The organism is Alkanindiges illinoisensis (assembly GCF_004377485.1).
Classification (GTDB): domain Bacteria; phylum Pseudomonadota; class Gammaproteobacteria; order Pseudomonadales; family Moraxellaceae; genus Alkanindiges; species Alkanindiges illinoisensis_A.
This window is the reverse complement of record NZ_SNTY01000016.1, coordinates 1-57,671: the sequence shown is the minus strand read 5'-3', so window position 1 is coordinate 57,671 and position 57,671 is coordinate 1. Positions and strand designations below refer to the sequence as shown.

At 45.3% G+C, this 57,671-nt stretch carries 54 protein-coding genes and 4 pseudogenes (1 of these 58 running past the window's edge); 36 read left to right on the top strand and 22 right to left on the bottom strand.

Annotation, left to right across the window (positions count from 1 at the left end; all coding sequences use genetic code 11):
• On the top strand, positions 1-231 hold the 3' end of the coding sequence (locus E2B99_RS05665) for an iron-containing alcohol dehydrogenase (protein ID WP_134243980.1). It extends 957 nt beyond the left edge of the window; the window shows 231 of its 1,188 coding nt (coding positions 958-1,188); the start codon falls outside the window, past its left edge; it ends in the stop codon at positions 229-231.
• 76 nt (positions 232-307) lie between these two features.
• Here the strand turns inward: E2B99_RS05665 and E2B99_RS05660 are convergent, their stop codons facing one another.
• From E2B99_RS05660 to E2B99_RS05645, 4 genes are all read right to left on the bottom strand, one after another.
• Positions 308-709: a DoxX-like family protein gene (locus E2B99_RS05660; RefSeq protein WP_134243979.1), complete on the bottom strand. Its 402-nt coding sequence runs from the start codon at positions 707-709 to the stop codon at positions 308-310.
• On the bottom strand, positions 699-1,163 hold the full coding sequence (locus E2B99_RS05655) for a thiol-disulfide oxidoreductase DCC family protein (protein ID WP_134243978.1): 465 nt from the start codon (positions 1,161-1,163) through the stop codon (positions 699-701). Before E2B99_RS05655 ends, E2B99_RS05660 begins: the two co-directional genes overlap by 11 nt.
• A 4-nt stretch (positions 1,164-1,167) precedes the next feature.
• Positions 1,168-1,632 carry a tRNA (cytidine(34)-2'-O)-methyltransferase gene (locus tag E2B99_RS05650; RefSeq protein ID WP_134243977.1) on the bottom strand — a complete coding sequence of 155 codons (465 nt, stop codon included), beginning with the start codon at positions 1,630-1,632 and terminating at the stop codon, positions 1,168-1,170.
• A gap of 98 nt (positions 1,633-1,730) precedes the next feature.
• Positions 1,731-2,423: a superoxide dismutase gene (locus tag E2B99_RS05645; RefSeq protein WP_134243976.1), complete on the bottom strand. Its 693-nt coding sequence runs from the start codon at positions 2,421-2,423 to the stop codon at positions 1,731-1,733.
• A 277-nt stretch (positions 2,424-2,700) separates the two neighbouring features.
• Between E2B99_RS05645 and rlmM the strand changes: the two genes are divergently transcribed.
• Positions 2,701-3,762, top strand: a complete 1,062-nt coding sequence (gene rlmM, locus E2B99_RS05640) for a 23S rRNA (cytidine(2498)-2'-O)-methyltransferase RlmM (RefSeq protein ID WP_134243975.1) — start codon at positions 2,701-2,703, stop codon at positions 3,760-3,762.
• Between the two features lie 72 nt (positions 3,763-3,834).
• A complete protein-coding gene (locus tag E2B99_RS05635; protein WP_134243974.1) occupies positions 3,835-4,449 on the top strand; it encodes a deoxynucleoside kinase in 615 nt (204 codons plus the stop codon).
• A gap of 299 nt (positions 4,450-4,748) precedes the next feature.
• On the opposite strand, the gene E2B99_RS05630 is transcribed toward E2B99_RS05635, so the two are convergent.
• A protein-coding gene (locus E2B99_RS05630; RefSeq protein WP_134243973.1) for an IS3 family transposase occupies positions 4,749-5,914 on the bottom strand; the annotation gives its coding sequence in 2 pieces (ribosomal slippage) (positions 4,749-5,656 and positions 5,656-5,914; 1,167 coding nt in all).
• Positions 5,915-6,027: 113 nt separating this feature from the next.
• On the opposite strand from E2B99_RS05630, the gene E2B99_RS05625 reads away from it, so the two are divergent.
• The gene (locus tag E2B99_RS05625; RefSeq protein WP_134243972.1) at positions 6,028-6,999 is read left to right on the top strand and encodes a hypothetical protein; all 972 of its coding nucleotides are present in this window, start codon (positions 6,028-6,030) and stop codon (positions 6,997-6,999) included.
• Positions 7,000-7,087: 88 nt separating this feature from the next.
• Here E2B99_RS05625 and lysS read toward each other — a convergent pair whose 3' ends face one another.
• Positions 7,088-8,641 carry a lysine--tRNA ligase gene (lysS, locus tag E2B99_RS05620; RefSeq protein WP_134243971.1) on the bottom strand — a complete coding sequence of 518 codons (1,554 nt, stop codon included), beginning with the start codon at positions 8,639-8,641 and terminating at the stop codon, positions 7,088-7,090.
• Positions 8,642-8,965: 324 nt separating this feature from the next.
• Here lysS and E2B99_RS05615 point away from each other — a divergent pair, with 324 nt between their 5' ends.
• The 8 genes from E2B99_RS05615 to E2B99_RS05580 all read left to right on the top strand — a co-directional run bounded on the left by E2B99_RS05615 (position 8,966) and on the right by E2B99_RS05580 (position 15,871).
• The gene (locus E2B99_RS05615; RefSeq protein ID WP_134243970.1) at positions 8,966-10,129 is read left to right on the top strand and encodes a zinc-dependent alcohol dehydrogenase; all 1,164 of its coding nucleotides are present in this window, start codon (positions 8,966-8,968) and stop codon (positions 10,127-10,129) included.
• Between the two features lie 278 nt (positions 10,130-10,407).
• Entirely contained in the window at positions 10,408-10,860 is a 453-nt protein-coding gene (locus tag E2B99_RS05610) for a MaoC family dehydratase (RefSeq protein ID WP_205669640.1), read from the top strand.
• A 258-nt stretch (positions 10,861-11,118) separates the two neighbouring features.
• On the top strand, positions 11,119-11,610 hold the full coding sequence (locus E2B99_RS05605) for a rubrerythrin family protein (RefSeq protein WP_134243969.1): 492 nt from the start codon (positions 11,119-11,121) through the stop codon (positions 11,608-11,610).
• 150 nt (positions 11,611-11,760) lie between these two features.
• The gene (rubA, locus tag E2B99_RS05600) at positions 11,761-11,925 is read left to right on the top strand and encodes a rubredoxin RubA (RefSeq protein ID WP_026470888.1); all 165 of its coding nucleotides are present in this window, start codon (positions 11,761-11,763) and stop codon (positions 11,923-11,925) included.
• Between the two features lie 120 nt (positions 11,926-12,045).
• Positions 12,046-13,227 (top strand): NAD(P)/FAD-dependent oxidoreductase, encoded by a 1,182-nt coding sequence (locus E2B99_RS05595; RefSeq protein ID WP_134243968.1) that lies wholly within the window; start codon positions 12,046-12,048, stop codon positions 13,225-13,227.
• Between the two features lie 112 nt (positions 13,228-13,339).
• Positions 13,340-13,870: an O-acetyl-ADP-ribose deacetylase gene (locus tag E2B99_RS05590; RefSeq protein WP_134243967.1), complete on the top strand. Its 531-nt coding sequence runs from the start codon at positions 13,340-13,342 to the stop codon at positions 13,868-13,870.
• 136 nt (positions 13,871-14,006) lie between these two features.
• The gene (locus E2B99_RS05585; protein ID WP_166738995.1) at positions 14,007-14,966 is read left to right on the top strand and encodes an alpha/beta fold hydrolase; all 960 of its coding nucleotides are present in this window, start codon (positions 14,007-14,009) and stop codon (positions 14,964-14,966) included.
• A 5-nt stretch (positions 14,967-14,971) separates the two neighbouring features.
• Positions 14,972-15,871, top strand: coding sequence for a hydrogen peroxide-inducible genes activator (locus E2B99_RS05580; protein WP_134243966.1), 900 nt, complete (start codon positions 14,972-14,974; stop codon positions 15,869-15,871).
• A gap of 114 nt (positions 15,872-15,985) precedes the next feature.
• Here the strand turns inward: E2B99_RS05580 and E2B99_RS05575 are convergent, their stop codons facing one another.
• The 3 genes from E2B99_RS05575 to mtgA form a co-directional block, all read right to left on the bottom strand.
• Complete coding sequence (locus E2B99_RS05575; protein WP_134243965.1) at positions 15,986-16,507, bottom strand: hypothetical protein; 522 nt, start codon at positions 16,505-16,507, stop codon at positions 15,986-15,988.
• Positions 16,508-16,731: 224 nt separating this feature from the next.
• Positions 16,732-18,813, bottom strand: coding sequence for a polyphosphate kinase 1 (gene ppk1 / locus E2B99_RS05570; RefSeq protein ID WP_134243964.1), 2,082 nt, complete (start codon positions 18,811-18,813; stop codon positions 16,732-16,734).
• A 117-nt stretch (positions 18,814-18,930) separates the two neighbouring features.
• Positions 18,931-19,614 (bottom strand): monofunctional biosynthetic peptidoglycan transglycosylase, encoded by a 684-nt coding sequence (gene mtgA / locus E2B99_RS05565; protein WP_134243963.1) that lies wholly within the window; start codon positions 19,612-19,614, stop codon positions 18,931-18,933.
• Between the two features lie 140 nt (positions 19,615-19,754).
• On the opposite strand from mtgA, the gene E2B99_RS05560 reads away from it, so the two are divergent.
• Positions 19,755-20,573, top strand: coding sequence for a rhomboid family intramembrane serine protease (locus E2B99_RS05560; RefSeq protein WP_134243962.1), 819 nt, complete (start codon positions 19,755-19,757; stop codon positions 20,571-20,573).
• Positions 20,574-20,663: 90 nt separating this feature from the next.
• Here the strand turns inward: E2B99_RS05560 and E2B99_RS05555 are convergent, their stop codons facing one another.
• Entirely contained in the window at positions 20,664-22,139 is a 1,476-nt protein-coding gene (locus tag E2B99_RS05555) for a phospholipase D family protein (RefSeq protein WP_134243961.1), read from the bottom strand.
• A gap of 165 nt (positions 22,140-22,304) precedes the next feature.
• Here E2B99_RS05555 and E2B99_RS05550 point away from each other — a divergent pair, with 165 nt between their 5' ends.
• Positions 22,305-22,562: a type B 50S ribosomal protein L31 gene (locus E2B99_RS05550; RefSeq protein ID WP_134243960.1), complete on the top strand. Its 258-nt coding sequence runs from the start codon at positions 22,305-22,307 to the stop codon at positions 22,560-22,562.
• A 170-nt stretch (positions 22,563-22,732) separates the two neighbouring features.
• A complete protein-coding gene (locus E2B99_RS05545) occupies positions 22,733-23,074 on the top strand; it encodes a hypothetical protein (protein WP_134243959.1) in 342 nt (113 codons plus the stop codon).
• A gap of 69 nt (positions 23,075-23,143) precedes the next feature.
• Here E2B99_RS05545 and E2B99_RS05540 read toward each other — a convergent pair whose 3' ends face one another.
• Positions 23,144-25,297 (bottom strand): TonB-dependent receptor, encoded by a 2,154-nt coding sequence (locus E2B99_RS05540; RefSeq protein ID WP_166738996.1) that lies wholly within the window; start codon positions 25,295-25,297, stop codon positions 23,144-23,146.
• A gap of 365 nt (positions 25,298-25,662) precedes the next feature.
• Here E2B99_RS05540 and aspS point away from each other — a divergent pair, with 365 nt between their 5' ends.
• Together aspS and E2B99_RS05530 are read left to right on the top strand one after the other, a co-directional pair.
• Positions 25,663-27,450 (top strand): aspartate--tRNA ligase, encoded by a 1,788-nt coding sequence (aspS, locus tag E2B99_RS05535; protein ID WP_134243957.1) that lies wholly within the window; start codon positions 25,663-25,665, stop codon positions 27,448-27,450.
• A gap of 230 nt (positions 27,451-27,680) precedes the next feature.
• Positions 27,681-27,905, top strand: a complete 225-nt coding sequence (locus E2B99_RS05530) for a hypothetical protein (RefSeq protein ID WP_134243956.1) — start codon at positions 27,681-27,683, stop codon at positions 27,903-27,905.
• 52 nt (positions 27,906-27,957) lie between these two features.
• Here E2B99_RS05530 and E2B99_RS05525 read toward each other — a convergent pair whose 3' ends face one another.
• Positions 27,958-28,803, bottom strand: coding sequence for a phosphodiester glycosidase family protein (locus E2B99_RS05525; protein WP_240687748.1), 846 nt, complete (start codon positions 28,801-28,803; stop codon positions 27,958-27,960).
• 81 nt (positions 28,804-28,884) lie between these two features.
• On the opposite strand from E2B99_RS05525, the gene E2B99_RS05520 reads away from it, so the two are divergent.
• From E2B99_RS05520 to E2B99_RS05510, 3 genes are all read left to right on the top strand, one after another.
• The gene (locus tag E2B99_RS05520; protein ID WP_134243955.1) at positions 28,885-29,256 is read left to right on the top strand and encodes a hypothetical protein; all 372 of its coding nucleotides are present in this window, start codon (positions 28,885-28,887) and stop codon (positions 29,254-29,256) included.
• A 24-nt stretch (positions 29,257-29,280) separates the two neighbouring features.
• Positions 29,281-30,153, top strand: coding sequence for a lysophospholipid acyltransferase family protein (locus tag E2B99_RS05515; RefSeq protein ID WP_134243954.1), 873 nt, complete (start codon positions 29,281-29,283; stop codon positions 30,151-30,153).
• 87 nt (positions 30,154-30,240) lie between these two features.
• Entirely contained in the window at positions 30,241-31,623 is a 1,383-nt protein-coding gene (locus E2B99_RS05510; RefSeq protein ID WP_134243953.1) for a phosphomannomutase CpsG, read from the top strand.
• Positions 31,624-31,674: 51 nt separating this feature from the next.
• Here the strand turns inward: E2B99_RS05510 and E2B99_RS05505 are convergent, their stop codons facing one another.
• From E2B99_RS05505 to galU, 4 genes are all read right to left on the bottom strand, one after another.
• The gene (locus E2B99_RS05505) at positions 31,675-32,547 is read right to left on the bottom strand and encodes a hypothetical protein (RefSeq protein WP_134243952.1); all 873 of its coding nucleotides are present in this window, start codon (positions 32,545-32,547) and stop codon (positions 31,675-31,677) included.
• A gap of 89 nt (positions 32,548-32,636) precedes the next feature.
• Complete coding sequence (gene pgi, locus E2B99_RS05500) at positions 32,637-34,298, bottom strand: glucose-6-phosphate isomerase (RefSeq protein WP_134243951.1); 1,662 nt, start codon at positions 34,296-34,298, stop codon at positions 32,637-32,639.
• 1 nt (position 34,299) lies between these two features.
• Positions 34,300-35,574: a UDP-glucose dehydrogenase family protein gene (locus E2B99_RS05495; RefSeq protein ID WP_134243950.1), complete on the bottom strand. Its 1,275-nt coding sequence runs from the start codon at positions 35,572-35,574 to the stop codon at positions 34,300-34,302.
• A 12-nt stretch (positions 35,575-35,586) separates the two neighbouring features.
• Entirely contained in the window at positions 35,587-36,474 is an 888-nt protein-coding gene (gene galU, locus E2B99_RS05490; RefSeq protein ID WP_134243949.1) for a UTP--glucose-1-phosphate uridylyltransferase GalU, read from the bottom strand.
• 151 nt (positions 36,475-36,625) lie between these two features.
• On the opposite strand from galU, the gene E2B99_RS05485 reads away from it, so the two are divergent.
• Positions 36,626-37,072, top strand: a complete 447-nt coding sequence (locus E2B99_RS05485) for a transposase family protein (protein ID WP_134243948.1) — start codon at positions 36,626-36,628, stop codon at positions 37,070-37,072.
• On the opposite strand, the gene E2B99_RS15080 is transcribed toward E2B99_RS05485, so the two are convergent.
• Together E2B99_RS15080 and E2B99_RS05475 are read right to left on the bottom strand one after the other, a co-directional pair.
• A complete protein-coding gene (locus tag E2B99_RS15080; RefSeq protein ID WP_166738994.1) occupies positions 37,056-37,145 on the bottom strand; it encodes a hypothetical protein in 90 nt (29 codons plus the stop codon). The genes E2B99_RS05485 and E2B99_RS15080 overlap by 17 nt on opposite strands.
• 89 nt (positions 37,146-37,234) lie before the next feature.
• A pseudogene (locus tag E2B99_RS05475) lies at positions 37,235-38,407 on the bottom strand (IS3 family transposase).
• Positions 38,408-39,361: 954 nt separating this feature from the next.
• On the opposite strand from E2B99_RS05475, the pseudogene E2B99_RS05465 reads away from it, so the two are divergent.
• Positions 39,362-39,619 (top strand): annotated as a pseudogene (locus E2B99_RS05465) (Fic family protein); the annotation flags it as partial.
• Positions 39,620-39,657: 38 nt separating this feature from the next.
• Positions 39,658-40,354, top strand: a pseudogene (locus tag E2B99_RS05460) (IS1595 family transposase).
• Positions 40,355-40,575: 221 nt separating this feature from the next.
• On the opposite strand, the gene E2B99_RS05455 reads toward E2B99_RS05460, so the two are convergent.
• A complete protein-coding gene (locus E2B99_RS05455; RefSeq protein WP_134243946.1) occupies positions 40,576-40,881 on the bottom strand; it encodes an ArsR/SmtB family transcription factor in 306 nt (101 codons plus the stop codon).
• Positions 40,882-40,988: 107 nt separating this feature from the next.
• Between E2B99_RS05455 and E2B99_RS05450 the strand changes: the two genes are divergently transcribed.
• The 4 genes from E2B99_RS05450 to E2B99_RS05435 are packed head-to-tail and all read left to right on the top strand — an operon-like array spanning position 40,989 to position 43,112.
• Positions 40,989-41,417, top strand: a complete 429-nt coding sequence (locus tag E2B99_RS05450; RefSeq protein WP_134243945.1) for a YeeE/YedE family protein — start codon at positions 40,989-40,991, stop codon at positions 41,415-41,417.
• The gene (locus tag E2B99_RS05445; protein ID WP_134243944.1) at positions 41,414-41,842 is read left to right on the top strand and encodes a DUF6691 family protein; all 429 of its coding nucleotides are present in this window, start codon (positions 41,414-41,416) and stop codon (positions 41,840-41,842) included. Before E2B99_RS05450 ends, E2B99_RS05445 begins: the two co-directional genes overlap by 4 nt.
• Position 41,843: 1 nt before the next feature.
• Positions 41,844-42,743, top strand: a complete 900-nt coding sequence (locus E2B99_RS05440; RefSeq protein WP_134243943.1) for an MBL fold metallo-hydrolase — start codon at positions 41,844-41,846, stop codon at positions 42,741-42,743.
• Positions 42,744-42,752: 9 nt separating this feature from the next.
• Positions 42,753-43,112 (top strand): YidH family protein, encoded by a 360-nt coding sequence (locus E2B99_RS05435; RefSeq protein ID WP_134243942.1) that lies wholly within the window; start codon positions 42,753-42,755, stop codon positions 43,110-43,112.
• 114 nt (positions 43,113-43,226) lie between these two features.
• On the opposite strand, the gene E2B99_RS05430 is transcribed toward E2B99_RS05435, so the two are convergent.
• Positions 43,227-44,150, bottom strand: coding sequence for a response regulator transcription factor (locus E2B99_RS05430; protein ID WP_240687747.1), 924 nt, complete (start codon positions 44,148-44,150; stop codon positions 43,227-43,229).
• Entirely contained in the window at positions 44,147-47,632 is a 3,486-nt protein-coding gene (locus E2B99_RS05425; protein ID WP_134243940.1) for a hybrid sensor histidine kinase/response regulator, read from the bottom strand. Before E2B99_RS05425 ends, E2B99_RS05430 begins: the two co-directional genes overlap by 4 nt.
• 301 nt (positions 47,633-47,933) lie before the next feature.
• On the opposite strand from E2B99_RS05425, the gene urtA reads away from it, so the two are divergent.
• From urtA to E2B99_RS05380, 9 genes are all read left to right on the top strand, one after another.
• A complete protein-coding gene (gene urtA / locus E2B99_RS05420; protein ID WP_134243939.1) occupies positions 47,934-49,190 on the top strand; it encodes an urea ABC transporter substrate-binding protein in 1,257 nt (418 codons plus the stop codon).
• 224 nt (positions 49,191-49,414) lie between these two features.
• Complete coding sequence (gene urtB / locus E2B99_RS05415; RefSeq protein WP_134243938.1) at positions 49,415-50,332, top strand: urea ABC transporter permease subunit UrtB; 918 nt, start codon at positions 49,415-49,417, stop codon at positions 50,330-50,332.
• 69 nt (positions 50,333-50,401) lie between these two features.
• On the top strand, positions 50,402-51,604 hold the full coding sequence (gene urtC, locus E2B99_RS05410) for an urea ABC transporter permease subunit UrtC (RefSeq protein ID WP_134243937.1): 1,203 nt from the start codon (positions 50,402-50,404) through the stop codon (positions 51,602-51,604).
• Positions 51,601-52,365: an urea ABC transporter ATP-binding protein UrtD gene (gene urtD / locus E2B99_RS05405; protein ID WP_134243936.1), complete on the top strand. Its 765-nt coding sequence runs from the start codon at positions 51,601-51,603 to the stop codon at positions 52,363-52,365. Before urtC ends, urtD begins: the two co-directional genes overlap by 4 nt.
• Before the next feature lie 69 nt (positions 52,366-52,434).
• Entirely contained in the window at positions 52,435-53,124 is a 690-nt protein-coding gene (gene urtE, locus E2B99_RS05400; RefSeq protein WP_134243984.1) for an urea ABC transporter ATP-binding subunit UrtE, read from the top strand.
• A 351-nt stretch (positions 53,125-53,475) separates the two neighbouring features.
• Positions 53,476-54,516 carry an aliphatic amidase gene (locus tag E2B99_RS05395; RefSeq protein ID WP_134243935.1) on the top strand — a complete coding sequence of 347 codons (1,041 nt, stop codon included), beginning with the start codon at positions 53,476-53,478 and terminating at the stop codon, positions 54,514-54,516.
• A gap of 57 nt (positions 54,517-54,573) precedes the next feature.
• Positions 54,574-55,656, top strand: a complete 1,083-nt coding sequence (locus E2B99_RS05390; protein WP_134243934.1) for an AAA family ATPase — start codon at positions 54,574-54,576, stop codon at positions 55,654-55,656.
• Between the two features lie 140 nt (positions 55,657-55,796).
• A complete protein-coding gene (fmdA, locus tag E2B99_RS05385; protein ID WP_134243983.1) occupies positions 55,797-56,975 on the top strand; it encodes a formamidase in 1,179 nt (392 codons plus the stop codon).
• 94 nt (positions 56,976-57,069) lie between these two features.
• The gene (locus E2B99_RS05380) at positions 57,070-57,363 is read left to right on the top strand and encodes an FmdB family zinc ribbon protein (RefSeq protein ID WP_134243933.1); all 294 of its coding nucleotides are present in this window, start codon (positions 57,070-57,072) and stop codon (positions 57,361-57,363) included.
• 200 nt (positions 57,364-57,563) lie between these two features.
• Here the strand turns inward: E2B99_RS05380 and E2B99_RS05375 are convergent.
• Positions 57,564-57,671: pseudogene (locus E2B99_RS05375) on the bottom strand (IS5/IS1182 family transposase); the annotation flags it as partial.

The window sequence follows — 57,671 nt, the reverse complement described above, 5'->3', positions numbered from 1 at the left end:
ACACCAGCCAGCCAGCGTGCTTCCAGGGCCATTCAGCATATTCGTGAAGTACGTGATGTGTTATTTGAGCGTACCAAATTGCCACGTACTCTAAAAGAAACCGGCAAGGTCACTGAAGCGCAACTGGATGAAATTGCTGCCAAGGCACTGGATGACGGTTCAATCATCTTTAATCCGCGTGAAGCCTCAAGAGCTGACCTAAAGGCTATTTTGCAAAAAGCCTGGGCTTAAATTGCATTAGCGTTACGGTCAAGAAAAATCCTGCTTAGTGCAGGATTTTTTTATTAATGGTGCCAGACTTTTTTGCTTAATTTAGCTTGATATGCCAGGGATCAGTTCTGGGTTTAAGTGCAATCCATGCCAGCAGCATCCCAACAATATTACTAATAACCGGATTAAATGCGCCGCTTAATAATTCTGGTACTACCACCATAATATCCAGTAGCAGCACAGCCAAAGCAATAAAAGCCAGCCAGACCGGCCAGTTTTTTCTCGGAAAACTTATAATTAGTATGCCAAGCAGGATTTCGCTTATTCCTGCCAGTTGTGCCATAAGTTCTGGTGTAAGTAAATTCTGGATGGGCAGCAGCTCTAAATGCTGCTGATTGATATATAGCTCGGTTTTATCCAAAAAGATGAGCTTGGGCACCAGTCCCTGATAAATAAATAAAAAACTCAAGCCCAAACGAGCCAAAGTACTAGATTGCATGATCTAAAAACCGTTTACGGATTTCTGCAGTTGGCACCATACACTGTGGATGTTGCCCAAACAGTTTATAGCGCCGGGTTGCCACATGGTCATAGGCCCAGTCTCGCCATGCTCTAGGAATAACACGCCCTGCTGCCAGCATAGTAAATGGAAACGGTAATTGCTGCATGATACGCAACAAGGCATCACTGCGTTCATACACCTGATGGCCTTCAATCAGTAGCATGGTGTCAAAGTGATCCGTCGGCATACCAAGCGAGGTTAAAATCGCCTGACCCTGCGGCGACTGTACACTGCATAATTTGAACTTTTCCAGTGTATCGTGCCGGATTAAAAACCGGCTCCAGCCTGTACATAGCTTGCACACCGCATCAAACATGACAATTTTATTATCAGGCTGAATAAAGTCTGGTAGCACAGGCTGTGTGATGTAATGAAACTGCCAATTGATCATTGGATTACTTAAAACCCTGTTGTCGCCATGCTTCATAGATCATTACTGCCACCGAATTGGACAAATTCAGACTACGCGATTCAGGCTGCATCGGCAAGCGCAACCAATGCTCAAACGGAAAACTCACGCGCACTTCTTCTGGCAAGCCCCGGGTTTCTGGCCCAAACAAAAAAGCCACATCACGGTTAAGGTTACGGTCAAACGGCGAATGCTGGCCCTTGGTGGTCATTGGAAAAACAGCTTCAATACCCCGTGTTTTTAGCTCATCAAGACAAGGCTGCAAGGATGGCCAGATTTTAAGCTCTGCCCACTCATGATAATCCAACCCTGCCCGTTTTAGTTTTTTATCTTCCAGCTCAAAGCCCAATGGCTCAATCAGGTGCAGCTTGGCACCTGTATTGGCGCACAGGCGAATAATATTGCCGGTATTACTGGGAATTTCCGGCTCAAATAAAATAATATGAATCACAGCAAAACCAATTCAATAAAAAACCAGCCATATTTTAGCTGGTTTTGTTTCAAAAGCTAAAAGCTGTTTTAAGCCTTAGCTTTCACAATAATTTATCCCTATTTCATTGCTGCTTCAAAGCGCTGGTTGACCTTGTTCCAGTTCACCACATTCCAGAATGCCTTGGTATAATCAGCACGCTTGTTTTGATATTTCAGATAATAGGCATGTTCCCAAACATCCAGACCCAATAATGGCTGGCCTTTGGTTTCGGCAATATCCATCAATGGATTGTCCTGATTGGGGGTCGAAGTCACAGCCAGTTTATGATCAGGTGTCAGCACCAGCCATGCCCAGCCAGAACCAAAACGGCTGGTTGCGGCCTCATTAAATTTTTGCTCAAAGGCGTCCAGCGAGCCAAAGTCAGCATTGATTTGTTTAAGCAACGCCTCGCTGGGTTTACCGGCCTTGGCTTTCGGACTTAAGCTTTCCCAGAAAAAGCTGTGGTTATAGTGACCGCCAGCATTATTGCGCACCGCAGTATTGTATTTGGAAATTTGCGCCTGTACCTGTTCAATGCTCATTTTATCCAGTGCAGGGTAATTCTTGATTTCCTTATTTAGATTATCCACATAGCTCTTGTGGTGCTTGCCATAGTGAATTTCCATGGTTTGCTTGTCAATAGAGGGTTCCAGCGCACCATAGGCATACGGTAAGGCTGTCTGCTTAAACTCGGCGAAAGCAGCACTGGCCACGCCTAAACTGGACACAATGAGTGTAGAAATACCCAAACAACGTAAATAAGCCGACATGGCCTGCTCCTTAACAGCGCTTTATTAGTCAGGCTTAAAATTAGCAAACGATTCTCAATTCGATGTAGGCTTGCTGTAAGCTTTAAGTAAAATTTCAGCAAAAATAAGCACATATTTTCTATTTTCTTAAAATAAACTTAAAAAAGGTAAATGAATTGATTGTTATTAAGACGGTTTTATAGCAACTGTACTATTTAAAAATTAAACGGGCTAAAAGACCTATCCATTGCAAAAGCCGCCTATAATATGCCGACTCTTTTTGTGTTGCTAAACGGTTATGTCACATTCTCCTAAAAATCCGCCCATTGTTGGCATACTGGCTCTGTGCCGCATTGGCTTTGAGCGCGAGTGCAGTAGCGAGCTTGAACGCTGGTTTGGTGAGCGTGGTGCCGATGGTTATGTCAAATTTGAAAAACTAAGCGGTCAGGTGATCTGGTTTGGGCAAAGCAAGCAGTTTCCCAAAACCTCCGAGCTTATTTTTGCACGTCAGGTAATAAAACTGATTAGTAAAACACCAGTTTATTTTGACAATAAAGACCGGATTAGCCCTATTTTAAGTGCCCTGGAAGGTCAGACCTACAGCGCCATTTATCTGGATAACCCGGATACCAATGATGGCAACAGCATGGCCGATTTGTTTCACCGCCTGCAAAAACCACTGCTGTCTGCCGCTGGTAAAGCCAATATATTAAACCGTGACGCCAAGCAGCGTGCCCATCTGGTATTTATTGATGGAACAGCAGCCTGGCTTGGGGTGAGCGAAGCCGGCGAAACCCTGAAATGGCCAATGGGTATTCCGCGCCTGAAAATGCTACAGGATGCCCCAGGTCGCTCTACACTAAAACTGGCCGAAGCCTTTGCCTATTTTATGGATAAGGAAGAACAGGCTGAATGGCTACGTGAAGGCTTAACCGCAGTAGACCTGGGGGCCAGTCCCGGTGGCTGGACTTATCAGCTGGTTAAACATGGTTTACAAGTCATTGCCGTGGATAATGGGACGCTTAATGAGCGCCTGCTGGATAGCGGTCAAGTTGAACATGTCAAGGCTGACGGTTTTGTTTATCGTCCGCCCCGTCCAGTACACTGGCTGGTGTGTGATCTACCCGAAAAACCGGTGCGGGTGACTCAGCTTATTGCAGACTGGCTGGCGGCTGGTGATGCACAGCGTGCTATATTTCAACTCAAGATGGCGGTTAAAGATCGTCTGGATGAACTGGAATACTGCCGTGAAATTATTGAGGAAACTTTAAAACCATCAGGTAAAAAAATTGAGCGGCTACAATTTCGTCATCTGTACCATGACCGCGAAGAAGTGACTGGTTTTTTGGTAGTGAAGTAAATTTAATTTTAAGGAATATTATGGGTTAGTAGTGAAACATAATATTCCTTGGTTATTTATGGGTAATAACGAGTGTCAATTATATGTCTTGAAGGAGCAAGTAGCGTTGGAAAAACGACGATCTCTAAAGCTCTTGAGAGAATGTACGGGTGCAAACGAATTTCTGAAGTTAATGAACTATTTCAAAGATATTCAAATAAAGATTCCGAACGGTATCTGGAAAAACAACTAGAGCGCTGGGCAATGGCCAAACAAATCTCTGCTGCTGGTGGTATTGCAGTTTTGGATGGCGACCCCTTTCAGCCTTTATGGTATAACTGGATTTTTAGCGACTTAGGGTTTCAAGATATAAATTCAGTCATTGATTTTTATGCAATAGCTCTCAAAGACCAAAAAATTAAATTTCCCGATAAATATTTTATTTTAACTATAGCTGAGAACGAATTAAGAAACAGAAAAAACAAAGATACCAGTCGATCAAGAAGCAATTTTGAATTACATCTGAAGTTAATAAGACCTCAATTGGCATATTTTGCATCAATGAATGAAATTTATGACGGAATTGCAGAAGTTATGATTGCAAATGATCCAATACAACTTGCCAATAGCATTTACTCATCGAAATATCCTAGTGATTATGATCAATTACAGTTGCTTAAAAAGCAAGTTGATTTCATAAACACCTAGCTCTCGATTTTATTTGATCTTTATCTTTAATCGAAACTTATTTAATGATGATTATAATCATCTGCCAATATAAAAAATAACTGCAATTTTTTCTTAATTGGGAATAGAAAATTTCTATTTATGTTTAGTCGTCTACAGCCAAAATTAATAAATTTTTATATTAAGGGATATTATGATTAAGGGCTTTAATCTTAAAGAGGATTTTGAGAAATTTCGTACAAGGAATACTCCACTCCTGTTAGGAATAATTATAGCTATGATATACGCTGAATTATCAGGAGACTTTCCCTTGGGAGATTCTAGGCAGCCAACTTATAAAAGTCTTCGGCCATTTGATTTGGTGTCTTAAAACCCAAACCCTTTTGAATTCTTCGATGATTATAAAATAATTCAATGTATTTTATAATATCTGCTTTGGCTTCTTCTCTGGTTTGATAGTTGTAATGATGCACTAACTCATTTTTCAGTATTCCCCAAAAGCTTTCAATCGGTGCATTATCGTAACAGTCTCCGCGCTTGCTCATTGAACCTTGAAAACCATATTGCTCAAGTATATTTCGATATTCATGGCTGCAATATTGACTTCCTCTGTCTGAATGCACAATCAGTTCTTTGGTTGGTTTTTGATTGTGAATAGCCATATTTAGCGCATTACAAACAAGCTGTGCTGTCATGCGCTCATTTAAGCTATAGCCAACCACTTGCTTCGTGTAAAGGTCTTTTACCGCTGCTAAGTACAGCCATCCTTCAACAGTCCATATGTACGTAATATCACTTGACCATGCTTGATTTGGTCTAGTCATTGAGAATTGTTGCTCCAGCAGGTTTTCATAGATCGCTCGATTATGGTCACTATTCGTAGTCCTTTTAAAACGCTTGTGTCGCTTACAATACAGGTGGTTCAGCGCTTTTATCTGACGTACAGCGTACATACTCATTTTTATACCCTGAGCTTGTAAGTATTTGGTTAATCGAATATAACCATAGCTCTGCCTTGTCTCCTCATGGGCTATTTTCACCAATATCGTCTGTTGATTTCGTTGAATCGTTCTTTTGCTCACGCCTCTCTTGAGCCAATCATAAAAACATGAAACTGAAACATGAAGTAATCGAGCCATTAAGGTAATTGGAAAAGAATATCTTTTTTGTTTCATATAGGCGTACCTTACTGACTTTCTTTGGCAAAGTACGCTGCTGCCTTTTTTAAAAATTCACGTTCCATTTCAGCTATTTTGAGCTGTTGTTTGAGTTTTTTATTTTCTTCGAGTAGAGCGTTTAGATCAGGTGAATACTGTTTTGTGCCTGCTAAAGTTCCAGCCTTTGCTTTGTTATTCCAGTTCGAAAGGGTTTGCATTGAAATGCCAAGTTGTCTAGCGGATTCCGAGACATTGCCTTGGTTCTCTTCAATGGCTTTTATGGCTTCAGCTTTAAATTCTGCGGTGTAAGTCTTGTGTTTCTTGCTCATGGTAAACTCCTAATGAGTATGTATAGTTTACCAAGTTAAACCCTCCTGTTTTTTCAGCACACATCACTATAGCTTTTTTTGGGATTATGTTCCTTCTTTTTTCGGGCAAACCATTGAGTGATGCGGAAAAATACTATCAGACTCCTCCTATTTTATATGACATTGAATCTACAAAACCTATTGCAGCTGATAAACAATGGATGATTCCGCTCACAGGTTCACATGATAAACCGATTGAGGTTTCTTTAAATGCTACAGAGATGACCAAAGTTTTAGGTGAAAATAGCTGGGTATCGCCGACGATTAATTATCAAAGTCCTACCAATAAACTCTATGTTTATATTGATTATGCAGGTAAAGAATCCTACGGTTCAGGACAGTCTGAGATCTACAGTTTACCGGTTTGTATACCGTTATCCAAATATTTGCACTGTCCTATTGAACGGCTGGCCTTAAAAAACTCATATGATCATCATGAAATTTATAATGTTGCAACTTTCAATAATGATCATACATTTTATGAGCCAAACCATTCTGGCAACACCTCAATATTTTATGGCTATACCAAGCCAAACGTTTATGAAGTCGATAGTCCACGAAATTTAGCCATAATAGTAAATACATTTCTTCAAGATCATTATCAGCTTCGCTGGATGCGTCTTACTATTAATGATCATCCGATTACACTGAAGAAAATAAGTTTCTTTTTAACTTCAAAATATCAGATTTACTTTAAATTGCTATTGATCTTGTTACCATGTCTGATCATTTATAATTATTATTCTTTAAAGGGGTTCAGCAGTCCACAGGCATTGGTAACTGGTGGTTTTCTTACATTATTTGCAAGCCTTCATACTCTTATCTGGGATCTTAATTACATGGTAGTAGGGTCTCTTATTATTGCATTTTCGGGTGTTTTCTATATATTTGCTAATAGCCTTTATAAAATAATTTACGGTATTGGTTTTATCATTATTTTATTTTTCTCACAGCAATATTATGAGGGCCTGAATAAGAATGTTTTTATGCAGACAGGACTGCTGGCTATTATTGGTATTGCACTTTTTATCAAAGAACCGGATTAGTCATTAAACTTTTCTAATATTGAAGAAGATTTATATAAATAGATTAAAAAAATCCCACCATTTGGCGGGATTTTTCAATTAGCTTAAATTAAACGTCTTTTCTGCGCATATGTGGGAACAAAATCACATCACGGATACTGGCCGCATCAGCAAACAGCATTACCAAACGGTCAATGCCAATGCCCTGACCTGCGGTTGGTGGCAAGCCATATTCCAGTGCTTCAATAAAATCAGCATCATAATGCATGGCTTCATCATCACCGGCGTCTTTTTCAGCCACCTGAGCCTGAAAGCGTTCGGCCTGATCAATCGGATCATTTAACTCGCTAAAGCCATTGGCCAGCTCACGGCCACCAATAAAGAATTCAAAGCGGTCAGTCACATGCGGGTTAGTATCGCTACGACGGGCCAGCGGTGAGGTTTCTGCCGGATATTCAGTAATAAACGTGGGTTGGCGCAGCTTGGTTTCCACAGTTTCTTCAAACACAATGGTTTGCAGCTTGCCCAGACCAAAGCCAGGTTTTACCTGCTCTTTTAAGGTATTTTGCACAAAGCCAGCCAGAAACTCGCGGTCATTGACCTGGTCGCGAGTTAGTTCAGGGTTGTTTTCTAGAATGGCATTCACTATGGAAATCTTTTTATAAGGCCCTTTAAAGCTAAATACTTCACCTTGATACGGCACATCGGTGCTGCCCAGAATGTCCAGTGCCAGTTTTTCCAGCATGTTCTCAGTGAGCTGCATCAGGTCTTTGTAATCAGCATAGGCCTGATAAAACTCAATCATGGTAAATTCAGGATTATGCCGGGTAGACACGCCTTCATTACGGAAATTGCGGTTAATCTCAAATACCCGTTCAAAACCGCCAACCACCAGACGCTTTAAATACAGCTCAGGTGCAATGCGTAAATACAGCTCCATGTCCAGCGCATTGTGATGAGTCACAAACGGACGCGCTGCTGCGCCACCCGGAATCACATGCATCATGGGCGTTTCCACTTCCATAAAGCGTTCGCCAATTAGGTATTCACGGATACCTGCAATCACTTTGGCACGGATTTCAAAGGTTCGGCGGGTGTCTTCATTGGTGATTAAATCAAGGTAACGCTTGCGGTATTTGGCTTCGGTATCGCTTAAGCCATGAAACTTGTCAGGCAATGGACGTAAGGATTTGGTGAGCAGTTCAATACTGGTCAAGTCCACATACAAATCGCCCTTGCCTGAGCGGGCCAGTGTGCCTTTGGCTGCAATAATATCGCCAAGGTCAAGCTGCTTGATCAGTTCCAGTTCATCAGCAGACAACACTTTGCGATTTACGTACAACTGGATGCGGCCTGTCATGTCCTGCAACACCATGAACGAGCCACGGTTTAGCATCAGGCGGCCTGCTACAGTGACTGAAATTGCAGTCGCTGCCAGATCTTCCTTGCTGCTGTCCTTGTATTGTTCCTGCAAGTCACCCGCATAATGATCACGTTTAAAGTGATTTGGCCATGCATTGCTGCCTGTTTGCTTGGCCTTTTCTACAATGGCATTTAGCTTGGCATGACGCTGCGCAATTAAGTCGTTTTCAGAAATTTGTTGATCGTTCGGAACTTGATCCGACGTGGCTTGGCCTGAATTGTGCTGACCTGACTGCGCCATTATCTGCCTCTAAGCGTTAGGAAAAAATAAGGCAGCAATCATAGCAGAAAACCCATATTTTGACACCAACGCGAACCATGCCCGCTCATCTATTCGCGAGAGGGTTTTAAATACAAATGTGCCATCATGGTGTGTATTATTTTTTATCTCTTCGTATGTGTACAATTTTTAACCTTATTCTCTTATAACTATTATCTAATTAACACGCCGTCATTGTTTTTAATACCAAATCAACTCGGGAATGCCTACAAGCCACTGGCAGTATAACTAAACGTTTTAAGGCCGATAGTCCTAGCTTTCATTCTAATATTTGAGGATAAAATAATGCGCGCATTGACCTACCATGGTGCCAGAGATGTTCGAGTTGAAACTGTACCCGATCCAGTAATTCAGGAACCTGATGACGTTATCCTTCGGGTTACCGCCACTGCAATTTGTGGTTCTGATTTGCACCTTTATCGTGGCAAAATTCCTGCCACCATGGACGGCGATATTTTTGGCCATGAATTTATGGGCATTGTGGAAGAAGTTGGGCCAGCCGTCACTGAAGTTCAAAAAGGTGACCGTGTGATTATTCCATTTGTGATTGCCTGTGGACATTGTTTTTTCTGTGAACACGAGCTGACTGCAGCCTGTGAAAATACCAATACTGGCCGTGGCGCTATTTTAAACAAAAAACAAATTCCTCCCGGTGCTGCCCTGTTTGGGTTTAGTCATTTATATGGTGGTGTGCCCGGTGGTCAGGCCGAATATGTTCGCGTACCGAAAGGCAATGTAGGACCGTTTAAAGTACCGGGCTCGTTGCCTGATGAAAAAGTATTGTTCCTGACAGACATTCTGCCCACAGGCTGGCAGGCCGTGGTGAATGCGCAGGTTAAAAAAGGCTCAAGTCTAGCCATTTATGGGGCAGGCCCGGTTGGTCTAATGGCTGCAGCCTGTGCCCGCTTACAGGGTGCAGAACAAATTTTTATGGCAGACCACAACGATTATCGCCTGCGTTATGCCCAAGAAACTTATGGCGTCATTCCCGTTAATTTTGACAAGGTGGATGCTGCTGAATTTATTATCAGTCAAACGGCAGGCCAGCGTGGTGTAGATGCCGTGATTGATGCGGTAGGTTTTGAAGCCAAAGGCAGCATGATTGAAACTGTGCTTACCAACCTGAAAATTGAAGGCTCCAGTGGTGCAGCATTGCGTCAGTGTATTGCAGCGGTACGTCGTGGTGGTGTGGTGAGCGTGCCGGGTGTATATGCCGGACCAATTCATGGTTTCCTGTTTGGTGATGCCTTTGATAAGGGCCTTACCTTTAAAATGGGTCAAACTCATGTGCATCGCTTCCTGCCTGAGCTGTTACAGCATGTTGAAAATGGGGACTTAAATCCTGAGATTATTATTTCCCATCGTATGAAGCTGGAAGACGCTGCTGAAGGCTATCGCATTTTTGATGGCCGTGAGGACGAGTGTCGGAAAGTAATCCTGACGCCTTAATTATTTTCCATGCTATTTAGTGGAAACAAGCTATTAAAATCAGGCTGCTGGAATTAAGCCTTAGTTCTCGCAGCTTTATTGCTAATATTTTTTCTTATTGTTTTACTCACATAGTCATCCTAGAGCCATTTTAGGATGACTATTTTTTTATGCATGTTTCATCAAGCAAAGGTTCGCAGAGGTTTTATTTTTCGACTAAAGGGTAAAGCTTTATGCATGGACAACATTAATGAATCATTAAATAATTAATTTTCGATAAAAATATGAGGATGAGCTGCATGACTGCTCCATTGTATCTGGATGATTTAACCATTGGTGACCGCTTCACCAGCCCAAGTTATACACTGGAAAAAGACCAGCTACTGGAATTTGCCAGTGAGTATGATCCTCAGCCGTTTCATCTGGATGATGAGCTTGCCAAGGACACTTTGTTTAATGGGCTGGCTGCCAGTGGCTGGCAAACCGCGTCCATTACCATGAAGCTATGGACTGAAACCCTGCATGTTGCCAATGGCCTGATTGGTATTGATTGCCATTTAAAATGGCCCACGCCCACCCGCCCCGGTGATACCTTGCGTGTTGAAGCCGAAATTGTGGATATTAAAGTTTCCCAAAGTAAGCCCAATATGGGCATCGTTACCTATCACAGCCTGACCAAAAACCAGCATGATCAGGTGGTGCAAGATACAACCACCAAGGTAGTGGTGTTTAAAAAACCTGCTGTGGCTTGAGAGTGCTCTCAATAGTGATTCGTTAATTATTAAAACTACTTTGTCTGATTACCGCTTGTATAAGACAAAGTAGCTTTAGCCAATGACCGGCTTTATTTTAAAATCTAAAAAACCAATCATTTTTATAAAAACAATCGTTTTTACATCTAAACCATTTTACCTGATACTGGCTTTATCACTTAAGCAGCTCGCGTTATTGAGGTTGCCAGTCACTTAAGCACTTTGTAATAACAGTCTGCATTTTTTATGAGGGTAATCATGCACAATTCAGAGATAAAACCAGCGTCGGTCACCATCGAGAATCTGGAAGCTGCCTTTGCCGGTGAAGCAATGGCGCACATCAAGTATCGCTACTTTGCCAAGCTGGCCCGCGAAATGGGTGATGACGACACCGCGCGCATTTTTGAAGAAACCGCCAATCAGGAAGTGATGCACGCTTTTGGTCATCTGGATTTACTGTATCCCAAAGCCAAAATGACGCCTGCCCGTGCGCTGGAAATTGCCATTGAAGGTGAAACCTACGAATACACTGAAATGTATCCCAAGTTTCGCCATCTGGCAGTTGAAGAAGGCAATCAGGCAGCCGTGAATGAATATGATGAGCAGATTGAGGAATCGCGCGTGCATGCCGAGCAGTTTAAGGCCGTGCTGGAAAAGGCAGCCAAACGCTTTGCTGCACTAACCACTGTCGAAAAACGTCATGCCAATCACTATCAAAATGCACTCGACAAATTGCGTGCAGATGGTTAACGTGTGGCAAATTTAGAGCAATAACTCTTTTTTGGGGTTTTGCACGGTTTTTTTGGATTTTTGGCGTTACAAATTGTCCTGTGCAGTGGCACAATTCAGACATGTTGCCCTAGGCATTTTCCCATGGGCAGGACAGTTTTGGAGATGATGATGAAGAAGTATCAATGTATCGTATGTGGCTGGATTTACGATGAAGCAGAAGGCTGGCCACAGGATGGCATTGCACCAGGCACCAAATGGGACGATATCCCTGATGACTGGACCTGCCCTGACTGTGGCGTGTCCAAAATGGATTTTGAGATGATTGAAATCTAAGACTGTTTTGCTTTAAGCCATGTAGCTCCTCATCTGCATGGCTTTTTTTGTTTTCATGAATGTGTATTTTCATTCAAATTTTTGATATTAATTTTTGACGTTTCTGATGGAGAATTGCAGATGAACCCGATTGTCATCATTGGTTCTGGCATGGCTGGCTATACCCTGGCGCGTGAGTTCCGTAAGCTTGATACCACCACGCCTGTGGTTATGATTAGTGCTGATGACGCGGTAAATTATGCAAAACCCACCCTGTCCAATGCGCTGGTTGGCAACAAGCACCCGGATCAGATTGGTCTTGGTGATTCTGCCAAAATGAGTGCGCAGCTAAATATCAATATCTTGCCCCACACTATCGTAAGCCATGTGGATTGTGAAAATCATACGCTGCAACTAAAACACCAAAATGGCGAACAGACTACACAGGCCTATAGCAAACTGATTCTGGCAGTAGGTGCCAATCCTATCCGGTTGCCCATTGAAGGCGATGGCGCTGAAGACATTCATGTGGTGAATTCACTGGCTGACTACCGCACTTTCCGCGATACCCTGTCCCTGCGTACAGACAAGCGTGTGCTGTTGCTGGGCGCTGGCCTAATTGGCTGTGAATTCGCCAATGACCTCAAAGCCACGGGCCATGATGTTACTGTAGTTGATATTGCACCTCAGCCATTAGGCCGTCTACTACCTGCTGATACGGCACAGGCATTTCAGGCCGGACTGGAACATATTGGTGTGCAGTTTGCCTTGAATACCACGGTGCAACGCATCAATCGCGCGGGTCAGGATTATGAAGTGAGCCTGACCAACGGCAATACACTGATCGTTGATATTGTGCTGTCAGCAATTGGCCTGCGTCCCAATCTGGAGCTAGCACAAGCTGCCAATATCCAAACCAGCCGCGGTATTGAAGTTGATGCGTGGCTTGAAACCAGCCAGCCGGATATTTATGCCATTGGTGATTGTGCTGAAGTGGCCGGGCATTTGCTGCCCTTTGTCATGCCAATCATGCAACAGGCACGCGCACTGGCCAAAACACTGTCAGGCACTTCCACAGCCGTGCATTATCCAGCTATGCCCGTTGCCGTAAAAACCCCGGCTGCCCCACTGACGGTATTGCCTACGCCTGCTGATGTGCAAGTAGAATGGCAAACCGAACAGTTTGAAGATGGCATGCTGGCCAAGGCCGTTGATAATGAAGGCACATTACGTGGCTTTGTATTGCTGGGTGCCACCGCAGGCAAGCAACGCATGACTTTGACCAAACTGGTGCCAGACCTGTTGCCAGCCGCTAGCGCCTAAGCTGAAAAATAGTCTTTCCAGCTCAGCTAAGCCAACAAATCAGCAGTATGGATTTTAAGCATTCGCGTTTTAAAATAAGGCAGGTTTAACTGCCTTATTTTATAGGTTTGACATGACGGATTTTTCTGGAAAATTTAAACTGGTTCAGGGTGATATCACCCGAGTTACCGTAGATGCCATTGTAAATGCGGCCAACAATTCGCTGCTCGGCGGTGGTGGTGTGGATGGGGCGATTCATCGTGCTGGCGGCCGGGCGATTCTGGAAGAATGTAAAAAAATAAGGGCACGTCAGGGCGGCTGTCCTACAGGTAAAGCAGTCATCACCACAGCAGGCAGGCTTCCAGCGCAATTTGTCATTCATACCGTAGGCCCGGTATGGCAAGGCGGTACGCATGGTGAAGACCAGCTATTGGCTTCCTGTTATCAACAAAGTATCAAACTAGCCGAGCTACACCAGTTGAGCAGTATTGCATTCCCCAATATCAGTACGGGTGTGTATGGATTTCCAAAGGCACGCGCTGTCCAGATTGCCATACAGGCTATACGCGATCACTTACCACAATGCCAATATTTACAGCAGGTTATGTTTATATGTCATGACCACGAAAATTATGACCTCTATCAGGACTTATTGAATAGATAGGTTTTTCCAATAAAACACTAAAAATTGGCAATAATTTGTGCTAAAAATTCATGAAATGATTTATGATAGCTGCAATTTGACAATTCTTATTGTCATTAATGAAGCGTGATCACCAATAAGCACAGCAGGTTAATCCATGAATGCCCTCAGCAGTTTACAACCTTCTCAATACTGCGACTTAATGCAGGAAAGTAAAATTGATATTGGCAACAATATCCAGTTGCATTTTGAAATTGGCGGCATTGAAAATAATAATCCGCAACAGGAAACCATCCTGTTGATTATGGGCCTTGGCGCTCAAATGCTCATCTGGCCAGATTATTTTTGTGAAGCGCTCATCAAGCATGGTTACCGTGTGATCCGTTTTGATAACCGTGATATTGGCCTGTCCAGCAAGATTCGCCATAAAGGCCCGCGCTTAAATAGCCTCAAACTGATGGGCCGTTTTACGCTTGGCCTGCCCAATGAAGGCGCACCTTATACCCTGTATGACATGGCTGATGATACCAGCCGTCTGATGAATGCATTGCACATTGAAAAAGCGCATGTGATTGGTGCGTCCATGGGTGGCATGATTGCACAGATTCTGGCTGCCAAATATCCACAAAAAGTCCAAACCCTGAACTTGCTGTTTACCAGTAACAACCGCGCGTTCCTGCCACCACCTTTTCCCAAGCAGTTCCTGAGTCTGATGGGCCGTCCCAAGTCTACTGATGAAGAAGGCATGGTGGCACATTCCATGCGTTTGTTTAGCACCATTGGTTCTCCTGGCCACTTTAATCTGGATGAAGCGCGTGAAACTGCCCGCAAACTGTATCGTCGCAGTTTTCATCCGGCTGGCGTAATGCAGCAGTTTCTGGCAATTTTGTGCACTGGTTCGCTCAGCAAGATTGACCGTGAAATCAAGCAGCCTACGCTGGTGGTGCATGGCAGCAAGGATCGTTTGTTACCGCCATCACACGGCCGTGCTGTGGCAAAATCCATTAAAAATGCCAAGTTCCAGCTCATTGACGGTATGGGCCATGACATTCCCAAATATTTTGTACCGCAGCTGGTGGAACTGTTTAGCCAGCATATTCAGGCTCATGTGAAGTAAATACGATGGCAGCCCTTCCTTCCCTGCGACAACTCTCCTATCTGGTAACTTTATCTGAAACCCTGCACTTTACCGAGGCAGCCCGGCGCTCTTTTGTCACTCAGTCTACCCTGTCTGGTGGCATCATGGAGCTGGAGCGGCTACTGGGCGGAGTACTGGTTGAGCGTGACCGCCAAAATGTACGGCTGACGCCACTGGGCGAGGAAGTGGTACGCCGTGCACGTTTCCTGCTAGCCGATGCACAGGACTTAATGCGCCTGAGCCGGGAGATGAGCGAACCCTTTACCGGAGAGCTGCATCTGGGTGTGATTCCCACTATTGCGCCGTTTGTGCTCACGCCATTGTTGCAATCCATTGGACAACACATGCCTAAGCTGCAACTGTTTTTGCATGAAGCGCAAAGTGGTCAGGCTGTGGAACGACTCGAACATGGCACACTGGATATTGTCTTGCTGGCGCTGCCATTTGATACGCATAACCTGATGGTACAGGAACTGCGTGATGAACCCCTGTGCCTTGTTTACCATGAACAGGACACTACCTGTGCCCATGCGCGCAGCATGGCTGATCTGGATTTATCGCGGCTATTGTTGCTGGAAGAAGGCCATTGCCTGCGTGAACATACGTTAAGTGCCTGTTCCATTAGTGACTTAAAACAAACCAGTAGCCTGTCCGCCAGTAGCTTGCCAACCCTGATTCAAATGGTACAGGCCCGGCTTGGTTTTACCCTGCTCCCCGCCATTGCCATTAATTCCGGGATTTTAAATGGCCAGCCCCAGCTCAAGGTTAAGTCCATTGATCAGGCTCCTCAGCGCACACTGGCATTACTGACCCGAAAAAGCACACCATTGCATGCCGAATTTGCCCAACTGGCAAAGCTGCTTGAGCCAATTATTAATTTTTAAACCTGCGTCATATTAAAAAACTCTTTCATATTAGAAGGGTTTTTTATTCAAGCTTAATTTACTGGACGCATTTGGACGAATTGGTTGCATTGAATCCATGTAGACAAGCTCATGTTACTCATCATCTTGTACCCTGTTTAAAAAACCTTCCCTGATTTCTGCCGGCATATCCTGATGCCACCAGACATAAATCGAAGCCTTGATATCTTCATCTTCATCCGGATCATTAAAGGGTTCATCATCCTCACGGACTAACTCATCGCCCTCAAACTTAAGCCAGAATTCCCACGGATCATCATCGCCACAACCCCAGGCTTGGGCATGGATTTCAGGTAACAGTGACTTTAAAAATAACAGGATCGCTTCAATAAACTCATCGCCAGCAGAACCATGCACAAAATGGGCAACCGAATAACCGGCTGTACGGGATACCGATTCCGGACCAAGGTCAAATTCAACAGAATCGACCTGATCCAGTAAATCCTGTGCCAGTGCTGCGCCTTCATCCCCATTGATTGTTGCCGCACCTTGCAGGAACACACTGTCATTACCCCGATGCTGGGTAAATAAGGCATCCAGTTTATCCATAATACTGGCATCAGGATGGGTGTAATACAGGTTGCTATGTAATTCCATGATATTCCCCTCGTATTTTTATAAATCAGTTAAGTTTTATTGAGTCATACAAATTTTTAAATTGGTAAATGACAGCACGCCTGATATTGCTGCCCTGGCCTATATTTATCAATCAGGCTAAAACCAAGCAGTATCGGCGCTGATTTCATAGAGGATTTTATTAATATTTTATAGCGCCATACGTTCTAAAATGACGTCTTATTCCTTTGAAAAAAAACTGTTTTTTAGCGTGATAGCTTGTCAAGTAAAATTTGCTGTGCCATATGCGGCTGTTCATTCTCGTCCGCCACCAGCCGTTTCCACTCGCCATTTCCCTTAAGAATCCAAACCTGCTGGTTATCTTCCAGATAGTTCAGCAACCCTTGCTGAATAATGCGTTTTTTTAAAACCGGATCTTCAATCGGAAAACAGGCTTCCACGCGTGAAAACAGGTTTCTGTCCATCCAGTCAGCGCTAGAACCATAAACACGCGGTTCCCCACCACTATTGGCAAAATAAAATACCCGCGTGTGCTCCAGAAAACGCCCTACGATTGAACGCACGGTAATGTTGTCAGATAAGCCGGGCAACTGCGGGCGCAGGCAGCAGATTGAGCGAATAATCAGGTCAATCTTGACGCCTTCCTGTGATGCCCGATACAGCGCATCAATCAGTTGCTGCTCGGTAAGTGCATTGACCTTGATAATAATATGCGCGGGTTTTCCTGCCCCGGCATTTTTAATTTCATCTTCAATAAAGCTTAACAATTGAGAATGCAGGGTAAACGGCGCATGCAGCAGCTTTTTCAGCTTGGCCATTTTGCCCATGCCAGTGAGTTCCTGAAAGATTTTATGCACGTCTTCCGACAGTGCCTTATCCGTTGTCAGCAAGCCATAATCGGTATACATACGTGCATTGCCTGCATGGTAATTGCCGGTTCCCAAATGCACATAACGGTGCAGCTTGTCCTGCTCGCGGCGTACCACCAGAATCATCTTGGCGTGGGTCTTGTAACCCACAATGCCATACACCACCACTGCGCCCGCTTCCTGCAAAATGTTGGCTACCGCAATGTTGGATTCCTCATCAAAACGCGCACGCAACTCAATCACAGCAGTGACTTCCTTGCCATTGCGCGCGGCTTCAGCCAGCAGTTTGACAATTTCAGAATCCGGCCCGCTGCGATACAGGGTTTGCTTGATGGCCAGCACTTGCGGATCACAGGCTGCCTGATGCAACAAGGTAATCACAGGTGCAAACGATTCAAAGGGATGATGCAGCAGAATGTCCTGTTTTTTCATGGCCTCGAAAATATTTTCACTTTTTTGCAGGACGGCTGGAATCGCAGGAATAAATGGCTTGTACTTTAAGTGTGGGCGATTAAAGTTGGAAATCAGGCGCGCAAGGTTAACTGGACCATCTACTTTATACAGCTGGGCCGGTTTTAAGCGAAAGCGGTTAAGCAAATAGGTGACAATATGCTCAGGGCAGTTTTGGGTTACTTCAAGTCGTACCGCACGGCCAAAACGGCGCGAATTCAGCTCACCTTTTAGTGCCTTGGCCAGATCTTCTACATCTTCGTCCAGCTCCATATCCGCATTACGCGTAACCCGGAACTGGTAACAACCTGTGGCGGTCATGCCAGGAAACAGATCACTCACATGCTCATGAATAATGGCTGACAGCATGACATGATGATCATGCCCATTGGTCAGCTCATCGGGCAAACGGACTACGCGCGGTAGCGAACGCGGTGCTGGCACCACAGCCAGATTGATCTGACGACCAAAAGCATCCTTGCCTTCCAGCGTGACAATAAAGTTCAGGCTTTTATTCACCAGACGTGGAAACGGATGCGCTGGATCAAGGCTGATTGGGGTGAGTACCGGCATAACCTGTTCGTGGAAATATTGCTTAACCCATGCTGCCTGTTCTTCAGTTAGCTCATCCCGACGCAGGAAACGGATATCCTCTTCGGCCAGTTGCGGCAGGATTTCCTCATTTAAAATGCGGTACTGACGCTCAATGGCGGTATGGGCAGTGTGGGAAATCTGTGCCAGTACTTCAGCTGGTGTTAACCCATCCGGTGTGCGGCTTTCATTGCTAAAGCTCAGTTGCTGGAGCAAACCAGCCACGCGGATTTCAAAAAACTCATCCAGATTGCGTGAAAAAATCAGCAGGAAATTCAGGCGTTCCAATAGCGGATGCAGTGGATCAACCGCCTGTTCAAGTACCCTTAGGTGAAAATCCAGAATGGACAGTTCACGATTGATATAGCGATTATTAAAGGTATAGGTTTCAGAATGAATATCTACCTGCTGATTCATGGATGTGTGCCAGTTCTTCTCATCATTAAAATCAGTATGCTACTTTTTAATGACAGTTCAATAACAACTGCTTAAAAACCAGCCATTAAGTGTTAAAAAACTTAAGAACAGACTGGTTTACTCATCTTTTGGCAAGCGTACATAACCCATGTAACGCTGAATGCGGGCCTTGCGCGTACGAACCTTGCGGTCAGCGGGATGATCCTGATAATACTTGGGATTCGGCAAGTAAGCGGCTAATTGCGCCGCTTCACTTTTACTCAAATTGGCGGCTGACTTGCCAAAATAATATTGCGCAGCCGCTTCAGCGCCGTAAATGCCCTTGCCAAACTCTACCGAGTTAACATACACCTCTAGAATGCGTTGCTTGCTCCAGAGCCGCTCCATCATCCAGGTGGCAATGGCTTCCTGACCTTTTCTAATATAAGAACGCTGGTTAAACAAGAACAGGTTTTTGGCCAGTTGCTGGCTAATGGTTGAACCACCAGCAACCACCTCGCCCTTTTTCTCATTTTTGGTAAGTGCCAGTTGAATGCCAGTCCAGTCAAAACCGGAATGGTCAATAAATTTGGCATCTTCACCCGCAATGAGTGCACGCTTGAGGTTATTACTGATGCGGTCACTGTCTTTCCATTCATGGCGAATGGCAGGCTGCTTATAGTTCCATTCATAAATGCGCATGAACATGGAACGCTCAACCGGCTGATATTTCCACCACACCAGACTGGAAAAAATCCATAGTTGAACCAGCAAAAATACAGATATCCCAATTAACACAGCACGCGCAATAAATGCCTTCATAACAGCGAGATAAAAAGTTATAGTGGCGCAATGCTATCAAAGCCGCCGATTTTACTCCAATTATTTTATTTCTATGCCCATGCATGCAATCAGCAGGGCATTTTTAATGTGCCTATAGAAGAATGCCTTGAGTGCCAGCCATGAATGAATATCTGTTGAAACAGCCACTTCGTTACTGGTGGCTTACTGCCCTGCTGATTACCATCAATTGCGGCCTGTTTGCATGGCAGGTATTGAGTGGTGTCAGTGCAACTGACCCTAGTGTGTCTGACCTGATCAAATGGGGTGCTGACTTTGCACCGCTTACCCTGACCAGTGAAAACTGGCGTTTGCTTAGTAGCATGTTCTTGCATATTGGTTTTGTGCACCTGCTCCTGAACATGTGGGCGCTGTATTTATTTGGTATGTATGCCGAATTTTATTATGGCCGATTCTGGTATGTGGTGATTTACCTGCTTGCAGGCATTGCTGGTAACCTGGCCAGCAATTACACCGGACTTCATCAGGCGCTTCAGTTTTCAAACACGGCCATCTTGCAGGCCAGCAGTATGGGTAACAGTCTGGTGCCCTCGGTCAGTGCAGGTGCGTCCGGTGCCATTATGGGGCTGGGTGGTGCGCTACTGGTCGCCGCGTTATGGCCTAAAAAAGACCTTGAGCCTAAATACTTACTCAATAAAAATGCATTGATTATGCTGGCCCTGTTGAATCTGGGCTTGGGGCTTTTTGTCAGTGGCATTAATAGCATTGCGCATTTGGGGGGCTTTGCGGGTGGACTTATATTGGCGCTGGGCTATCGCTTTAGTCTTCACTTTTCAGGATTTAGTAAATACAGCCTGCAACTGGCGCTTATTGCTGCAAGTATAGCCACTTTACTCTATGTCGATTATTGGCTGATTGAACATGCAAAGCAGTTACTGCATTTCTGGTCAATTTATTTACTACAGTTTAAGTCTTCATAATTTAAAACCAGCCCATGCAAAAATCCCTTCTAAACTTTTATTAACGCTTAGAAGGGATTAAGTCAATGATAGACAAAAATAAACAACAGCTTAAAACGTCGACAAACCACTCCATTCGGTAAAGCGATACCACCAGTATTTCAATTGTGATTCATCCTTGTACTTTGCATAAGCCACGCTCAAATTCTGGTCATTCTGGTTGGTCCATACCCGGTCAAAATAGCCATGCGCCTGTGTAATGGCTGGATAATCTGCATGGGCGAGTAAGCGTACATCAGTTTCCAGATTCAGGTTATTCAAGTTGCGGCGGGTATAATTGGCAGAGCCTAAAATGAGTTCACTTTGGCCAGTTTTGCCACTGGTTTTCACCAGCATCTTGGTATGACACTGCTCGCCATGTGTACTGCACCAGCGCAAGGAAACACCAGCTTTTTTCAATTCCATGGCCACTTGCCGATTGGGAATGCCATTTTTCTTGCGGCCAAAGGCGTCTTCATTGGGATCTAATAACAAGCGAACATTGACACCGCGCTGTTTTGCATCCTTGATGGATTGAATAATTTTACGATGCGATAAATAAAACACGGCAATATCCAGCCGGTCACCCTGCTGTGCGGTGTTTAAACTGTTGAGCAAGGCATCACGAATTTTGGCTTCAGTCAGGATCTGCAAACGTGGCTGGTCGTCACTGGCAGGTGGTGGTGGCGCAGCAACAATAAAGGGCAAATCAGCACCCGACATTCGCGCAACAGCACGCTCGGTTTCCAGCACATCCAGCGCAGCCGCACCGGAAAATTTGAGCGCAGTATTGTCGTGCCAGCTACTGGCATTGTGCGGATTGGCCGAGGTCACCAGCGCCTGCCAGCCATCTGGCGCATCGGTAATCAGGGTCTTGCGATGATTGGCTTTAAAGTTAAACAGGGTTAAATAACTGCGCAGGGTGATTTTATCCTTACCCAATGGGTTGGGCAGCCAGCCTGCTTCCGGGTTATTGGAAAACCACTGGCAGCACAAATACCAGAAGCCAGACCATAAGGGATTGGACGCGCGCAGTGGTTTTAAATCTGTTTCAATCACTTCAATTCCGGCCTGGCGCAAATCCAGCAGGTTACGGGTGAGCTGCCCGCCATACACAGTATTAATGGGATCGGTAATCACCACAATCTGGATTTCCGGTGTGTTTTTATGCTTGGCAATCAGCGCCTGCGTCAGCTCGGCTGTCAGATTACGGTATTTGCCCTTGGAATCACCCACATAATCATTGAACAGGAACATATCCACCACAATCATACGGCGTGCCTGACTGATCATGTCAAAGGCCTGATCAAAAATTTCTTGCTGCTGGTGGCGCTGGTTCTGATTGTCAGTATAGGTATAATCGCCCAGAAACTGTACCTGCCCGGCAGTACGTAGCGGCAAGGCCACATTTAAGCCTTGCGGTAATGGCTTATACACCTGATAAATTGCCGATGCCAGATAAGCCAGACACCACAATGCCAGTAAAAACATCAACATGGTTTTTTTTGTCCACTTTAGTTGATTAAGCAAATACTGAAAAAAACGCATACATCACTCTTGAGGAATTACTTGAGCGTAGTGTAATTCATCCGTTCTTTAAAATTTAAGTATTTATGCAATCCGGTAACTCATCTGTTTTTCTAGGTTTGGCCGCTTTTTATTTTTAATCAATGATATGTTATAATATAACTTTTAAAAGCAAAGAGAATAATCATGCGCGCCAATATTCATCCGTCCTATCAGGAAGTGTTATTTCACGATACCAATGCCGATGTGTACTTTATTATCCGCTCTACCCTACAGCCCAAGCAAACCCGTGAATTTGAGGGCAAAATCTATCCGTATGTTACGCTGGATATTTCCAGTGCCTCCCATCCCTTTTATACCGGGGAAGTGCGTCAGGCCAGCAATGAAGGCCGTGTTGCCAGCTTTAACAAGCGTTTTGGCCGTTTTGCAAGCGGCAAGAACTAAAAAACTTATGTAAAACCTTCTATTCAAACTCGGTTAAAACCCGAGTTTTTTTTCTGATTCTATTTTTAATTTATTATAGCTCTCATATAAAAAATTAAAGTAATATCTCAATCAAGAAAAATATTATTGAATTTCCACAAATAATTTTTACTTCTTAAAAGGATAATTTTATGGTAGATGATAAAAAAAATTCTTTTTCTCAGTATAAAAAATTAATAGCCGCAAGAAAAGAAGCTCTCTATTTCGCTCCACTTAAAATCTTTGGCATAGGTGCTACTTTAATTGTAATTCTTGCTCAAATACCAAACTTAAACAGCAATTTTATCAACTACTTTATACTGATTTATTTCATACTATCTGCAATCTATTTATATATTATTTCGATTAAATCCTCCATGAATAACATATGCCCTTTTTGTGAAAAAGAATTCTTTTCCAATTCTATCTTATTTACAGGTTTTTATAAGAAAAATTGTCAACATTGTCACATGCCCTTTAAGAAAAAAGATTAGACAATTTTTTATTAACCAATAACTACTCATCTTATAATTATATAAGATGAGTATCACGCTTATTATATTCTAAAATTTCAATTGCACACCGGCAGTAAAATTACGGCCCGGCTGCGGAATGGTCGATAAAAATGAGCTATGGCTAACGTATTTTTCATCCAGCAAATTGTTCATTTGCAGATATAACCGATAGCTGTTGCGGGCATTTAACTCACCATCATAAGCCAGCGTGGCATTGATCAGGTTATAGCCTGCGGTGTTGGACTCATAGTCGGCAATATCATTTTGCTTAAACACATGCGCGTATTCGAGTGCACCGCCCAGTTGACCACCCAAGGCATCCCAGTTGGCCTGTATACGGCTGCCCAGACGCGCTGCCGGAATACGTGGCAGGTTACGGTTGCCTTGCGCATCGCTACTGTCCAGCTTGGCGCGTACATAATCACCAAACAAAGTCGCTGTATAATTATCGTCAATGCGGTAACTGCTTTCAGCCTCAACGCCATTAAATGTGGCATTAGCCTGCGTGTATTGAATCAGGCGAAAATCTTCAAAGCGATCCAGTGTTTTGGCATAAATATAGTCATCAACCTGATTATGATACGCACTTAAGCCAAAGGTGAAATCACCCGCCGTTTTACGCAGGCTCAGCTCAACATTATTGGATTTCTCATTGCTTAAATTGGCATCACCCAGCTCATAAGTGTTAGTGGCAAAGTGGCCGCCATTGGCATATAGCTCCTGGGCGTTTGGCATCCGTTCAGAATGGGCCAGCGACAAAGCCAGTGCATAATCTGGTACAAATTCCCACGTGGCTGCAAAAGACGCGGAAGTGGCCGTATCGTCATAGTCCTGCGTACTAAATTTAGCCAGTCCCAGTTCTGGATTAATGGTTTGCCATTCCTGCCGCGCGCCCAACTCAAAATGTATATCTTTCCACTGATAATGCTCCAGCAAAAAGGCACTGATGTTTTCAGTCAGGGTTTTGGGCAAAAAGGCTTCTTCGCCATTGGCTTCAAAGTCCGAGCGCGCATATTGCAGACCCAGCACGCCTTCAAAACCTGCCACTGGCACATGTGTGAGTTCAATACGCCCATCATAACCCTTGTTATTAAATTGGGTTGCAACGCTGCCCTCTTCTATTTCATCGTGCTGGTAATCGGTATAACCGACCCTAACACGGATTTTGTCAAAGGCGGTAAATGGCTGCGCATACTCTGCCCGAAAATCCATCCGCTTGCTGTCAAGTTCGATCCAAGGTGCGGCTTCATGGCTATGGTCGTGCTCGTGGTCATGTGCCGCTTCATCTTCATGTTCCTCATCATGTCCGCCACAATGCAAATGCGTACCATGTGGCTGATTGTAATGTAATTCGCAGCTTTCATATTCATGGCTATGACCGGGCAAGCCATATTTATCCTTGCGCTGGGTAAAGGCCAACCCGGCAAAACCACGTTCGCCAATCCATGACAGCCCTACACTGGCATTCTCACCTGTCGCATAAGAACCATCGACCCGTTTTTCATTCTCACCTTCTGGCGCGTAGCCACGTACCTTATAATCACTGGTCTCGCGTTTAACTCCTTCAACATGCAAGGCAAACTGCTCGCCCAGCCCAAGAGTGACAGCCGCTGCTGCCGCTTTTTCATCGGCTACTGTGTTGCCTCTTAAATTGACCTCTCCCTCAACTCTATTTTCAGGCATACGGCTGGGAATCTTGTTATCGAGTACATTAATAGCGCCACCAATTACACCACTGCCATAGAGCAAGGTTGAAGGTCCACGTACCACCTCAATTTTTTCGGATAATAATGGTTCTACCGTCACCGCATGATCAGGCGAAATCGCTGAAGCATCCATCACTTCTGATCCATCCGACAATACCTTAACCCGGGGCGCAGTTTGCCCGCGAATCACAGGGCGACTGGCCCCACCGCCAAAACTATCGGCATGAATGCCCGGCTGCCCGGCCAATGCTTGTCCTAATGTCGTTGCCCCGCTGGCCAATTGATCATGCTCAACCACACTAACTGGCGTAGCAATATCAGATGCAGTTCGATCCAGGGGGTGCGCACTAATCACGATGGTCGGTAATGTATTAATGCTTGCGTTTGTATTGGCAGAGGCTGTCTTGGCAGATATTGCAGTATCAGACTGATCCAGTGCTTTTTGTTCTGCTTCATTGCGCTGGGTCTCGCCCGATGTTTCTGCCCATGCACTCATGGGGAGTGGTGCCAGTAGCATAGCCAGCGCCATTGCCTGTACGAGGGGATGACATTTTAGGTGCATAAGATTGTCCTGTTTTTTCAAAAGCATGCTTGCAAAAGTCTGACTTCTTTAAAGCCTGTTATCATAAAAACCCAAATGAATAATGTTATGTTATAACATATATATTAATTCAACAACCAGATATTGCATCTGTAAAAATTTGCCAATAAAAAAATTTGACTGCCACAAACTTTAAAAGCACAAATTTCAAAAGCACAAAAGCGTCTTGAGCCGATAGCTATATATAGGCATAATTGACCGTTTTCATGCGTTCCCCAAAAGCGCTCAAATTTTTAGATAATTAGTGGACTCTACGCGCCATGATGCGAACTCATTACTGTGGCTCTTTAACTGAAGCCCAACTGGATCAAACTGTTACCTTATGCGGCTGGGTACACCGTCGCCGCGATCATGGCGGTGTGATTTTTCTGGACATGCGCGACCGTGAAGGTCTGGTTCAGGTGGTGATTGATCCGGATACCCCAGAAGCATTTGCCACTGCTGACCGTGCACGCTCCGAATATGTATTAAAAATTAAAGGCTACGTGCGCAAGCGCTATGCAGGCACTGAAAATGCCAATATGGTGAGTGGCCAGATTGAAGTATTGGCCAAAGAAATTGAAACTTTGGCAGTTTCTGAAACGCCGCCATTCCCGCTAAATGATGAATTTAGCAATGTGTCCGAAGAAAACCGCCTGAAATATCGCTTTCTGGACATGCGTCGCCCGGAAATGCAGGAACGTATGGTGTTCCGCTCCAAGGTCACCAGCCTGATTCGTAACTATATGGATCGCAATGGCTTTCTGGATGTAGAAACTCCAATCCTGACCCGTGCCACCCCGGAAGGTGCGCGTGATTATCTGGTGCCTAGCCGTACCCAGCCCGGCAGTTTCTTTGCCCTCCCACAATCACCCCAGTTATTCAAGCAATTGCTGATGGTGGCGGGTTTTGACCGTTACTACCAGATTGCCAAATGCTTCCGTGATGAAGACCTGCGTGCTGACCGTCAACCGGAATTTACCCAGATCGACGTTGAAACTTCCTTTATGTCTGATGAAGACATCATGCAAATGATGGAAGGCCTCACCGTTGAGCTGTTTGACACCATGCTGAACGTGAAGTTTGACAAATTCCCACGCATGACCTACGCCGATGCCATGCGTGATTATGCCTCTGACAAGCCAGACCTGCGTATTCCATTGAAACTGGTTGACGTGGCCGACCTGATGCAGGATGTGGAATTTAAAGTATTTGCCGGCCCAGCCAAAGACCCGAAAGGCCGTATTGCAGCCTTGCGTGTGCCGGGTGCTGGCGAGTTAAGTCGTGGCCAAATTGACGAATACACCAAATTTGTGGGTATTTATGGCGCCAAAGGTTTGGCCTACATCAAAGTTAATGACTTAAGCCAAGGCGTTGTTGGCCTGCAATCCCCTATCGTCAAATTCATTGAACCAATTGTATTGCAACTGCTGGAACGTGTTGGTGCTGAAAATGGCGACATCGTCTTCTTTGGCGCAGATAAAGCCAAGGTTGTAAACGATGCCATGGGCGCCCTGCGTGTGAAGATTGGCCATGACCTGAAACTGGCAACTTGTGAATGGGCGCCAATGTGGGTGGTCGATTTCCCGATGTTTGAAGAAACCGACGACGGCAAGTGGACCTCTGTGCATCATCCATTTACCCTGCCAAAGGGTTCGGTTGAGGACATGAAAACCAATCCGGGTCAGGCCTTGTCTGTTGCCTACGACATGGTATTAAACGGTACTGAAATTGGTGGTGGCAGCTTGCGTATTTATACGCTTGAGATGCAAAAAGCGGTGTTTGAAGCGCTAGGCATTTCTGATGAGGAAGCCGAAGATAAATTCAGCTTCCTGCTGGATGCACTGAAATATGGTGCGCCACCACATGGTGGTCTGGCCTTTGGTCTGGATCGTCTGGTGATGCTCATGACTGGCGCAAACTCCATCCGTGAAGTGATTGCCTTCCCGAAAACCAAAACAGCTGAATGTCCATTAACCCAGGCACCAGCCCCTGTTGATGCCAACCAGTTACGTGATCTGGGCATTCGCCTGCGTGAAAAACCAAAAGCCGAAGCAACACAGAATTAAGTAAACAAGGCTTAAGTTATTGTTTAATGTATAACGCGCCACCAAAAAAGCTCTCCCGGTGAGGGCTTTTTTTATAGCCGGATACTTGAGCTGGTTTTTTTTCTTTAACTTTTAAAATGTTGTTTCTGTTTCAATCAGTGTTTTAAAGTTGTCCTTTCAGTTGCCCTGTCTGGGGCTTCATGCGACAATTTGGGCCTATAAATAATTTTTAGTATTGAAAGGCATAAGCTATGGCAATGCGTCCTGAAGTAAAACGAAATGGCTGGTTAATCATTGGATTTGCTGTTCTTCAGTGCATTTTGCTCCAGACAGCCGTTCATCAGCAGTGGCTGGACTTAAATTATTCGCAGCGCGCGGCGACTTACACTTTAAGTGGAATTTTCTGTGCCACCCTGATTTTACTGGCCCTGCTTTATATGGTGATTAAGGGTAATCCTGATAACTACGATTCCTAAGGCGTTTATATAAGCAATTTACAATTGGCTGCTGTAGTCGTTATTTGTTTTGTCATTGGGTTGAACTGTGCCGCTTTACAGGTTGTGTTACACCAATAATTGGCCCTAAAAACCTTTGTCGGTCATGACGATTTAACGCAGGTAAATACAGGCTGGAAATGGTTCCATCCAGATACAAGGCATTGTCTATTTTTAGGGTATGTTTGAAGAAGTCTGCCAGTTCATAAAAACTCACTGGCTGTTCGCTAATCACAAATACTGCTTTGGTGGATTGCTTGACCCCTACCGCATTGCGAATAAAACGTGAGCTTGAGGCTGGATTAAACTGCGAATTAATCTTTCCCTTATAAATCAGCAATGGCCCCGACTGGGTTGCTAGCCAGATATGCCTGGATGGGTTGCTTTGAAAATCAGCGGTACTTATCACCTGCGCGCTATCAGCACCTGAAGGATATTTATCTGCTTTCTTTAGTAAAAATACGCCATTCGGCTGCATAAAGAAGTTGCCTGTACCTGTTTCCGTATTTAAGGGATATAGCTCACTGCCCTGCTCAACATACAAACCAACCGGCAAATAGTTGGGATGAAACATGCCAGCATTCATGGCAAAGATGAGTTGTTGGGATGCGGGTTGTTGCTGTGCTGATTGCTGTTTTAATAATTGCTGATTAATCGCTGCAAACGACTGGTAAGGATTTCCACGATTATCCTTTAAAAACAATTGCAGGTTATCTTTTTTAATATCCACCGTCACCACCACAGCCCGGGTATTGGCAAGTGGCAAGGTTTGTACTTCAATAGCCTGACTGTTTTGCAAGGTCATCAACCCTGTGATACCGGCAAACAGTAAGTGTTTAAGCTGTTTTTTTATGAAGCTAGGCCTTTGATTGGTAGTCATCACTGCACCTTATGTCAGTTTTTGGTTTAAGCACAAAATATTTTTGAGTAAAATAGTTTAACTCTTGGGATGGACACACGCATGCGTCTTTTTTTAACAATAATAAGTTTAACAACAGCTATTTTATTAACTGGTTGCTCCCGTGAACCCACTGAACCAGAATTACGGCAAGCCTATGAAAAGTCACTGGCAGAAGCCAATCAGCTTGCTGTAAAAATTGGTGGTGACCGCATGAAAATTGGTTTGCAGGATTTTAAAAAGCTGTCCTGCGAACAGCCTGAAGCTTCTGCCAATCAGAACAATCAAAGCCAGCAAGAATCAAACAATACCAAACAATATCGCTGTGATATTCAGGTGAAGCTGGATTTACCACTGGTTGGGCCTAGCACGCAAAATGGCACAATGACCGTAGTCAAGCACGATCGTGGCTGGGTAGTGCTCAGCAATAACTAGTTTGCTGGAAACACATATCCTGTCATGTATTTTTTACTCAAGATTCTTGCGCGCCTGCCACTTCCAGTCCTGCACTATTTGGCGCGCTGGGTTGCCCTGTTTATCATCATCATGCCCTATGCAGGTATGCGCTGGGTGGTGCGTGTTAACCTGTCACTCACCTATCCCCAGTTAAGCCAGCAGCAACGGCTTCAACTGGAACGAGCCAGTATTTACAGCCAGTGCCTGACTGCCGCTGAATCCATTAAAAGCTGGGGTATGCCAACATCCTACAGCCTCGCGCAAATCCACAGTATTTCAGGCACTGATATTTTGCTACAAGCCCTGAAGAACCCGAAAGGTGTCATTGCTGTTGTACCGCACTTTGGCACATGGGAGCTGATGAATGCCTGGCTAAACCAGTACGCCAGTCCAGTCATTATGTATAAACCCAGCAAGGATGCTGGTGTTGACCGTTTTATGCTTGAAGCTCGCCAGCGCTTGAACGCCACCCTCGTACCCACCAATGATTCTGGCGTACGTGCCATTTTTAAGGCGCTCAAAACTGGTGGCTTTACTGCGATTTTACCGGATCATGTACCGGATCATTCCGGTGGGATTTACGCCCCTTTTTTTGGCCATTCGGTTTTAACCACCACCTTGGTATCCAAACTGGCGCAAAAAACCCAGTGCAGTGTGCTTGGCCTTAGTTGTATCCGTCGGCCAGATTTATCAGGCTTTGATATTGTTTGTGAGCTACTGGACCACCGGATTCTGGATCAGGATTTACAGGTATCGGTAAAGACAATGAATACCGAGATTGAACGCATGATTGCCCGTGCTCCCGAGCAATACATGTGGGGTTACAAGCGCTTTAAGCAGATGCAAAATCTGTCCAATGTTTATAAAAAGCCTTAAAAAAAATTAACTTAAAATGAATCAAAATCTTAAGTAAAAATAAGCTAAAATTAAACTATATTGACCGAAAAATGATGCTTAAACAACATGACAACACCCCTCACCTGTTTTAAAGCCTATGACATTCGTGGCCGCCTTGGCACAGAACTCAATGAAGATATTGCCTACCGGATCGGCCGCGCCTATGGCCAGATTTACCAGCCTAAAACCGTCGTGGTTGGCAGTGATATTCGTTTAACCAGTGAAGGTCTTAAGCAAGCGACTGCACGTGGCCTGATGGATGCTGGGGTTAATGTGATTGACCTTGGCATGACAGGTACTGAAGAAGTTTATTTCGGTGCATTTCATCTAGATGTGCAGGGCGGTATTGAAGTTACTGCCAGCCACAATCCCATGGATTACAATGGCATGAAACTGGTGCGTGAAAATGCTTACCCGATTAGCGCCGATAGTGGTTTAAAAGAAATTCAGGCACTGGCGGAAAGTCAGGATTTTGTAGAAGGCCTGCAAAAAGGTACCTTAATACAAAAATCCATTTTAAAAGAATTTGTTGAACACCTGCTGACCTATATTGACATTGGTCAGTTAAAGCCACTCAAGCTGGTAGTTAATGCTGGAAATGGCGCGGCTGGTCATGTGATTGACGCTATAGAGCAGCAATTTGTACAGCACAATGTGCCTGTTGAATTTATTAAAGTTCACCATGAAGCCAATGGCAATTTTCCAAACGGGATTCCCAACCCGTTACTGCCGGAAAACCGCGCTGCCACTCGCGATGCGTTGCTGGCGCATCAGGCTGATCTTGGCATTGCCTGGGATGGTGATTTTGACCGTTGTTTCCTGTTTGATGAAACTGGCCAATTTATTGAAGGCTATTATATTGTTGGCTTGTTGGCTCAGGCCTTCTTACTTAAATCTCCGGGTGAAAAAATCATTCATGACCCACGCCTGACCTGGAATACCATTGATATGGTCGAGGAAAGCAAGGGTGAAGCCATTCAGTCCAAATGTGGGCATGCTTTTATTAAAGAGCAAATGCGCCGGGATAATGCCATATATGGCGGCGAAATGAGCGCACACCATTATTTTCGTGATTTTGCCTACTGTGACAGCGGCATGATTCCCTGGCTTTTGGTAATTGAACTGATTTCCCAAACTGGCAAGCCTTTATCCGAATTGGTGAATGAACGGATTGCCAAATTTCCATGTAGTGGTGAAATCAATTTTGTGGTTGATGACAGCAAGGCCACTATTCAACGTGTACTTGATTATTTTGCACCCCAGCAACCTGTTATGGACACCATTGATGGCATTAGCCTTGATTTTGGCAACTGGCGCTTTAACTTGCGTGCTTCCAACACCGAGCCGTTATTACGCTTGAATATTGAAAGCAAAGGCTGGCTGGAAAATAATGGCGTTGAGCAATATATTGATTTGCTCACCCGTTTAATTGAAAATAAAACCGTGTAATTTTTTTAATAGCACTGCAATAAAAACTCCCCTGAGCAAAGGGGAGTAAGCTTATTTTTTTAGGTTTCCCAATTTTTTCTCAACATAATTATTGGTTTTACCATCAAATATAAAGCGGCTTTTTTCAAAAGTTGCCTTTTCTTTTTCTCCAGACAAAGTTTTATAACTTATCTCAATAGGATAAAAAGCTTGATCATTGGGCAGAATTTTTAATATTGAGGTTGTCACAGAGGCATACTCAGGGCGATCGGCATAAAAGGAACTGCTATCATGACCTGCCATACCAATCTCGACCACCTGAATTTTATCCTGCTCTGATAAAAATAAGCTATACCATTCAGAACCTGCTTCTCCACCCGCACCCGTGTAATGCCCTATAAAATAACTCCCGATCAGATTTTTGCCCATAGGCTGCAAATTTTTTCTAATCTGTTTTATATCCAGTTTTAATCGTCCCGCACCACCTGGTAAATCATCTACATTTAACTGGTAATTGATCAGATAAAATCTACCATTTTCCTGTTTCTTAAAAACTAAAAAATCCGCTTTTGCACTGCAGGCATTACAGCTTTTAATGAACCCACCGCTGCCAACAGCTAATTTCTCTAACAATATAAAATAACGCATTTCACCTGCTGAGTTTTTATAAGAAACGACTGGATGCATTAGCACTAACTGCTGCTCTTGGGCGGCCACATCAAAAAATACAGTCTTGGCATAAGGTTTAAAGTCTGCCTCGTTATCGTAGTGTTGATGATTAACAATTTGGTGCGCATAAATATTTTTTAAAATATCCTTAAATTCCAATGAAGTTGTTTGCCGGTTTAACTGTACAGTTTCTATAAATTCCTGTTGATTTTGAGCATAATTGGATTGAATAGCACCTATAAACAATAGGCTGCATAGCAATAATAATTTTGTCATTTTGTTTTCCGTTTAATAATTTAAAAAGCGTTTTATCCTGAAAATTTTAAGGATAAAACGCAAAGGTTATTATAATTAAATTTTGATTTTTACTGCAAAATAAAGCGCAATAAGCCTTCTGTTGACGAATCAAACTGCTTGCTGGCTTGCTTGCCTTGTAGGGCGGGTAGCAGTTCCTTGGCAATTTCCTTGCCCATCTCCACGCCCCATTGGTCAAATGGATTAATTCCCCAAATCACCGACTGGACAAACACCTTATGCTCATAAGCTGCCAGTAAAGCGCCCAAGCTAAAGGGATTTAACTCATGCAGCAAAATAGTCGAACTGGATTGATTGCCATAATATCGTTTATACACGGGCAAATCATTATAGCCTTCATCCAGAGCGCCCTCACCCAGTGCCAGCAAACGGGACTGTGCCAAACAATTGGCCAGCGCCAACTGGTGTTGTGCCTGCAACTCACTGGCGGCCTCTGCATGCAACTTTTCACGGGCATGGTAACGTAAGGCTGGCGCAATAAAATCACAGGTAATCGGTTCAGTACCCTGATGCAAAAGCTGATAAAACGCATGCTGGGCATTTGGTCCCACATTACCCCAAATGATTGGGCAGGTTCCAAGCTTGACGCGCTCCCCTTCACGGGTTACCGACTTGCCATTGGATTCCATTTCAAGCTGTTGTAAATAATCTGCCAGATACTCCAGCCGCCCGTCATAGGGCAAAATAGCTTGCGTTTTAATATTGAGGAAATTGGTATTCCATATGCCAATCAACCCCATCAGCACAGGCAGATTTTCAGACCACGGCGCATTTTGAAAGTGCTGATCCATAAAATGCGCACCCGCTAGCAACTGCTTAAAGCCCTCAATACCAATGGTGAGGGCAATCGGCATGCCAATTGTTGACCATAATGAAAAGCGGCCACCCACCCAGTCCCACATGCTAAGTTGATGCTCAGGATAAATTCCCCACTCCGTCATTTTTTCTTTATTGGTCGACACACCAATAAAATGGCAGCGGTCTACCTGTGAATTACGACCCAGCTTACGCTCAAGCCATGTTCTGGCAGTTTCAGCGTTATATAAGGTATCTACCGTTGTAAAAGATTTTGATGAAATAATAAACAGGGTGGTTTCAGGCCGTAGCTCATGCAATACATGCGATACCTGACTGCCATCCATAGACGACACAAAATGAACCTGTAGGTTTTGCGGTGTTTTAATCCGGTAATCTTCGAGTGCACGGCTAACCATAAGTGGGCCAAGGTCTGAACCACCAACGCCAATGTTCACGACATCAGTAATGACCTCTCCGGTACAGCCCCGGTACTGGCCACGATGTAACTGATCCACCAGAAAACCCATGTGATCAATCTGCTTATGAATGGCCTGTAAAATCTGATTATCAAGTGCTGAGGCTGGCTGCTGTCGTTCTGCATCTGATAGGTTTGGAACACGTAAGGCCCAGTGCATGGCAGCACGGTTTTCAGTATTGTTAACCCTGTCACCCTGAAATAGTTTTTCCATCCAGCTACGCAACTGGGCAGCATCTGCAAACCGGTTCAATGCGTCCAGAATATCGCGGGTAACCCGCTGCTTGCTGTAGTCAAACAGCAAAGGCCCTATTTCCAGTTTAAACTGGTCAAACCGGGCTGCGTCCTGATCAAATAAATCCTTTAAATGAACTGTTTTTGAAAGCTCAGCATATTTTTTAAGCTGTTCATAAGGTGGAAGTGAATGATCAACCTGCATCTTATATTCCCCGTCCGATGCCAACATATTCAAAGCCCAGATCTTTTAAATAATACGGATTATAAATATTGCGCCCATCCAGAATGAGCGGGTGATTCATGGATTGCTTTAAGCGCCGGAAATTGGGATTCCAGTATTGTTTCCATTCGGTGACCAGCATCAAGGCATCTACATTCGTTGCGGCATCATATTGTGACTCGCATAAAATTAATTGCTCATGCTGTCCATAAAGCTGGGCAATTTTTTCCAAGGCAACCGGGTCATGTAATTTAACCACTGCACCTTGTGACCAAAGTGCTTCAAGAATTTTTAAAATGGGTGCATTGTCGATCTTGTTGGTATTCGGTTTATAGGCGGCTCCCCAGATTCCAACAGTTTTATTACTTAAGTCACAGTCGAAGTAGCGCCATAATTTTCTAAATAGTACTTCTTTCTGGTCTTCATTAATTTGCAGTACCTGATGTAGCAGCTTGCTTTTAATCCCTACACCTGACACCGTTTGCGCCAGATTAATCACATCCTCAGAAAAACTTTGCCCACCAAAGCCACAACCCGGATATAAATACGCCTCACCAATGCGCTTGTCGCTTCCCATGCCAACACGAATTTGCTCAATATCAACGCCAATCGCATCTGCCACATTGGATAAATCGTTCATAAAGCTAATGCGGGTAGCCAGCATGCCTGATACAGCCAGCTTGGTAAATTCTGCCTCACGTAGAGACATTTTCAAAAAATGATCCTTTAGCCGGTTAAATGGCCTGAAAATCTCACGGATCTGGTTTTCAGCACGCGGATCATCCATGCCCAGAATAATTTTGTTGGGTCGTGCAATACTATCAATGGCTACCCCCTCCTGAATAAAATCGGGGACATAAACCAGACTTTGCTGGCTCGATAAATGATTGGCCAAGCGCGCTGAACAACCAACAGCAAAAGTAGACTGATTAATGACCAGTATTTGTTGATCATGAGTGCCAAGCTTTTTAACAATCTGCTCAGCCAGACTAAAGTCCTTGGGTGCAAATGCCAGGAATACCGCTTCTAAATCATCAGGTAGAGGCTCATTTAAATGGGTATATATCAGCCGCTGCTCTTTGCGTTGCAGGTCCAATAAACTCTGTAAGCGAGGCTCAGGATAGGCCTCTCCACCGATATCCAGCATATGCTTAACTCGGCCTTCCGGTAAACATAACCAGATATCATGACCCACAGAGGCAAACAGGGCGGCACTCACCAATGCGCACAGGTTATCGCCATAAACATGTATTTTCATTGTACCAGTCTATTACTTAAGGGAGTTTTGAATCAGGTTTATAAAGTCTTTGCCCAGTTCGGGATGATCAATTCCATAGCTTAAAATAGCCTCCAGATAACCCAGCTTGCTGCCACAGTCATAAGTTTTACCAGACATCCGATAAGCATCCACAAACTCTTCATGCATGAGGCTAGCAATGGCATCAGTTAACTGAATTTCGCCACCCGCTCCCGGCTTTGTTTGTTCCAGCAGGCTTAAAATCCGTGCAGGCAGCACATAACGCCCAACCACAGCCAGGCTGGAAGGTGCTTGATCAATTTTTGGTTTTTCTACAATTCCCTGTAATTGTAGACTTTGCCCAGCCTCAAGTTTTTGTCCGGCAATATTAACTATTCCATATTGGGAAACCAGTTCAGCAGGCACCTGCTCTACCATCACTTGTGAATGATGTGTTTGGGTATAATGGTTAATCATGTGTTGCAGATCATTGCCTTTCTGAGCATTCGTGCTTTTAACCAGTACATCCGGTAACAGCACAGCAAACGGTTCATTACCAATCACCGATTTGGCACACAGCACTGCATGTCCTAAACCCAAGGGCTGCGGCTGGCGTACGGCTACCACACTTACTCCTTTAGGAATAATTGTTTGAATGGTTTCTAATAGCTGAAGCTTGTTCTTTTTTTGCAGGGTATCTTCCAGCTCATAATAACTATCAAAATAGTCTTCAATGGCACGCTTGGAAGAATGTGTGACCAGAATAATTTGCTCAATGCCTGCTGCTACGGCTTCCTGCACCACATAATCAATTACTGGGCGGTCTACCACTGTAACCATTTCCTTTGGAATTGATTTGCTGGCCGGTAAAAAACGTGTTCCCAATCCTGCTACCGGTAAAACTGCTTTTTTTACAGTCATAAAATTCTCTAAATCATAAATCGACCCAACAAAAATTTATTCTGTCATAGATCAGGCCGTACTCAAATTTATTTTGAAACTTAATTAGACCTCTTGCAAAAGAATATTGAAGCCTCAAAGACCATAACTAAACCGTAATTATTTAATAAATATGCCAAACGTAACCAAACTACTTGAGCAAAAGGACGTGGACTTTAAGCGTTATACAGGAATACACAAAGCCACTTTTGCACAAATGCTAGATGCCATGCAAGATCATGAGGCATCCAGGACTAAATCAGGTCGTCCGGGTGATCTTGGCCTGGAGGCACAGATATTACGGGCACTGACCTACTGGCGCGAATACCGAACTCTTTATCATATTGGGATGGACTTTAACAGTCATGAGTCCTGTGCCAGTGGCATTGTGAAGAAAGTTGAAGAGGTTCTGATTAACTCAGGCAAGTTTGACTTACCACGCAAGCTACCACATGGTAAACCTGATGATCTTAACTGGTCAGCAGTGATCATAGATGCCACTGAAACACCCATTGAGCGTCCAAAAAAAACCAAAGTGAATATTACAGTGGAAAATGCGGTAATCAGCCCTGCACCATAAAAATGCCCCAGGTCACCAACCCCAACACAAGATTGCTTGCCATAAAGGCAGCAACATAACCCCGCCAGTTCATTCCCTGTTTTGGATGCGTGCCCAACAGCCGGTATAGCGGTTACTCTAGCCAATAAAAAAGCGGTCACCTTGTGAATAGCCACCAAAATTCTAGACACACCTAACCATCTTTTGATGGGCCTTTTTATAATCTAATGGAGAACGCTGACCATTGGAACCATGTCTGCGTTTTGAATTATAGAACATCTCAATATATTCAAAGATATCAGATCTTGCTTCAGTTCTAGTTGCATAGATTTTCTTTTTAATTCGTTCCCGCTTTAATAGCTGGAAGAAGCTTTCTGCAACAGCATTGTCATAGCATGAGCAGTATACTGCGCAAGTCGTCTGCTCATATTACTTTCAAGATTATGATGCTTGAGAAATGTCTGCCATTCATGGCTGGTGTATTGGCTACCTTGGTCAGAATGGATCAGCACCTTATTCTTTGGATTCCTTCGCCACAAAGCCATTAGTAATGCATCTAAAACCAGGTCTGTCGTGATTCTTGATTTAATCGACCATCCAACAACAAGACGAGAAAATAGGTCAATTACAACTGCAAGATACAGCCATCCCTCATGAGTACGAATATAAGTAATATCAGTGACCCACAGTTGGTTGGGATGAGTTGGGTTAAACTGTCGATCTAAAGTATTTGCGGCAATAACAGATGGAGTACCTACATGAGTTCCAGGTTTGCGATAGCCACGCTGTGATTTAAGTCCATCAACTTTCATCAACCGATGCACTCGATTAATCCCACAATTCTCACCAACATCTTTCAGATCACAGTAAATCTTGCGATAGCCGTAGACTCCGCCAGATTCTAGCCAAAACTGTTTAATCAGTCCTGAAAGCTGTTGCCTTTTCTGGGCTGACTTGCTGATAGGCTGCTTTAGCCATGCATAATAACCACTATGATGAACATCTAGAGTTGAACATAAACGACGAACAGGCCATATATGCTGGTTGTCCTGAATAAAGGCGTACCTCATTTGGACTGGCTTGCGAAGCGGCGTGAAAGCAGTGCTTTCACTTTAAGTTGTCCCGTTCTTCAGTAACTCGTTGCAGTTCTTTTCTCAGTTTCGCTAGCTCCGCAAGTACATCACTAGACTCTACTACTATATTGGGCTGCTGTGGATCATAACGTTTAATCCAGGCATACAGACTATGGGTAGTGGTTCCTAAACGTGCAGCAACCTCGGCCACACTATGACCTTTCTCAGTGACTTGTTTTACTGCTTCAATTTTGAATTCTTCAGGGTATCGTTTACTGCTCATAAGCACCTCGTTAATTAGCCATTTTATCTAACTAAAAGGTGTCTACAAAATTAGTGGCTATTCAGATGATGGCCGCCGCTTAAAACTCCGGGGTTATGTAGGGACCAGTGTGTTAGGTAGAACAGTGGTTTGGATTAGGGCTGATGATTAAGGCTAGTGCTTCGTTGAAAACCCTGTTGTTGACCGGGACAGCGAATGCACTCAACCAGAAACGCTGAACAGGAATTACACCCCTGCAATATCACATTGGTCTAAGCTAATTTTAAACGATTAAGCTAAAGGATAAATTTAGCTAATCGTTTACTGCCTAATTTTAGCTACTTAAAAAAAGCTCTACAGCCTCATTGAAATGCTGGATTATTGTCCACTTCAGATCAACAGCACAATCAAGCAATCACTACTTAGTATCGGCCATAGGCCATAAAAGTAGCCCTCATCATTACTATTATTTGCACTCCCCATTTTCATTTTTCAATAGCAAAAGCGAATCATGCTATGTTGTATTTCTTTTTATTAGCCCCCTCAAATTTGCTAAAATATGCTCTTCAAGAAGGCTAAATCTCTTTAAGGATTCTATACCCAGTGAACGCTGCCAACCCCATGCTTGACCTTAGCTCCCATACTCCAATGATGCAGCAGTATTTTACCACTGATTTCATTGAATTTTCTTATGATTTTCTTAATAAGGTATACTACAAGGTACACTTTTACCAGAAATACCCAAGAACATAGCTTTAATGAAAATTATATTTAAATATCAATAACTTATTTTATAACTTAATCACGTAAAGCAGTCATTTTTTATTGAAACCATAAGCTCTTACACACTCTTCCAAAATAGCAATATTTGTCCTTTGATAATTAAGGGTTTTTTGATATTAAACATAAAAATTTATTTTTTCATTTTAGGCATATCAGGTATGATCAAGAGAATGATTTTTTTAGGTCAGTGGCGTGTTTGAACAAATCGATCAGTTAAAGCATCAGCTTGATAATCACCGTCCTCTACCGCATGCGGTGGTCAAGAACCTGCATGATGATCTGGTGTTACGCTGGACTTATCACTCCAATGCCATTGAAGGGAACACGCTTACCTTGCTTGAGACCAAGGTTGTCTTAAAAGGCATTACCGTGGGTGGTAAAGCAATCCGTGAACACTTTGAAGCGATTAACCATCGCAATGCCATTTTGTTTGTTGAGGATATTATTAAGGCTCTAGACTAGCAAGACTGTCATGTTAGTCTAGAAATATGATACAGAACAGTAAATTAAGTGATTATCAGCTTAAAAAAATAATTCAATGCTTTTGCATTGATATTCCCGGGTCTAAAACAGCTTTACGCCACAGTGTTGCTCATGCTGGATTTCAATCGTAATACCATTAACCACTGGTATCTGATCTTTAGGCAAGTCATCTATAAGCATCAAACTGCGCTAAGAATTAAGCTGGTCGGTGCAGTTGAGGTGGATGAAAGCTATTTTGGAGCTAAAAGACAACGTGGCTATCATGGCAAACTCAAACGAGGTCGAGGTACACTCAAGTAGCCAGTCTTTGGGATGTTTGAACGGGATGGCAGGGTGTATACCGAAATCGTGCCTGACTGTAAAAAGCAGACTTTACAGGCAGTTATACTCGGCAAGGTATCATTGCAAAGCGTGATCTATAGTGATGGCTGGCGTGGTGATGGCTGGCGTGGCTATAACGGCTTGGTTGATGTCGGATATTCAAGGCACTTTAGAGTCAATCATGGGGCTAATGAGTTTGCACATGGCGAATGTCATATTAACGGTATAGAATCATTTTGGAGTTTGACCAAAAGACGCTTAGCCAAGTTTAACGGAGTAACGCAATACTTTGATTTACACTTAAAACAAAGCGAGTGGCGGTGGAAAAAGCAGCCTGATGAGCTTGCTAAAGAACTCTGGAAGCTCATCAGTAAACCCTAATCTCTGCTAGTCTAGAGCCTTGTTTATATCAGTCAAAACTACACTGCACCCTAAAATAAATATTTTCGAGATTACCCTGTTTCCTGAAAATCCCCGATTGATTTCTACCAATTTACTATGCCATAAGCATACTGAGTCGGGATTTTTAGCTAAATTATGAACCAGCAGAGCCAGATTAGTTTCACTAGAGGCACACCTATGACGTAGGCTTTGTGCGTGATTTAACAGCAATATAAACCATACAAGGTCTGCATCAGTGTCACAACGCGCTGATCTGCAATCGCATAATAAATTTGCTTACCTTCACGACGGGTTAATACTACTTCGCTACGACGCAAAATGGTCAATTGCTGGGACAATGTCGGCTGCGTAATTCCAGTTGCTGTCTCAATATCCGATACATTTAATTCCTGCTGAACCAAATGACACAAAATGAGTAAACGGTCCTGATTGGCGAGCATTTTTAGCATAGCGGTTACCTCTCCTGCCTGCTCACGCAATCGTACTAATTCCAGTTTTTCCTTCATGCTTTACCCTGCATTATCAATTGTCATCTATCATCAATTACAAATTATATATTTTAATATTATATTTTTTTATATAATATTAAAATATATAATTAAGGTACTATGTCATGCATCCATTTTTAAATGCTTTTTCAGGTGGAATGCTACTGGGCATTGCCGCATCTATTTACCTGCTGGTTCATGGTCGTATTACTGGGATCAGTGGCATGATTGATCAGGTAATACAGCCTAACACATGGCAAGATAAACCGCTGTCACCCGCCATTTGGTTTATTGCTGGGCTAATCGCAATGCCCTATTTTTACAGGTGGCTTGAGCAGCCACAAATTCATATTTCTGCAAGTCCAGTGCTCCTGGTCATTGCCGGTTTACTGGTGGGTTTTGGTACACGATTAGGTTCTGGCTGCACCAGTGGCCATGGTATTTGCGGAATTAGCCGTCTGTCACCGCGCTCATTCATTGCAACTATTACCTTCATGCTTAGCGGTTTTATGACGGTATATATTATCCGCCATGTTGCCGGAGTAGTTTTATGATCAGACCTATCATTGACCGCGTGCTTGCATTGTCGGCTGGCAGCCTGTTTTCCATAGGCTTGCTATTTTCAGGTATGGCCAACCCACAAAAAGTACTAGATTTTCTCGATGTGTCTGGCAACTGGGATGCCAGCCTATTCTTTGTGATGCTAGGGGCAATCCTGATTGCATTTCTCCCTTTTCGATATGCCTTGCACCATCGTGTCAGCCTGTGGAGTGAGCCAATCTTACTACCCAGACGTACAGACATTGATATCAAGTTAATCTTGGGCAGTCTGCTGTTTGGGATTGGCTGGGGCATTGCAGGAATTTGTCCAGCCCCTGCCCTAACCCTGATTGGTCTTGGCCACTTTAAAGTCTTATATTTTATTATACCCATGCTGGCTGGAATGCTGTTGTACCGTCGTTTTCCTGGAGTGCACTAACATGAATATCAACCGTGAACTCGATAGTGTTGTAGCACCCTGGGTTCAGGAATTTTTTGATGAGCAAAGCAATACTTTTAGCTATGTGGTGACGGATAAAATCACACGTCAATGTGCCATTATTGACAGTGTGCTGGATTACGAGGCAGCTTCTGCTACCACGTCTACTACACAAGCAGATCAAATTATTGCGTTTATTGAGCAACATCATATTAGCGTGGCCTGGATTTTGGAAACCCATGTGCATGCGGATCATTTGTCTGCTGCACCATATTTAAAATCGAAATTGGGTGGCACTATTGCCATGAGCAATAAGATTACCTTGGTACAAAAAACCTTTGGTGCAATTTATAACCTTGACGTTAAAGCTTTAAATGCCCAGCAGCCATTTGATCATTTATTTGAGGACGGTGAAGTATTTTATATTGGTTTTTTAAAAGCTTATAACATTCCCACGCCCGGTCATACCCCAGCCTGTTTAAGCTATGTCATTGGTGATGCTGTATTTGTTGGTGATACATTGTTTATGCCAGATTATGGCACGGCACGCTGTGATTTTCCCAATGGCAGCGCCAGTATACTCTATGATTCGATTCAGCAGTTGTATGCCCTAAATGACGCTATGCGGGTATTTTTATGTCATGACTATAAGCCCAAAGAGCGTCAGGTATATCAGTGCAGCACGACGATTGGCGTGCAAAAGCAGTCTAATATTCATTTGAATGCGGCCACTGATAAGCAGCAATTTATTAAGCTGCGCGAACAACGCGATGCCACCTTAAGCATGCCCAAACTGATTCTGCCTGCCATTCAGATCAATATGAATGGTGGCAAGCTACCTGAAGCCGAGGCCAATGGCATCCGCTATTTAAAAATTCCATTAAACCGCTTTAATGCTTAAGGACGATTGATGTCAAACCTACAAGATCCGCGTGTCCTACTGGCACTGGAGCGCACCCTGCTGGCCTGGAACCGGAGCAGTATTGCCTTAATTGGCTTTGGTTTTTTAATTGAAAAATCCACCCTGCTAGTCCATCTGCTTGATCCGGTCAAATATGCAGGCAAGATTACCTTTAATTTCTGGCTTGGGGTCATTACCATCTGTCTTGGATTGATTGTGAGTTTCTGGTCAATTATCCAGTACAAGATTGCCTTACGCTCGCTTAATCCAGCTGAATACATTGCAGGCTATTCTGTCAATCTACCCATCGTGCTTGGCCTGTTTACCGTATTTACCGGGCTCCTGCTTATCGTGTCCTTTATGGTGTAAAACAGGCTTATTTATGCTACTACACTTGCTCTGTCACATCGTATTTACTGTTAAATGCCGCTTTAAAGGCTAGTGTGATCCGGGGTATATAATCTGATTAACCTGCCAGAATTGTTATTTTTTAATACGTCCCAGTGCTGCTGATACGGCACCAGTACGTGTTTCTACATTCAGCTTGCTAAAAATATGCTCCAGATGTTTATTGACCGTGCGCGGACTGAGTTCCAGAATTTCACCAATATCACGGTTGGTCTTGCCAAGTGCCACCCAGTGCAGTACTTCAGCCTCACGTGGGGTAATGCCACAGCATTGCATCAGTATCTCAGGTGCAGGAATGGTGTCCTGCGTCTGGATCATGACCAGATGGTTGCTTTGCCCATTCGCGGCCTGCTTCGTATCAACAAGCCGGGTCAGGCTCAGGTTTTGCTTTATGCCAGAAACTAACAGGCTGGATTGCGCTTCAGCGTGTTGAAACCATTCCCTGATTTTTAAATAAAAGCTGTCAATTTGTTCAATATTGTCCTGAAGCAATTGCAGAGCCAATGGGGTTTGCCAAATGAGCTGGCCGCTTGAATTGAAGGCTAGCATGGCAATACCAGCAGCATTGATCATTTGTTCACGCTGGTGTACCTGCCGTGAATTGTTAATATGAGTTTTAAGCCGTGCCAGAACTACATCATGTTGCAGCGGTTTGGTCACATAATCCACGCCACCACTTTGAAAACCCTGCACCACATGCTCGCTTTCGGTCAGGCCAGTCATAAAAATAACCGGGATATGCTGGGTTAGCGGATTTTCCTTTAGCAGCTTGCAGGTGTCAAAGCCATTGATTCCGGGCATCATGGCATCCAGCAAAATGGCATCCGGCATAAAATTGCTAGCGCGTTCAATAGCGCTATAGCCATCGGTGGCCACCAGCACCGTATAACCAGCCTGATCCAGTGTGGTATGCAGCAGCGCCAGATTGTCCGGTATGTCATCCACAATCAGTACCACCTGTCCTGCCTGTGCTAATGGATCATGCAAAGCACTGCTCATGGCCATTGCTCCTGTTGTAATTGCGTCTGTAATGCTTTGAAGTCAAACTGATTGGCCAGGGTTTTTAAGTGTTGAATGGCTATTGCATGCTCAGGTTGCTGCTGGGCAATTTTATCAAGTTTGCTGGTAATGCCGCGCACGTAGCCCATATTGACCAGTTGCAGCAAGGCCTGCCGATCTGTAGGGCTTAGCGGATTTATAACAACCGGATTGCCACTATCTGCATGTTGAAAGTCAGTTGTTTTAGCGACTGATATTTCAGCCAAGGTATTGCTGATCGGATTGGCATCGGCTGAGCTATCCTGTTGCGGCTTGATCCAGTTCAGGTGAAGCCGCTGGCCAATACGCTCCAGCAAACGCAACAGGTCTACCGGCTTTACAATAAAGTCGTCACGCTCAATCTGGGCATCATTGCTTTTGCCCTGCTCTTCGGCATTGGCCGATACAATCAGGATGGGCGCCAGGGTTAAATGATTGTTGCGCAGAATACTGGCAGTCTCCCAGCCATTTAAGTGTGGCATGGTTAAATCCATCAAGATCAAATCCGGCTGGAATTCCGGCACCAGACGCAGGCAAGCCAAGCCTGAATCAGCTTCGGCCAGTTCAAAACCAAGGGGCTGCAAAAATTGCCAGAGTAACTGGCGATCCAGCTCCTCATTGTCCACCAGCAGGATTTTCTGGCGTGGGCCTTCATAGCCAGTAATCTGGTGAATAATATTCAAGCGCACTGGTTGAGGTGATTGCACCTGCGGCAAGTACAACCTGATCTGAAAGGTACTTCCTGCCCCAACCTGACTGCGTACATTGATTTCTCCCCCTAGAAGATCGGTGAGCAATTTAGCAATCGTCAAGCCCAGACCTGTGCCGGCAATCGCATGGGCTGGCGTGTTACCACCACGCTCAAATGGATTGAAGATATTGGGCAGGTCCTCAGGCGCAATCCCACAGCCGCTGTCATCAATTTCAAAGGTGGCAGTCTGGTAGCGATAACTCACCTTAAAGACAACTTTGCCACGCTGGGTAAACTTGATCGCATTGCCAATGATGTTAATTAAAATCTGGTCGAGCCGTTTTTTATCACTGCGGATATATTGCGGCAGGTGCTCGGAAAAATCACAAATAAAGGCAATGCCCTTGTCGGTGGCCTGTGGCCTGAACATATCCGCCAGATAATCCAAAAATTCCGGCAGATTGATTTCGGTAGGCACCAGTGTGAGCTTGCCGGTTTCAATACGCGCCAGATCCAGCAGCCCGTCAATCAGGGAAATCAGGTGCGCACCGCTACGATGAATGATGTTCAGGTGGGTTTTGCTTTGTTGCGACAAGCCATGATCCTTGGCAATCAATTGGCTGTAGCCCAGGATGCTATTTAACGGGGTGCGCAGTTCATGGCTAATGCCAGTGACATAACGACTTTTGGCCTGATTGGCGCGCTCGGCCACTTGCTGCGCCTGCTGTAATTGCTGATCGGTAATCCGGTGTGCATCAATTTCCTGAACCAGCAGCGTGGTTTGCCGGTTGGATTCTTCCTGTGCCACGCGGCGGCTTTCATAAGTCAGTACCAGCCACCATGAGGCCACGCAAATCAGTAAAAATAAAATGGTAAAAATTTTGATAAACACTAACGCCAGCGAGGTTTTACTGTCACTGTTAAAATCCTGTAATACCAGGATTTCCTGAAAATAAATCAGTCCAAGGCTTGCACCCAGCAGCACGGTCAAAATCAGCACCAGCAGCAAATAGTAGCTTAACCGGGTATTAATGCGGGTTGACCACCGGGTGGGCAGGACTCTCTGGGCAATCGCCAGCAGTTGTGACGACAAACGCGCCTCTGGCTTGCACAAGTCATGGCAGCGTGCATCCAGTGAGCAGCACAGCGAACAAATGGCATCCTGATAAGCCGGACAATAGGCCATGTCTTCCTTTTCATATTTTTTTTCACAAATACAGCAGCCTTGTAGCTCCTGATAAAAAATCGTCGGTGGACGGGCAATGTAGTATTTGCTTTTGGTCAACCATGCAATCAGTGGTACACAGATAAATGAAGTCATCAGTGCAATAAACGAGGCCAGTGCTTTGGGCAATTCGCCAAACACCCCGGAATAGGCCGTAATCGACAGCACCGACGCAATCAGCATGGCACCCACGCCTACCGGATTGATGTCATATAAATAGGCACGGCGAAACTCAATGCCTTTGGGGCTTAAACCTAACGGCTTGTTAATCACCAGATCAGCCACCAGTGCTGCAATCCAGGCAATGGCAATATTGGCATACAGGCCCAGCACCTGTTCCAGCGCATGAAATACACCAAGCTCCATCAGCAACACGGCAATGAGCACATTAAATACCAGCCATACCACCCTGCCCGGATGGCTATGCGTCAATCGTGCAAAAAAATTCGACCAGGCCAGTGAACCGGCATAGGCATTGGTGACATTAATTTTGATCTGGGAAATCACCACAAACAGTGCCGTAAAGGCCAAAGCCACTTCTGGCTGGGCAAACACATACTGGTAGGCAATCAAATACAGTTGGGTAGGATCAGAAGCTTTATCCAGTGGCACAAAATGCTGCAAGGCCAGCACCGCCAGCAATACCCCGCCAAAAATCTTGAACATGCCAAACAAAATCCAGCCCGGCCCGGCAGTGAGCAATGCAGCATACCAGCGCGTCCGATTCTGGGGCGTTTTTGCCGGTAAAAAACGTAAATAATCGACCTGCTCCCCAACTTGGGCCACTAATGCAAAAATAACGGTGCATGCTGCACCAAAAAGCAGCACATTAAATTCCGGTGCCTGACCAAACTTGCCGGAAAAATTCAGGGTGTCCTGAACAATAGTAGGTTGCTGATACAACAGGGCAGCATACGGCAGGATTAGCAAAACCAGCCAGACAGGCTGCGTCCATGCCTGTAGTTTATTAATCAGGGTAATACCGCGCAATACCACCGGAATAATCACCAGTGAGCTCACCAGATACCCCAGATACAACGGCAGACCGGTAAACAGCTCTAGTGCCAGCGCCATGATCGCGGCTTCTATGGCAAAGAAAATGAAAGTAAAACTGGAATAAATTAAAGACGTTAGGGTTGAACCAATATAGCCAAACCCTGCCCCGCGCGTGAGTAAATCCATGTCTACGCCATAACGCGATGCATAATAGCTAATGGGCAGGCTGGTTAAAAAAATCAGCAGGCACACCACGCAAATGGCCACGAATGCATTGATAAAACCATAATTGAGTGCAATGGAAGCACCAATGGCTTCCATTGCCAGAAAAGACACTGCACCAAATGCGGTATTGGCCACCCGGAACTCCGACCACTTGCGCATGGTTTTAGGTGTATAGCGCAAGGCGTAGTCTTCCAGCGTTTCATCAGCCACCCAGGTGTTGTAGTCACGCCGGATCTTGATAATGCGCTGAGGTGCAGAACCATCCTCCGGCTGGGTAATTGCGCTGTCTGGGAATGGAGATGACATGGATAACACAACATTTAAAAAATAGCGTATCTCATCAATTCAAAAAGCGCGCCAAGATCAATGCTGCCGGTCCATTGTTTTTCTCATCCCACTTTTCATCAGCCCGGTCTTTTTCACAAGCTGGTTATTTTTTAAACCCGATATACGCAATGTGACGTATAGCGGGCAGTACGGCGTTGCCCGTAATCTGATTACAAGCTGGCAGGTGGCCTGTTTAACCTGCTGATAAACAGTTCAATAGCACAACAAGCTTGCGGTTTAAGCACTGCCTTTAACATTGCTTTTTCAGGAGTCGTCAACCATGACCAATCCCACTAAAACGCTCCAATCCACATTAAAAACCAGCCGTCGTAAACTGGTTTTGGGGTTAATGTCCCTACCGTTGGCCATGCTGCCCATTCTGGCACAGGCTGCACCAGCAACCGCAGCCATTAATACCACTAAACTTGCCGTCAATGACAAGGAAGTGGTGGTGGGTCAGTTGCACTCTGCCACTGGCACCATGGCCATCAGTGAAACCGGTGCCATTCAGGCAGAACGATTGGCCATTGAACAAATCAATGCACAGGGCGGAATCCTGGGCCGCAAGATTCGCATTATTCAGGAAGATGGTGCCTCTGACTGGCCAACCTTTGCGGAAAAATCCAAAAAACTGCTGGAAAAAGACCGGGTTGCTGCCGTTTTTGGCTGCTGGACTTCGGCCTCACGCAAAGCGGTACTGCCTATTTTTGAGCGCGACAATGGCCTCCTATACTACCCCACCTTTTATGAAGGGCTGGAACAATCCAAAAACGTGATTTACACCGGACAGGAAGCCACCCAGCAGGTGCTTGAAGCCTTAAACTGGCTGGCACGCGAGAAGAAAGCCAAGACCTTTTACCTGGTTGGCTCTGATTATATCTGGCCGCGCACCACCATGAAAATTGCCCGCACCCACATTGAAAAAGTGCTTAAAGGGAAAGTGGTGGGTGAAGAATACTATGCTTTGGGTAGCACCCAGTTTGGCTCGCTGATTAACAAAATGAAGCTCAAGCATCCGGATGCCATTGTCTCTGCGGTGGTGGGTGGTTCCAACGTGGCGTTTTACAAGCAGCTAAAAGCCGCTGGTGTGACTGGCAACAAGCAAACCCTGCTGACTTTCTCGGCTAGCGAGGATGAACTGCTGGGGATTGGCGGTGAAAACATGGCTGGATTTTATGCCTCGTTTAAATACTTCCAAAGCCTGAACAACCCCAACAACGTGAAATTTGTACAGGCCTTTAAAGCCAAATATGGCCCCAAAGCCGTAATTGGCGATGTAACGCAGGCAGCTTACCTGGGTCCATGGTTGTGGAAAGCCGCGGTTGAAAAAGCCGGCAGCTTTGATGTGAACAAGGTGGTGGCTGCTTCTCCTGGCATTGAGCTAAAAACTGCACCGGAAGGCTACGTGAAAGTGCATCCAAACCATCACCTGTGGAGCAAATCACGCATTGGCATGGCGCTGCCCAATGGCCAGTTCAAGGTGGTGTATGAATCCCCTAACCTGATTGTGCCAAATCCGTTCCCGAAAGGTTACTAGGCAATTTAGCCCTGACTTGATCTCTTGCGGTGATGGGCCTATGCCTGTCACCGTTAGGTTTTGGTGTTTTGTTCTGCTGCTTTTAACAATCTGCGTTCAAAGATTTTTTACAGACTGTTTTTCACTATTTGCTTTTAACCGTTGGATTGAATCGGTTGCGTTAAGCCAGGAATTTTAATATCTGCTTTTAGCACCTGCTTTCAAACCCAACGCTGGAGTTTGCCATGACCTCACTCTCAGAAATGGGCGCAATCTTCGCAATGCAAGGCTTTAATGGCTTATCGGTATTTTGTGTGCTGCTGCTAATGGCTCTGGGTCTTGCCATTATTTTTGGTCAGATGGGTGTGATTAATATGGCTCATGGCGAGTTTCTCACCATTGGTGCCTATACCACCTATATGATTTCGACCCTGACCGAAAGCTATGCCCCGGCCTTGATGCCCTACTACTTTTTTATTGCCATCATTGTGTCGTTCTTTATTGCAGGCCTTATAGGCTACGGTGTAGAACGTGTGATGATTTCAAGACTGTATCACCGCCCACTCGATACCCTGCTCGCAACCTGGGGTTTAAGTCTGGTGATGCAGCAGATCTTCCGCTCTACTTTTGGCCCCAAGGAAGTCAGCCCCACCCTGCCCGAATGGCTGATGGGTTCCTACCAGCCCACTGACCTGATCGATATTCCCATTAATGGCCTGTTTCTGGTGGGCATTACCTTAGTCGTCACCAGCATTATTTTCTATTTGCTGTTCCGTTCACGCTGGGGCTTACAAGTGCGCGCCACCACACAAAACCGCATTATGAGTAACGCGGTGGGCATTAATACCAAGCGGGTGGACCGCATGACCTTTGCACTGGGCTGCGGCGTGGCCGGTATTGCCGGTGCTGCCTTTACCACTATTGGTTCCACTGGTCCAACCTCTGGCTCGCTGTACATTGTGGATACCTTTTTAGTGGTGGTGTTTGGTGGCGCGCAAAGTCTGATTGGCACCATTGCCTCAGCCTTTTCCATTGCCCAAACCCAGTCGGTGCTTGAGTTCTTTATTAGTGGCTCAATGGCCAAAGTCATTACCCTGTCCGTGGTCATTATTATCCTGATGATTCGCCCGCAAGGTTTGTTTTCAGTCAAGGTACGCAAGTAAGCGCGTACTGATGCAAGGGCTGCGCAGGTCATTGCGCACGGTCTTCACCTCACTGACAGAAGAATGATCATGAAAGATACATTAAATGCATTACTCGGTGGAAAACAGGGGGCCATTGGCCTGCTGATTCTGGCGGCCATCATCCTGGTGGTGATGCCGGTTTTCTTCGACATTTTCCGCCTTAACCTGGTGGGCAAATATTTAAGCTATGCCTTTGTGGCAGTTGGATTAGTGCTGTGCTGGGGTCACGGTGGCATTTTAAGTCTGGGACAAGGGATTTTCTTTGGTCTTGGCGGCTACTGCATGGCCATGTTCTTAAAGCTGGAAGCCTCGGATGCCATCAGTACCGCGCACCAGACCACACCCGGCATTCCCGACTTTATGGACTGGAATCAGGTGACCAGCCTGCCCATGATGTGGGAACCATTCCACAGCTTTGCCTTTACCCTGTTTGCCGTGATTGCCATTCCCACAGCACTGGCCTTTATCATTGGTATTGCCATGTTTACCCGTCGCGTGGGTGATGTGTACTTTTCCATTGTCACCCAGGCCATTGCTGCCATCCTGACCATTTTAATCATTGGCCAGCAGGGCTTTACCGGTGGTGTCAACGGTATTACCGACCTAAAGACCCTACATGGCTGGGATATCCGCACTGATTCGGCCAAATACGTGTTGTACTTTGTCAATGCGGGCTTACTGATTGCTGCCATTCTGATTGGCCGTTACATTCTAAGCTCCAAGCTGGGCCGCCTACTGTCTGCCATGCGTGACAAGGAAGAACGGGTGCGTTTTTCCGGCTACAACGTCTCCATGTACAAGGTGTTCATTTTCTGTGTGGCCGCAGCCATTTCTGCCATTGGTGGCGCCATGTTTACCCTGCAAGTGGGCTTTATGTCACCGTCCTTTGTTGGCATTGTGCCCTCCATTGAAATGGTGATCTTTGCTGCCGTGGGTGGCCGCCTGTCATTGCTTGGCGCCGTGTATGGCACCCTGCTGGTCAATTTTGGCAAAACCTATTTTTCTGAATCGTTCCCTGAACTGTGGCTGTTCCTGATGGGTGGCCTGTTTATTGTGGTGGTGATGTTCTTCCCCAACGGATTGGCCGGTTTATACGATAAATATGTGAAGCCCTATTTTAGCGGTAAAAAACCTAAAACTTTGGCCAGCAGTCATCGTGTAGTGGCTGAACACAGCCCGGTCAGTGTGAACACAGCCAGCGTTACCGCAACCAGCACAACCGCAGCTAACGCAGAGGAGTCCAGCAAATGAGCCATCAAGCCATTGGCGTTGAAATGCCAAAACCAGTGCTGCTGGTTGAAGATTTAACCGTGTCCTTTGATGGGTTCAAGGCGGTCAACAACCTGACCATGTACATTGATCCCAACGAAGTGCGGGTGGTGATTGGCCCGAACGGTGCCGGTAAAACTACGGTGCTGGATCTGATTTGCGGTAAAACCCGTGCCACCAGCGGCAAAATACAGTTCAAGGGCAAGGAATTAATGGGCATGAGTGAGCATGCGATTGTGCATGCTGGCGTAGGCCGCAAGTTCCAGACCCCGTCCATTTATGAAAACCTGACTGTGTTTGAAAACCTGGAAATGTCCTTCCCGCGTGGCCGCAGTGTATTTGGAGCACTGTTTTTTAAGCGCACGCCTGATGTGATTGACCGGGTAAAAGCCATTGCTGCCGAGATTTTTCTCACCGACATGCTGGATCAAACGGCGGACTTGCTCTCGCATGGCCAGAAGCAGTGGCTGGAAATTGGCATGCTACTGATGCAGGACCCGGAGCTGGTAATGCTGGATGAACCCGTGGCTGGCATGAGTGTTTCGGAACGTGAAAAAACTGCGTTGTTGATTCGCAAGATTTGTGAAGGCCGCTCGGTACTGGTGATTGAACATGACATGGAATTTGTCAAAACCATTGCCGACAAGGTGACTGTACTGCATCAGGGCCAGATTCTGGCCGAAGGCAAAATGGAGGATGTGCAAAGTAATCCGAAAGTGATTGAAGTGTATTTGGGCCATTAATAGCAAGCTGCATTGCCGACGTTATTTAATGTTTCTAAATGCAATACTGGAGAAAACATGATGAGCAGTATGTTTAATATTCAAGCCCTGGCTTCCGGCTATGGACAAAGCGAAGTGATTCACCAGCTAGACCTGGACGTGGCCAAAAATGAAATCATTGCGGTGATGGGTCGTAATGGCATGGGCAAAACCACCCTGTTTAAAACCCTGATGGGCGTACTGCCAATCCGTGGCGGTGAAATTACGCTGGATGGCAAGCGTATTGAAAAAATGGACTCGTTCCAGCGGGTCAATGCTGGCCTTGCCTACGTGCCACAAGGCCGCATGATTTTTTCTACCATGACCGTGCTGGAAAATATCCAGACAGGCCTGCCTGCCTCAGCACGTGGCAAAGTGCCGCAAGACTTATATGAGCTGTTTCCGGTGCTGTACGATATGCGCAAACGTAAGGGTGGTAACCTGTCCGGTGGCCAGCAACAGCAGCTGGCGATTGCGCGGGCACTGGCCACCAATCCCAAAGTGTTGCTTTTAGATGAACCCACCGAAGGCATTCAGCCCTCCATCATTAAGGATATTGCCCGTTCACTCAAGCAAATCCGTGACCAGCGCGACCTCACCATTGTGGTATCTGAGCAGGTGCTCAGCTTTACCATGGACATTGCCGACCGCTTTTTTGTGATTGATAAAGGCAGTCTGGTGTATGAGAACACCCGGAATAATGTCGATGAAAAAACCATTAGCCAGTATCTGTCGGTTTAATGAATCGTCAAGTTGATGACTTGCCAATTTAAAACCTGCTGATGTAGCGCTTTATTGCTTTAACGATTAGGGTGCGTCAGCGTGCACATTTTTAGGGTCTATGCGTTTTTTTGCGTAGGCCTTTTTTATAAAAAAATATTATATGAAACAAATAATTAAAAATTTATTAATCCAACTGTTATACGTCATCCAACGTATATTTTTTTATCCTGGTTTATTCAATACTAAAGCCATCACAGCAGGACAGGCTCACTTAAACTACACGCTCCCAACGATGTGAGTGACCCTGTTCTGTTGTGTGTCTCAGCATTTAATCCACTGCATTTAGTGTGTTGAAAGAAGGAATACATCATGCGTCATGGCGATATTTCAAGCAGTCCCAATACCGTTGGCGTGGCCGTGGTGAACTACCGCATCCCACGCCTGCACAGCAAGGCTGAAGTACTGGACAATGCCAAAAAAATTGCCGATATGCTGATTGGCATGAAGCAGGGCTTACCTGGTATGGATCTGGTGATTTTTCCCGAATACAGCACCATGGGCATCATGTATGACCCTGACGAGATGATGGAGACCGCCGCCACCATTCCCGGTGATGAAACCGCGATTTTTTCAGCGGCCTGCAAACAGGCCAACGTCTGGGGCGTGTTTTCCATTACGGGTGAGCAGCATGAACAGCACCCGCAAAAAGTGCCTTATAACACCTTGGTACTGATCAATAATGACGGCGATATCGTGCAGAAGTACCGCAAGGTGATTCCGTGGTGCCCCATTGAAGGCTGGTGCCCCGGTGACCAGACTTATGTGTCGGTTGGCCCCAAGGGTTTAAAAATTTCCCTGATTATCTGTGATGACGGCAACTATCCTGAAATCTGGCGCGACTGTGCCATGAAGGGAGCCGAGCTGATCGTACGCTGTCAGGGCTATATGTACCCCGCCAAGGAACAGCAGGTGATGATGGCCAAAACCATGGCCTGGGCCAATAACTGTTATGTGGCTGTCGCCAACTGTACTGGTTTCGATGGCGTTTATACCTATTTTGGCCATTCAGCGATTGTCGGCTTTGACGGCCGCACGCTGGGTGAATGTGGCGAAGAGGAAAACGGTATTCAGTACGCGCAGTTGTCCATTCCCGAAATCCGTGATGCGCGCAAATACGACCAGGCGCAAAACCATTTGTTCAAGCTGCTGCACCGTGGCTATACCGGTGTTTACAACAATGGTGATGGCGACAAGGGCATAGCCACCTGCCCGTTTGATTTTTACCGTACCTGGGTGCTGGATGCTGAAAAAGCACAGGCCAACGTCGAAAGCTTTACCCGTTCCACCATTGGCGTGGCTGAATGCCCGATTGGCAACCTGCCGCATGAAGGACTGGAAAAAGAGGCTTAAGCGCTTTACCTGACAGGAAAGGGCTAATACAGCAAATTAAGCACAAAGGGTTTAGCCATGCCATTTATCAATGATGTGCTGGAACATAACCGTGAGGTTAATGCCCAGCAGACCCACGCTAAAACAGTCAGTGAGCAACGTCTGCATCATTCCCGTTTTGTGTTCGAACCACAAGCGGTCATGCAGCATTTGCGTGCCCGCATTGTGGGCCAGGATGCTGCCCTGACTGACATTGAAAATATGCTGAATGTGGTGAAGGCTGATTTTTCCAGCAGTGAGCGCCCATTATCTGTCACCCTCATGCTGGGGCCAACCGGGGTAGGCAAAACCGAAACCGTGCGGCTGATCAGTGAAGCCATCCATAATCGGCCGGATGCCTTTTGCCGTATTGATATGAATACCCTGGCACAGGAACATTATGCCGCTGCCCTCACCGGTGCACCACCGGGTTATGTCGGTAGCAAGGAAGGCACCACCCTGTTTGACATTGAAGCCATACAGGGCAGCTTTAGCAAACCCGGCATTGTGCTGTTTGATGAACTGGAAAAAGCCAGTAAGGAAGTCATCCGCAGCCTGCTGAACGTACTCGACAGCGGCACACTAACCTTGTCGTCTGGCAGCAGAACCATTGATTTTAAAAACACCCTGATCTTTATGACCAGCAATGTGGGCGCACGTCAGGCACAACATGCCTTTAAGTATTCTTCCAGGCTACCCAGACCGGCACAACGTTTATGCGCACGCCTGTATGAACACTTGGGCAAATCGCCCAGGCATGTCATTGAACAAGCCTTACATCAACAGTTTGATCCTGAATTTTTAAACCGTATTGACCGGATTTTGCAGTACCAGCCTGTCGACCAATACTGGCTTGATGCCCTGACTGATATTGAACTGGACAAGTTAAACCAGCGTCTGCGCAAACAGGGACGCCAGCTCAGTGTTGATGCCAGCACACGGGCACTACTGCACCATCAGCATAATGTCCGTTTTGGCGCACGTGATCTGGCGCGCAAGTTTCGCACCCAACTGGAACCGGTACTGGCACGTTTTATCCTTGAGCACCCAGAACAGCAGCAATTGTATATGACGGTCAAAAACCGGCAATTTGCCGTTATGGCACATCCGGTTGATTCCTGACCCGAGCTGGCCCAATGAGCTGGTATTTAAAACAGCAAGTTGGCCCACCTGCTGACCAGACTGCATTTTCACCGCCAATCCCTTGGCAACCTGATCGTAAATTCAAGTCGCAACACCATACACATACCGAGGACTTCACCATGCAACATATCAAAATTAAACCTGGGGTACCGCTAGCCGAACAAGCTGAACTGGGACATAACCGTTGGCATCCAGACATCCCATTTTTAACCTCAGTAAAGCCAGGGGAAGAAATTCTGCTGGAAAGCCTGGATTTTCTGGATGCCCAAATCAAGGATACCGACACCGTTGACGATATTATCAATGTTGATTTAACCCGCGCCCATCCGTTAACCGGGCCCTTTTACGTGGAAGGCGCTGAACCGGGCGACTTATTGGTGATTGATCTGCTGGACATTAAACCGGTTACCCCGATTGGTTTTTCCGGCGTATTTGCCAAGGAAAATGGCGGTGGCTTTCTGGCGGATTATTTTCCGGATGCCGACAAGGCGATCTGGGATTTAAAGGGCCTATATGCCACATCACGGCATATTCCCGGCGTGCGCATTGCTGGCCTTACCCATCCTGGCCTGATGGGTTGCCTGCCTTCCATGGATTTATTAAAAGAATGGAACCGCCGTGAAGCGCTGCTGGTGCCCAAAGGCCAGGCCAATCCTCCCGATCCGCGCACCGCTGTATTGCGTGGCCTGCAAGGTGCCGAGTTCGACCGAATGGCAAGCGAGGCCGCCCGTACGGTTCCACCGCGTGAACATGGCGGGAATACCGACATCAAGGATCTGTCTGCCGGGACACGCATTTTCTTCCCAGTGTATGTGGAAGGTGCCGGTTTCTCGATGGGTGACCTGCACTTCTCCCAAGGAGATGGCGAAATTGGCTTTTGTGGTGCCATTGAGATGGATGGCGTCACCCGCGTGGGCTTTGACCTGATTAAGGGGGGCATGGCCAAGTACAATATTGACGCACCCATTTTTATTCCAAGTCCGGTCAAACCCAACTACGACGAATGGCTCACCTTTGAAGGCATTAGCGTTGAAAACGGCGTGAACTATTATCTGGATGCCAGCGTGGCCTATCGTCAGGCCTGTTTAAAAGCCATCAAGTATCTGGAAAATTTCGGCTTTACCGGTAGTCAGGCGTATATGCTGCTTACAGCGGCACCGGTTGAGGGCCGCATTGGTGGCATTGTAGATATTCCCAATTGTGCCTGCACCATTTCGCTGCCTACTGGAATTTTTGAGCAGGACATTTTACCCAAAGGCATGCTGAGTGAGAAAAAATACTGGGGGCATGAGCGCTAAACTTTAATGACAGTGGCCTAAAAACCCAAGCAAACCTCCCCAGCCATGGGGAGGCTTTTTAAGTCATCAATAATTTGGGTTAAGGAGTTTTACCATGCCCTTATATGACATACGTTGCCAGCATTGCGACGGTATTTTTGAACAACAGCTGGCCATCTCTGCGCTATCGACAGAAATTTCCTGTCGTTACTGTCAACAGCAAACCCTGGCCAAGCCGCTGCTCACTGGACGGGTGCAGTTTAAAACCAACTACAAATGGCAACCGCAAAGCAAAGCTGAACAACTGGCGGGAAAAGATATTAGCGGACCGGGCACTGAAAAAAATGCGGCACGCAACTCGGTACTGCATAATTGCAAGGGCATGAACTGCAGTGTTTGCGGAATTTGAACGTCAAATGCAGTGATCCGGTCTATTGATCTGATCGTGCTTTTTTAACATTATATTTTTATAATACTCATTAGATCTCTTGCATAAGTCTGGTTTCGACAAGCGCAACCAACGCTGCCTGAGCCTGTCGAAGGCGAGTTGGTACAACTTATGAAAGAAGTCTAATATAGAAAATTGACCTAATAGACCTCTTTCATAAGTCATCTTTTAACCAGTTCAAGATTAAAGATTGCAGCGATCAAATTGAAGCGTAAACTAATTCTAGATCGTCTATTTCTGTAGGGCGAGCTTAGGATGTTAAACCGTTT

What these genes read in the sequence shown, in the direction of transcription:
- rubA (WP_026470888.1), top strand. Translation starts at nt 11,761, where the DNA reads ATGAAGAAGTATCAATGTATCGTATGTGGCTGGATTTACGATGAAGCA.
- E2B99_RS05610 (WP_205669640.1), top strand. Translation starts at nt 10,408, where the DNA reads ATGACTGCTCCATTGTATCTGGATGATTTAACCATTGGTGACCGCTTC.
- E2B99_RS05530 (WP_134243956.1), top strand. Translation starts at nt 27,681, where the DNA reads ATGGCAATGCGTCCTGAAGTAAAACGAAATGGCTGGTTAATCATTGGA.
- pgi (WP_134243951.1), bottom strand. Translation starts at nt 34,298, where the DNA reads ATGCAGGTTGATCATTCACTTCCACCTTATGAACAGCTTAAAAAATAT.
- E2B99_RS05430 (WP_240687747.1), bottom strand. Translation starts at nt 44,150, where the DNA reads ATGAGCAGTGCTTTGCATGATCCATTAGCACAGGCAGGACAGGTGGTA.
- fmdA (WP_134243983.1), top strand. Translation starts at nt 55,797, where the DNA reads ATGCAACATATCAAAATTAAACCTGGGGTACCGCTAGCCGAACAAGCT.
- E2B99_RS05655 (WP_134243978.1), bottom strand. Translation starts at nt 1,163, where the DNA reads ATGATCAATTGGCAGTTTCATTACATCACACAGCCTGTGCTACCAGAC.
- E2B99_RS05555 (WP_134243961.1), bottom strand. Translation starts at nt 22,139, where the DNA reads ATGCGTTTTTTTCAGTATTTGCTTAATCAACTAAAGTGGACAAAAAAA.
- E2B99_RS05595 (WP_134243968.1), top strand. Translation starts at nt 12,046, where the DNA reads ATGAACCCGATTGTCATCATTGGTTCTGGCATGGCTGGCTATACCCTG.
- E2B99_RS05380 (WP_134243933.1), top strand. Translation starts at nt 57,070, where the DNA reads ATGCCCTTATATGACATACGTTGCCAGCATTGCGACGGTATTTTTGAA.
- rlmM (WP_134243975.1), top strand. Translation starts at nt 2,701, where the DNA reads ATGTCACATTCTCCTAAAAATCCGCCCATTGTTGGCATACTGGCTCTG.
- E2B99_RS05395 (WP_134243935.1), top strand. Translation starts at nt 53,476, where the DNA reads ATGCGTCATGGCGATATTTCAAGCAGTCCCAATACCGTTGGCGTGGCC.
- urtA (WP_134243939.1), top strand. Translation starts at nt 47,934, where the DNA reads ATGACCAATCCCACTAAAACGCTCCAATCCACATTAAAAACCAGCCGT.
- E2B99_RS05520 (WP_134243955.1), top strand. Translation starts at nt 28,885, where the DNA reads ATGCGTCTTTTTTTAACAATAATAAGTTTAACAACAGCTATTTTATTA.
- galU (WP_134243949.1), bottom strand. Translation starts at nt 36,474, where the DNA reads ATGACTGTAAAAAAAGCAGTTTTACCGGTAGCAGGATTGGGAACACGT.
- E2B99_RS05575 (WP_134243965.1), bottom strand. Translation starts at nt 16,507, where the DNA reads ATGGAATTACATAGCAACCTGTATTACACCCATCCTGATGCCAGTATT.
- E2B99_RS05425 (WP_134243940.1), bottom strand. Translation starts at nt 47,632, where the DNA reads ATGTCATCTCCATTCCCAGACAGCGCAATTACCCAGCCGGAGGATGGT.
- urtD (WP_134243936.1), top strand. Translation starts at nt 51,601, where the DNA reads ATGAGCCATCAAGCCATTGGCGTTGAAATGCCAAAACCAGTGCTGCTG.
- E2B99_RS05435 (WP_134243942.1), top strand. Translation starts at nt 42,753, where the DNA reads ATGTCAAACCTACAAGATCCGCGTGTCCTACTGGCACTGGAGCGCACC.
- E2B99_RS05495 (WP_134243950.1), bottom strand. Translation starts at nt 35,574, where the DNA reads ATGAAAATACATGTTTATGGCGATAACCTGTGCGCATTGGTGAGTGCC.
- E2B99_RS05580 (WP_134243966.1), top strand. Translation starts at nt 14,972, where the DNA reads ATGGCAGCCCTTCCTTCCCTGCGACAACTCTCCTATCTGGTAACTTTA.
- E2B99_RS05515 (WP_134243954.1), top strand. Translation starts at nt 29,281, where the DNA reads ATGTATTTTTTACTCAAGATTCTTGCGCGCCTGCCACTTCCAGTCCTG.
- E2B99_RS05560 (WP_134243962.1), top strand. Translation starts at nt 19,755, where the DNA reads ATGAATGAATATCTGTTGAAACAGCCACTTCGTTACTGGTGGCTTACT.
- urtC (WP_134243937.1), top strand. Translation starts at nt 50,402, where the DNA reads ATGAAAGATACATTAAATGCATTACTCGGTGGAAAACAGGGGGCCATT.
- E2B99_RS05455 (WP_134243946.1), bottom strand. Translation starts at nt 40,881, where the DNA reads ATGAAGGAAAAACTGGAATTAGTACGATTGCGTGAGCAGGCAGGAGAG.
- E2B99_RS05485 (WP_134243948.1), top strand. Translation starts at nt 36,626, where the DNA reads ATGCCAAACGTAACCAAACTACTTGAGCAAAAGGACGTGGACTTTAAG.
- aspS (WP_134243957.1), top strand. Translation starts at nt 25,663, where the DNA reads ATGATGCGAACTCATTACTGTGGCTCTTTAACTGAAGCCCAACTGGAT.
- E2B99_RS05550 (WP_134243960.1), top strand. Translation starts at nt 22,305, where the DNA reads ATGCGCGCCAATATTCATCCGTCCTATCAGGAAGTGTTATTTCACGAT.
- E2B99_RS05445 (WP_134243944.1), top strand. Translation starts at nt 41,414, where the DNA reads ATGATCAGACCTATCATTGACCGCGTGCTTGCATTGTCGGCTGGCAGC.
- ppk1 (WP_134243964.1), bottom strand. Translation starts at nt 18,813, where the DNA reads ATGAATCAGCAGGTAGATATTCATTCTGAAACCTATACCTTTAATAAT.
- E2B99_RS05440 (WP_134243943.1), top strand. Translation starts at nt 41,844, where the DNA reads ATGAATATCAACCGTGAACTCGATAGTGTTGTAGCACCCTGGGTTCAG.
- E2B99_RS05645 (WP_134243976.1), bottom strand. Translation starts at nt 2,423, where the DNA reads ATGTCGGCTTATTTACGTTGTTTGGGTATTTCTACACTCATTGTGTCC.
- E2B99_RS05590 (WP_134243967.1), top strand. Translation starts at nt 13,340, where the DNA reads ATGACGGATTTTTCTGGAAAATTTAAACTGGTTCAGGGTGATATCACC.
- E2B99_RS05390 (WP_134243934.1), top strand. Translation starts at nt 54,574, where the DNA reads ATGCCATTTATCAATGATGTGCTGGAACATAACCGTGAGGTTAATGCC.
- E2B99_RS15080 (WP_166738994.1), bottom strand. Translation starts at nt 37,145, where the DNA reads ATGAACTGGCGGGGTTATGTTGCTGCCTTTATGGCAAGCAATCTTGTG.
- lysS (WP_134243971.1), bottom strand. Translation starts at nt 8,641, where the DNA reads ATGGCGCAGTCAGGTCAGCACAATTCAGGCCAAGCCACGTCGGATCAA.
- E2B99_RS05540 (WP_166738996.1), bottom strand. Translation starts at nt 25,297, where the DNA reads ATGAGTGCATGGGCAGAAACATCGGGCGAGACCCAGCGCAATGAAGCA.
- mtgA (WP_134243963.1), bottom strand. Translation starts at nt 19,614, where the DNA reads ATGAAGGCATTTATTGCGCGTGCTGTGTTAATTGGGATATCTGTATTT.
- E2B99_RS05505 (WP_134243952.1), bottom strand. Translation starts at nt 32,547, where the DNA reads ATGACAAAATTATTATTGCTATGCAGCCTATTGTTTATAGGTGCTATT.
- E2B99_RS05450 (WP_134243945.1), top strand. Translation starts at nt 40,989, where the DNA reads ATGCATCCATTTTTAAATGCTTTTTCAGGTGGAATGCTACTGGGCATT.
- urtB (WP_134243938.1), top strand. Translation starts at nt 49,415, where the DNA reads ATGACCTCACTCTCAGAAATGGGCGCAATCTTCGCAATGCAAGGCTTT.
- E2B99_RS05660 (WP_134243979.1), bottom strand. Translation starts at nt 709, where the DNA reads ATGCAATCTAGTACTTTGGCTCGTTTGGGCTTGAGTTTTTTATTTATT.
- E2B99_RS05545 (WP_134243959.1), top strand. Translation starts at nt 22,733, where the DNA reads ATGGTAGATGATAAAAAAAATTCTTTTTCTCAGTATAAAAAATTAATA.
- urtE (WP_134243984.1), top strand. Translation starts at nt 52,435, where the DNA reads ATGTTTAATATTCAAGCCCTGGCTTCCGGCTATGGACAAAGCGAAGTG.
- E2B99_RS05615 (WP_134243970.1), top strand. Translation starts at nt 8,966, where the DNA reads ATGCGCGCATTGACCTACCATGGTGCCAGAGATGTTCGAGTTGAAACT.
- E2B99_RS05510 (WP_134243953.1), top strand. Translation starts at nt 30,241, where the DNA reads ATGACAACACCCCTCACCTGTTTTAAAGCCTATGACATTCGTGGCCGC.
- E2B99_RS05525 (WP_240687748.1), bottom strand. Translation starts at nt 28,803, where the DNA reads ATGACTACCAATCAAAGGCCTAGCTTCATAAAAAAACAGCTTAAACAC.
- E2B99_RS05605 (WP_134243969.1), top strand. Translation starts at nt 11,119, where the DNA reads ATGCACAATTCAGAGATAAAACCAGCGTCGGTCACCATCGAGAATCTG.
- E2B99_RS05585 (WP_166738995.1), top strand. Translation starts at nt 14,007, where the DNA reads ATGAATGCCCTCAGCAGTTTACAACCTTCTCAATACTGCGACTTAATG.